Below are 46,055 nucleotides of genomic sequence, written 5' to 3'. Positions count from 1 at the left end.
CCTGCCCAGTTGACTACTACCTCAAAAGCAAGCTCAATGAAGCTGCTTGATATTTACCAACAAACTAACACGGGAAGGAGAAAACTTAAATTTTTAAATCCGTGTTCTTTACAAGGGGAGCATTATAATAAGCCTGTCCGCCTCTTTAAGCGAAAGCGCCATCGGCTTTTCCACCACAAGGTGTTTTCCCGCTTCAGCAACCCGCAGGCCTATCTCAACCCGGAGGCCGCTGGGTGTACAAATATTTACGAGGTCTACCGCGTGGTTACCCAGCATATCGTCAATATCGGTATACCACTTAACTCCGTATTTTTCACCAAAACTTTCGGCTGCATTAGGGTTTACATCACATACAGCCGTCAATTCCATTAGTTCTGAGTTGATTATAGCTTCCGCATGCCTTGACGCGATATGGCCGCAGCCAATTATCCCAAATTTAACCATCTTAAGATTCCCTCTAAATCTTAATTATTTTGTCCCTGTTTGTTTTTACTGTTTTTGTTGCATTCCTTGTGTCAACAACAATTTTAGCCTTTTCTACCACAGCTTCATAATCAATGTTACTATGATCTGTTAGTATTACAATACAATCTGAAAAGACAACTAGTTCGTCAGTCAACGGTGCTGACTTAAGAACAAAATCTTCTTCTCGCACGCTGATTTTAAATTCAGGTATATAAATATCGTGATATGTAACCTTAGCGCCTTCTTTAAGTAATAGGGATAGAATTTTAATCGCAGGTGATTCTCTTGCGTCGTCAATGTCTTTCTTATAAGCAACTCCAAAGACCAATATTTTTGAACCTTTTAAACTCTTGCCAGAATAATTGAGTGCCTTGATAACCTTGTTAAGCACATGGTAAGGCATACTCATATTTATCTCTGCCGCAAGCTCGATGAACCTGGTATGAAAATCGTACTCTCTTGCTTTCCATGTTAGATAATGCGGATCTATAGGTATACAATGGCCCCCGACACCGGGACCCGGATAAAAAATTTGTATTCCAAACGGCTTGGTTGCCGCCGCGTTAAGAACTTCCCATATATCGAGGTCCATTCTGTCACAAAGCAGCGCAAGCTCGTTTACAAGGGCGATATTGACAGCCCTGTACGTGTTTTCAAATACTTTTGTCATTTCTGCAACTGCCGGAGAAGAAACCGGGACAACATTTATAATCGTTTGCCCATAAAAAGTAATTGCCGCCTCCAGACAGGCTTTCGTAGTTCCCCCAACCACTTTTGAGGTGTTTTTCGTGGTGAAACGTTTGTTGCCGGGGTCAACCCGCTCCGGAGAAAACGACAAGAAAAATTCATTTCCCACTTCAAGGCCTGATTTTCTAAGGATCGGCAGCATAATTTCCTGTGTAGTGCCGGGATAAGTGGTGCTTTCCAAAGTCACCAGTTGTCCTTTGCGCAAATACTCTGCTGTCATGTTGGTAACATTAATAATGTATGAAATATCCGGTTCCATGTTTCTTGTTAAGGGTGTAGGCACACAAATTACTATTACATCTGCTTCGCGAAGAATTTCAAAATCACAATAGGCTGTTATTTTTCCTGATGACACCAATTCTCTTAGTTCATCATCTTTTACATCACTTATATAATTTTGGCTCTGGTTTACCATATCAACCCTATTAGGGTTTTGATCTATACCTAGCACATTAAAACCCACTTTGGCCTTTTCCACCGCAAGAGGCAGGCCAACGTAACCCAGACCTATTACTGCTACCTTAGCCTCTTTACTTTTTATCTTCTTTTTAAGTTGTTCCAAAACAAAATGTTCTTCTGTGTTAAATGATAAAGATTCAGTCATCTAAATTCCTCCAATTTAAGATTTAAGCCTGCAAAAATTTTAAATATCATTTAAACACAGATAGATTTCTGAATCCCTCATAATTCTTTGCTATTTGGGGTACTAATTGTTTAGCTTGCTCCAATAGATCTTTTGCCTCCTTGGTGCTTCCTTGCTTATCCTTTAAAATACTCAGCCAGAGGGCTGCCTCCCCTTTGCTGTTTTCGTCCTGAAGCGCCGCATTTAAATTTGCTTCGGCTTCAGGCCACATCCCCATGATATAATGAGCTTGACCCACCCTTAAGTTAATCTCCGGTGTTAAAGACAGGAGCGGAGCATCTTTCCAAAGCCGCCTTTCTGTTTCGCCTAGGCTGTCTGTTTTACTTTGTATTCTCTCAGGTACTTGGACTGCTTTTTCAAAATAATCTTTTGCCATATCCATGTTGCCGCCAGTCAGTTCGTTATAACCCACAATGAAATAGGTTCTAGCTAACAATTCGTAACACTGTATTTGAAACGGAGCCAGGGATAATGCCTTCTCTGCGGCATTAACAGCATCGCCGCTGCTTTTCTTGCCTGAAATCATTAGGCCTGTAAGGTCCGCGTAGCATTGGGAGTTGTATTTTCTAAGGTTCAATGCTGTCTGTACCTCAGATATCCCCTCGTCAAATTTACCCTGCTGCTGGTATATGCGGGCAAGATTGATGTGGTGTTCGGCGGTAAAAGGGTTATATGACGAAGCTTTTTGTAAAGAGTTAATTACCTGGACGGGATTCTGTTTCTGCAAATATACAACCGCCTGTTTGGATAGGTTGCCCGCTGAGACCAGCGCCCCGGCAAAAAGGATAATTATAAAAGAAGCTGCTGACACAATAGCTAGAACAGAATAATTTGGTGGAATGTACGTCTTGCTTTTCTTTTCCTCTACAATGGGTCTGGAGTAAATCATGACACCCCTGGCAAGCCCAAACATAGTCCATAGAACCAGTGCAAGCGCTGACAGGGAGAGGTCAAAGTCAATAACCGCGTGGAGACCTATTAATACAGCCGCCATGGTTATCGCCAACACCAACAAACGATTATCTTTAGCGCCATGGTAAAGCCGGTGGCAGGCGTAAAGGAAACTCGCCCAGATACCGAGCATGAGCAGGATGCCTATAATCCCTGTCTCAACCATGATTTGAAAATAATGGCCGTGTACCTGGTTGGAATTATAAAAATAACTCTGGTATGCGTGGTAGGCCTCCTGCCAGCCGCCTCCGCCCCATCCTATAATTGGCCGCTCTTTGAACATCTTCATGGCGTCCTGGAAGAAATACACCCGTTCAGTCGCGTTGCGAAGGCGAATTTCTTCAGCCATGCTTTTAATGATATCGCTATTACCGCTAATATACACACCTGCACCAATAGCGCCGCATATTACCACAAGGAGCACTGCTCCTAAAACAAGGTTTTTGTGTCCGGCTACCCACTTTAAAAGCTCTTTTTTTTCAATAAAGCTGTATAAAGCCTGTCCGGCGACTGCCAGGATCAGACCTGCAAAAACCCATAACCAGGCCAAACCCATTTTGCTTAAAGCAACTGCGGATAAAAACTGCGAGATGGCAATTAAGGAAGGTATGCTGATAAAAACAAAATGAATAAACACAGGAATCCTGTTGCCTCTGGGCAGACCGATGATAAAAAGAATATATACTAGTAAGAAAACCAAAATGCCGCCCTGGGACTTGGTGCCGAGGAGACCCGTTAACAACAAGAAGTTGCCTATAGCGTAAAGATACCTGTTAAAAACATTAAGATTTAACCAGGCTAAAAAATCTATAGATTTTTTCCCAACAGTTAATTCTTCCAGCTCAAGTGACGCAGTTCTTCTCCATAAGTATATTCCTAAAAAAATCACAGCCGCTAGAAAACTAGCCAAAGCGTTGGGATATTGGAAGGTTGAGTAAATACGCCCATTCAAAAATCCGTCATCGATATTTATTACCCCGGTGGCAGTAGCAAAGCCGGCCAATGCTACACCTATGGCGCTTATATATATTACATGCAGAAGATTTGTAATATCATTCTCATTCCTGACAAGCCTTGAGGCCAGCCAGTAAACCATGAAGTAAAGTGTTGTCTTGACGACCTCGTCCACTGCCAGACCGTAGTTGGCGGCCTGAAACGCTGAGATGAGGTAAACCACCGGGAAGGCTAGAACAAAATAATCCATGGGGTGAGAAAGGAAATTATAATCCCGCTTACACCATTTCCACAGCCAGGCAAACCAGAAAACTACCGCCGTAAATATTAAAGCCCGTTCCTGCTCGGGGGCAAAGAACAGGCCCCTGAAATAAGGCGGCAAAAACAACAGGACAGCCAGCCCCCAGAATGCTATGGTGTGAAATAAATCCCACTGGGTGTCATTTTCTAATACATTTATTTTTGGCGCTTTGATATCTTCCCGCGATCTTTTACCTTTGATCTCTTTTTTGGCAACTGCGGTTTTATTTTTTTCCTTTGAATTATTCTTCGACATATAAGACTCCTAACATATCCCAATATACATTGAAAATGGTACAGTTACTATTTCTACAATATCTTACAATATTCCTGCCTCACCCGCTACTTTTGTGCCTATCTGTCCTTATTATGGGAATAGATGCACCTAATAATATATTGAAACAGATTTTTTTAAAAAAGAAACCTTCCCGGCTATTATTCATATACCAGAAAATGCCGATATGATACTTAGAGGTTAACCATTTAGTTTTTTCTAAGGTTCCGGGAGGTGGCAAAAATTAATATTGAAGAAAGAATAAACCTGAGAATGTCGCTGTTGGATGAGCTCTACAACCACCACTTTAAAGCCGTTGGCGAGCCAAAATTGATCTCAAAGGAAGACCTGAAAGAAAAAGAGATATACCTGGCATACAGGTACCTTGCCGATAAATGCCTTATCGAAGCTACCGCGATATCAGGCGCGGGGCAGTCAAGTTCACACCGATGTAAAATAACTGTCGTGGGAATCGACTATATTGAAAAAAACGCGGTTGGACTATAACATCAACACAATAATAAAATACGTATTAATCACAAAATTTTGATATGGTCCTTTTAAGCACAGAGCCAGGTAATTCTTTACCTCTTGTTTTTTTGACTCCCGTATGGTAGAATTTTTAGTACTTCTACTAAATAGTGTCGGGGGTGTAGCTCAGCGGGAGAGCGCTTGACTCACATTCAAGAGGCCACTGGTTCGAAACCAGTCATCCCCACCAGTAAAATCAAGCGCTCCCGGGTTTAACACGTTAGCAAAGTTGCGATTTGCTAACCAATTTGCTAACCAGGCTACAAGTGTCTATGTAGTCCAGTTAGTCTAAATCAGGGAGACTTACCTAGCTACCGGGCTTCTAGTCCCGGTATTTTTTTGCCAAGAAGTTGTTCGTCTACTACATTAACTACCCTCGTCTGGGCATAGATTTCGGGGTGACTGTAAATATCGCCTGTCGTTTTGATTGAAGCGTGTCCCAATCGCTGCTGCACAACCTTAAGGCTCGCATCAGCCGCAAGAGCTAATGTTGCATAGCAGTGTCTCAAGCCGTGAAATGTTATCCACTTAATCTCCGCTTTTTTGACCAGCGGATAAAAATGGCGTTTAACCACATTCTCGGCGTTCAACGGTGTTCCAATCGTACTACAGAATACCAGGCCATTATGTTGGTACTCGTCTCCCATTTTCAGTTGTTCCTCTAGTTGTTTAAGGCCGTGCTCCTTCAGGAGTTCAACCATAAGGCATGAGATTACAACAGCTCTCTGAGAATTCTCGGTCTTAGTTACTTCCAGTGTTCTTTGCTTCGACAGCCCATTTCTGATATTTATTATCCCCAAGTTGTCTCTCATATCTATATCCTGCCATCTCAAGCCCAATAGTTCTCCGCGCCTCATACCTGTGGATAATGCTAAAGTGAACAGGGTGTAAAAACGAGAGCCTTCGGCCACCAACAAGAACTTCTTTGCCTCTTCCAGTGTCCACGCATGAACAGCCTTTTTTGTCAGTTCTGGCGTTTCTACTTTTTCAACTGGGTTTTTTAAAATCATATCTTTTCTTACTGCATAGGCTAAGGCCATATGCAAAATAGAATAGATATATTTCACCGAGCGCTGTGAGAGGCCACCCTCCTTGCCGTCGGCCCTGCCCGAGTTGGCTTTATTCACCAGTAACTCCTCAACCTGAGAGGGAGTTAGTTTTGCCAAGGCGATATGGCCTAACTCTGGGATAATGTGTTTCTCAATGAATATTTCGTAGCTGTCGTATGTGTTTTTCCTGCAGTGAGTTTTGGCGTACATCTTCAGCCAATACTTCAAGAATTCTTTTAATGACATCTTGGATGGCTCGATGTAGTTACCGGTGTTAATCTCGTGAAGTTGTTTAATTAACTCTTTATCTGCGTCCTCTTTTGAACCCGTGACAGTAGTCCATTTCTGTTTTCTCTTTCTCGTCACAGGATCACGACCAAAGTCCACCACCACCGTCCATTTATCATCGCTTTTCCCGCGTTTTTTAACATAACCGTTCATTTTGTCCCTCCATTTTTGGCCGGACGGGACAATTATATATTTCGCCCCGCCTGGTTAATTTTCCTTTTTACTCACCACTCATAGCGACTAACAACTTGCTTTTTAATACCCTTATCTGCTTGCCGAGTTTTATGTGCGGGATATAACCCTGTTTCACGTACTCATATGCTGTTGACCGCTTTAACCGAAGGACTTTAGCAACTTCTTCAATTGTCATAATCTCAGGCATCTCATTGATGTTAGACATTTTTTCTCCTCCTTGTTTTGGTATTAAAACCTGCGGTTATTTCAGCTCCCCTCTATAAATAGGTGTAAAAACAGACACAAAAAAAGGCGCCACTTTTTCAGCAGCGCCCCTTCTTTGTGATACTATTTTTTCAAAAGCCCTTTGTTAGCCAGGGCCTGTTTTCCTTTGTCGGTGAGCTGTATAAAGAACTCCACCGAATCTTCCTCGCCCTCCACTTCCATCTGGAGGTATTCCTTTTCTATAAGTGTTGCCAGCCACTCTTGAAACTGCGTTTGTTTTATCTTACCGCCGCTAGAATGGATAGCATAGAGTATTGCCTCGCTGGTCCTCATAAGTATCTCCTTAAAATAAAATTCCCAGCGGTAAGCTGGGTAGTTATGTATAAAGCCCGGCTCTTTTAGGAGTCGGGCTTCTTTCTTATATGCTGTCTTTTAAGATTTTTCCAACCTTAAAGACCGGTACTTTTGTCGCCGGCAGGGAGATTATTTCACCTGTCCGGGAATTGCGGGTCTGCCGTGCTTCACGGTTTTTGACTTTAAAAGCCCCGAAGCCAACCAGTTGAACCTGATCGCCTTTGGCAAGAGCGTCCTTGATGCCTTCCAGCAGTCCGTTCACTGCTCTCAGCGTCTTACTTCGACAACTCTGCTTTTACCGCTACTTCCGCAATCTTTCTTTTTTGAGTTAGGGTGCTAATCCCTCTTCGTCTTACATCATAGCCATTAATTCGGCTTCCCCAATCACAACTACGCCGAGAGCCGCAGCTTTTTGGGTTTTCGCTGCCCCAACATCGGAGCCGGCGACTAGGTAATTCGTCTTCGTTGAGACGCTTCCCGCCACCTTTCCTCCGTTTGCTTCTATCAGGACTTTCATATCGTCCCTCGGCATTGACAGCTTGCCGGTGATAACAAATGTTTTACCAGCCAGGCTCGTTCCTGCAGTGAAGTTTTCTTCCTGCGGGATTACGCCGGCATTGAGAAGTTCATTTACCGTTGAATCTTCAAGCCTGAAAAATTCTTCGATAGCCGCGGCGGTTATATCACCAATATCATCTGCTCCCACGAGATCCTCATAGGGAGCTTCCATTACACTGGCGATGTTTTGATACCTTCTGGCTAAAGTTTTCGAAGTATTCACCCCTGTATAAGGGATGCCCAGTGAGTAAATGAATTTTGCCAGCGAAGGTCTTTTGCTGTCCCCAATGGCTTTCAGTACATTCTCAGCCTTCTTGTCTGCAAAACCTTCCAATGTAAGAAGGTCATCCTTAACCAGGCTATAAAGGTCAGCGGGCTTTCTTACTTTACCCGCCCTCACCAAACCTTCAATTATTGAATCGCCGAGGCCCTGTATGTCAAGGGCATCTTTTGATGCGAAGTGTACAACCTTTTCTATAACCTGACTCAGGCAATTGCCGCCTGTGCAGTACGCAAACGGTTGACGGTATTCGACGGAGGCGCCGCACTCAGGGCAGTTGGGCGGGTGTTTGACGTTGTCTCCGCTGCCTTCTACCAGGGTTCCGATTACTTTCGGAATTACCTGTCCGGAGCGGATAATCTCAATCTTCGAACCAAGCCTGAACTGACTTGCAAAATCGCTATGGTGAAGTGTTGCGTTTTCAATTTTGGCATCGTCCAAAAAGACAGAGTCAAACATCGCAACTGGCGTAAGTTGACCATTTCGGCTAACCTGCCAACGTACTTCACGAAGAATAGTGCTGGCGCTCTGGGCGGGGAATTTATAAGCAACCGCCCAGCGTGGCTCACGGCTGTTCTCTCCCAGTTCAGCCCTCAGGCTCAATGACTGGGCCTTTACTGTCATACCGTCAATATAAAATGGATACTGGTCTCTGTCGTAACCCGTGCAGTAGTTCACAAGGTCATTCATATCAGAGAAGACCTCGTATTCAACCACCCTAAAGCCCTGGTCACGAAGGAATTCGAGGGTTTCGCTTTCGTTGTCGAATTCGACTCCGTCAACAAACCCGCCGAATACAATCACATCCAAACACCTCTTGGCTGCCTCCGAGCTGTCAAGGAGCTTTGCAGACCCGACAGCCAGGTTCCTGGCGCTGGTGTACTTGCCGTCTTTATTCAGCCTGTCAAAGTTAATCTTTGATATCAGACATTCTGCCCGCACCTCAAGATCCCCCTTGAAACTTATCTCAAGAGGAAGTGTCTTTGATGTCCTGACTGAATGTGAAAGCACCTGCCCGTTTTCTCCATCACCGCGAGATACCGCTTTTTCAAACTTCCCGCCTTTGTAATGGATACCGAGTGAAAAGCCGTCAAGTTTAGGCGAGCAGATCATATCATGCCCGGTGAACTTGTTATTTAAGACAAAGTCACGCAGGGCTTCACTACTTGTAGCCTTAGCCAGTGACAGCATCGGTATTTTATGTTTTTCGTAGGGCAGATCCTTTGCAACCATGCCGCCCACTTTTTGAGTGGGGGATGTGTCTGAGAAATGTTCTGGGTAACACTTTTCAAGATCGGATAGCTCCTTGAATTTTTCGTCATAATCGGCATCCGATATTATGGGTTTGCCGAGGACGTAGTAATTATAGTCGTGACGCCTAATTTCAGATCGTAGCCTGTTGAGGACAACACCTATATCAAGCAATCAGTTCACTTCCTCTTGCGGCCGGGATTGGTTGCCCCGGCCGCTTGTTTTTATTTATATGAATTTTTTAAACAACCCTCGGGCTCTTTCAAAAAAACCTGCTGAAGAAGGACCGCTTACCTCGTATTGAACGGTTTCTTTGACAGTGACCCTTGATTCTCCTGATCCAACTTTCCTGATCACTGTTTTTGTGAATGTCACGAAGACTTCTTCCGTCACTTCAAGGGATTGTTTATTCCTTTCGAGGCAGGCATCGTCTATGCCTTTAGGGTACGGCTCACCGTCTTTTAATGATACGGGCCAGGCTGCTTTGTGTATCAGAATTTTAGAAGACGCCAATTTACTCTCCAGCAGGTCAAGCGCCTTCTTGACATTGGGATTGATTTCCCTGTCCATGTCATAAGCCATTACGACTTCTTTGACATTCATTCTTTGCAAAACATCTGTTATGCCTTTTTGGGCATTCACCCCGGCCATAGCCAAAAACGGGACGTTGGTGAAAAAGGAAGCAACATCTGCTTTCAGACTACCCTCTGTCAACCATAACCTGTTTACGGTTTTTACGCCCGGGGGAATCGCTATGTGGAAGCACTGCCCCGCACTTGCACCTCCAGGCTTACCGTTTGAGGATAACCACAGATATTTACTGCCCTTTTTCGGATTGTAAGGTAAAACCCTGAGCTGTAAACCCTGAATCTGTTTTTGGGCATTCCTGACGGGAAGAAAATACCCGTTAGGACACGAGGCCAACTCCCATGCGCCGTCCTGGTTTACGAAAAACCCCGGCACCCGAGATAGATTAAACCTCTGGGATAACTTCTCGCAAAGGGCAACCCTTTCCTTTTTGGTTCTGGGGTACGATTTGTAGTTATTCTGGGATATATACTCGCTGCTTAAGCCTCGCTTTATAAGGTCAGCCCTGTGCGCTGTCTGTAACTGAAGAATGTCCAACATCGCCGAGTATACTTCATGCCTTCTCTGTGTTGGCGCCGGTTCAACTTCAACAACTGGCGCGTTACTGTGTTTTAACTTTATCTCCGGCAGTGCATCGGCATTAACTAACTCCTTATAGGCAGCCTTCGTATCTATACCTCTGAGATGCGCATACATGCCTATTGTCTTCCCCATTTGCCCACACCGATGACAGGCATATTCGCCTGTTGATGGCTTTAAATATAAATGCCCGTGTTTTGTGTTCTTACTTGAGTCCCCACAAAACGGGCATCTAGCCAACCACTGACCGTCATTCATTTGTTTTAGAAGTGTTATATTTACGCGGCGAGCGATTTCAATTATGTCAAATTCGACATAATTAACGCTTGCGGCCATTTATCCACCTCCCAATCATCCACCTGTACTATGCTGCCACCGCTTACATGGCTGTTGTAAGGCCACTGGAGAGCCAGTATAGCCGTGTCCATGGATTTAACCATCTCAAGTACACGGGGGTCATCCTCCGCTATTACACGGGGATTCAGGCTCTCGTAAACGGCGGGCTTGTCCTGCCAGCTACAGAAATGAATGTCGCTGATAGGAAACCCGTGCTTTGCTAACCACCTGCAGGTTACAAACTCTGCTTCTTTCGGCCTGGTGGTTACATAGATGACGCTCCCATAGAGAGCTTCCAGGTGGCGGACCATTTGAAGGGCGCCCCTGATTGGTTCAGCGTTCAGGAATATTTGAAGACCGTCTTCTGAGATAAAGAAGTCTTCCGGCAGCGGAGAGGGGTACACATCGGTTTTAACTAAACCCTCGTTTATCAGCTTTTTAGCTATATTAGCGAGAGTGTTGCAGATATCCAAAGCTACCACCTGTATACCTCCTTTTGCTAAACCTTGTTCCTGTGTTGCAATCACGCAAACACGCCTCCTTTTACTCCCCCTGCCATGAGGGGGAGCTAGATTTTAGTCCCCCATGGCAGGGTTTTTAAAGAATTTAGTTTGCCGTGAATTCCGGCTCTGCTCGAAACTTCCATCTGTCTTTCCTTATATCAATCCCTTTTCTTTGAACGATACGTATTTACCATCGCCAATAACAATGTGATCAAGGACTTCAATGCCAATGAGACATCCGGCATCGCTGACCTTTTTAGTTATTTCGATATCTTCCCTGCTTGGTTCGGGGTCTCCACTGGGATGGTTATGCACCAATATCATTCTCGACGCGCTTTTCTTTATAGCGTTGCGGAATAGTTCTCTGGGATGAACCTGAGATGAACTTAAAGTGCCTATAGATACTTTATCTACATCTATGACCTGGTTTTTTGTGTCCAACATAATAGAACAAAAATGCTCCCGATTAAAACATCGCATTTCTTCCATCACTAAACTGGCTGCATCCCTTGGATCGCGAATTATTGTTTTTTCTGCCGATATAAACCGGGCGAGTCTCCGGCTGAGTTCAAAGGCTGCCACTAGGCGAGATGCTTTATTCTTGCCCATACCAGGAAACCCTTTCAGTTCCTCAACTGTTAATCCTGATAACTCACGGATATTTTTGCACATCAGTTGATTTAGTGTTTCGTCCGGCAAGTTACCGACAATAGTGGAGATTAAACCAGGCAGTTCGGAGCGATTTACGCCGTATTCCAAGAGCTGTTCTCTTACATGTTGTGATAATGTTTTTTTCATTTATTTCGCCCTTCTTATACTCCCCCGGCCACGCGGGGGAGTTGTTATTTCCCCCGTGGCAGGGTTTCTAAAGCGCAAATTCAAGTTGGTTCTCCTATTTAACTCAGGTAATCACACAGCACTTCCCTTATCGATGCAATTTCTTTTAAGTCTGCATCTAACAGAAGGCCGGCGCATTCACCAGGTCTTTATAGAGTTCAGGGTGATCTTGCCTGATGTTGTAAATCACTGGACCGCCTCCATTCTGAATACTGGTTTTGACACGCAGTTAAGTGCGCTGAATGATGTCATGCTGACTGAAATTTTCTTGAGGTTAACGATAGAGTTTACCATGGCCAGCAACGTAGTCGCTGCCCACACGTTAGCCACAAGGGTTTGCGGTTCTTTAACCGCCTTCCTCCCGCATGTCCCCCCAACAGATATTTCGTCCTGTTCTGTTAGGATTTCAGGAAAATATTCACTTGGGGGCTTCAAAAGGGTTTTACCTCCATAGCGTATCGCCACTACTACCTGACCGGTGTACTCACCGTTGCCGGAATCAAGGTAGATAAGATTTTCCGCTTTCTTAAAAACGGCATCCATTATCCTCCGTGAGTAGTGGTTGTCCACGCCTCCAATCAGAATAGGCATCGTCGGTTTACCAGCATGAGCAACAGGTGGTATCAGGAGTTTTTCCAGTATCTTTTCATCCCGAATGTAATGAGGGTGATAACTGAGCCGGACTCCCCATGCGTTTTGGTAACGCAACTGGAGTGTCCGTGCCTTGTTGTTTCCTACATCCGGGGGAGCAAAGAACTGCCTCCCGACATTACCAGGCTCAACAGTGTCCTCGTCAACCAGGGTTATCGTTATGAGGTCATTCAGCGAGTAAAGCAACTGGGACAGGTGAGGCACGAAATTTGATATCGTGCCTCCGCAGCCAACAACTACTCCATGCCAGTTTTTGTAGCCGGCTAATATCTCGTTTATCTTCATAACGTTCAACCCGCTTTATTGGACTTATATGACGGGATACATAGGTAGCGGTTGTTGTCGGCCTGTTTTTCAAAGTACCAGTTTGTATTCTCTTTGGAATACGCCGGGTACTCTTTCTCCAGCTCCCCGCGGATTTGCTCCAAGGTCATCTCTTTGGGAAAACTCTTTTGCTCGTTGTAGTTCGTGAGAACCACCAGACGATCAAGATCGTTTTCTGGCTCCTTGGGCTTCGGCGGGGTGGAGCAGGTTGATGAAGCAGTTTTCTTAGCTTTCTTGCTATTCTTGTTAGTGCCACAGGTTTGCGCAGCGCAACCGCTTGTCTTCTCAGGTTTATTGTCTGCCTCGTTTAAGATGCTCAACTGGCCTGATTCTTCAGATTTGCTTTCACTGGCAGGTTGGGCTTTCTCGCCGGCGGCTTTCTCCATGTCACCGACTTCTTTTTCCGCTTCCTTTAACACTGCGGTCATTTCATCGTCTTCGACAGCTTCTTCAGGGGTAGCGGTCACTTCTTTCGGGGTCTCACCCAGGTCTTCGGCGGGAAATAACTGGTCAAGCCCTTCGAATGGATCTTTGTTACTCATAAAACTCCTTTCTGCCTAATCGGGGCCTTGCGGCCCCCTTTCAGGCACCGCAAGTTTTTATGCCCCTTGCCGGGCAGATTTTAGTGAGTTTTGTTTATAAAGTCTTTAAATGTGCAGTTAAAAATAAGAAGCTCGTCGTTAAACGGCTTCCCTTTTGTCTGCTCCAGAAGTTCTTTTATTACCTGGTTTTTAGCGTTGTTCGGGTGAGTATGCTCAATCAGGTAAAATGGCTCCGGGAAGTATGTGACATCCGAGAGTTCCTTAACCTCCGGGTGAAAATAGTTCCCCATGCAGATGCTGTGTGTAAGACCGACATTTCCGTATGGGAAAAAGTAAACCGGGGATTCAGACTTAATTATTTCATCTGTCACTGCCGCCACATAGGAACCGCACACTTTGTTACCCTTGATCGCATAGAGAAAAACAAGTTTTGGATAGCCAACTTCGATGATTTCACCGAAGTGATTGTATGGGCGTATACACTTATCTCTCTCTATGGCTACCAACACCGTTGGTGACTGGCTGTGTCGCTCCACCACGCCGTAAAACACGCAGTTCTTTGGTAGAGGCGGAGAACCATATGCGTCTGTCACCTTCTCATGCAGTGAATTCTTTACTAATTCAAGCAATATGTTTGGCTCTATCTGCTTTTCCTTGACGGCACCATTTTCTTCTTGTATCAAGAATACTGAACCGTCGTCTTGGATTTTGATATTTATGCAGGACGACATTGTTTGCCACCTCTTTTTTTAGTTTTTGAAGCGTGTCCCAGAACGCGATAAACGCGTTGTTATACTGGAGATCCGATACCGGTTCTTCTGTGCCGGATTCAACGTCAACCAGGTGAAGCCAGAAACCTACTATTTTATTCCCGTCTTTTATCCACTCGATTTCCTCGACAAGTTCCCACCAAGGAAAGTATTCCTCGTAGTCTATGTCGATGTCTTCTTCTCTTTTGAAGCTGACTTCATTAAATATATCCATCAGCTCTTGATAGTGTTTTGGACGGAGCTTTCCGTATAACTCAGCAAGATCGCTGACTTGGACTGTTATTTTATAGTGGTCTCTTGAGACATAGCTCTCGATGTAGCAGTTTGCTTCTTCTTCCTCGGGAGTAGCTGTCTGGGCTTCAACTCTTTCACGGATTGCCATTGCCCTTGGGGGTAAATCGAATTCTTTTGGACCCCATTTTACATTTTCTGTGCCAAAAAGGATTTCAAGAATATCCGAAAACATCGACTGCCTAATATCCAGATTGTTTACCTTAAATCCCCTGTCAAATAACCGTTTGGTTACAAGCAGGTTATCAAGGACAAACGATTTCCAATATGAGGAGTCGCTAAAAAAATCGTACATCTTGAACACCTCCAGGGGGCAGGTCACTCAGGACCTTGATCATGTAAGCTGTTGCACTGAGGCCCGCTTCGATTTCATCTGTTTCCTCTCTCTGGTAGAGATCACAGAGTTGTTCCAGCGTACCTTCGGTGAACGCTGTGTAGTCAATACAGTCATTGTTGACCATCACCAAAATGCGCCGCATCTCGCTGTGGTTTTCAATATTCTCGTATGGACCAGTGTAAGACTCTGTCTCCCGAAGATTACGCCGTAGTTTTTGAATATCGATATTTGTTGCCATACCCTGCCTCCTTAAAACAAAGCTACCTGCCCGGAGGCATCTTGTTGTTCACCCAACAAAAACTTGTTGAGGTTTATGGTGCGGATTCCCAGGCTTGCCAGAACGAAGTCTCCGATTTCAATATCAACTCCGAGTTTAAGATTGTCAAAGTTGACATCTATGGGGCAGTCTCTTTTTATGACAGCCAACTTGTAGGACATCTTAATCGAGTCTATGTTCGCCCTGATTTTTTCGCCCAGCTTACCCTTTATTTCTCCTGAGTTCTCAATAACCCCGAAGGCAGAACCGTACTTATTGACCAGTTCTATTGCCGTCTTTTTTCCGACACCCGGTACTCCGGGTATGTTGTCGGATGCGTCGCCGGCCAGGGCTTTAATGTCAACCATCTGGTCAGGTCTGAATTCCATAATGAGGTTGCCGTCGCTGAGTTCTACATAGCCTTTGTTTTTGTAAAGCAGGACAGTGGTTCGACAGTCAATAAGTTGAATGGCATCCCTGTCGCTTGTTGCGATCATTGTTAATAAGCCTTCAGCTCTTTGCGAAACAGTCCCCAGTAGATCGTCTGCCTCATACTGCTCGTCCTCAAAGAATGTAATATCCAATGCAGAGAGGACTTGGCGGAATAAAACAAACTGACTTACGAGGGCTTCCGGGGCAGGTTTACGGTTTGCTTTGTATTCTGAGTAGATACTGTTTCTAAAAGTCTTTTTCGAGCTGTCCAGACACACGGCAAAGTGTGTTGGATTAACTTTTGAAACAAGGTTTTCCATCATTTTTAGAGTACCGTATACTGCGTTAGTCGGAGCCCCCTTCGGAGAAGTCATCTCGGGGTAAGCGTGAAAGGCCCTGTGAAGATAAGAATTCCCGTCGATTAAAAGTAACTTACTCAAATCCTTTCCTCCTTTCAGAGATAGTTTTGATAATCTGCTTGACTGTTAAATCAAGCCATTTTATAATGCAAGCAAGGGGATAAACCCCCTGCTTGCTTGGGACTACCTACATCCGGCGCGGGGAACGACGGTTGGTAGTCCTTCGGTTTTTAAAGGTCCTGATAAACCGCACCGCAAGGAGCAGGATCACCAAAATTTCCTTTAAAAACCTCAGACACCTATCGAGGTCCACAGCATCACCTCCTTTCTCTGGAGGTTCGAATGAGATAGCCCAAAGTTTATCTCAAGAGACCAAAGCCTCATTGAATGGGGTAAAACCATTAGGTTTAGAAAATTAAAAGAGACCATAGATGGTCTCGAAATTGGGATTAGTTGCCTTTTATAATTGATATGCAAAAGGCAGTTTTTTAATTTTGGGGTTTTGCCAATCATGTCAGCAAATCCGATACTGGGTTTTTAAAAATTAATTTTAGAATAAGTTTAATCATGCCGCCTTGGCCACATAAAGTGTTCACCCGGCACCACGGGAAGGTGGCGGCCTCTGCCGGGCAAGCGGGCTTAATAGCCCGCCCTAGCCACATTTACTATAACCACAATGGCAAACAAGGCATCCTTCCGCTCTGATTAGGTTTTCGCCGCAGTCAGGGCATTTTAAGCCTTCCTCTGTGTGGTTTTTGTTTTTCCCGTTTATCTGAGCTTTTACTTCTGAAAGTTTTTTGGCGATAGCAGACGCGCAGGACTTTCCGGGGGAGAGCTTTTTACCCTTCCCTTTTGCCATCATAAATGACGGGCAGGAGTGTGTCCCCTCTAACTGCTCGATTATCTTATCCAGCGAGATACCTCCGCGAATTGCAAGGCTGATCAGCCTCGACGCGGCTTCAGTGTAAACCAGGCACCCGCCATCTGAACCAGTGGTGATGAACGTTTCGAGTATTTCACCGCTGTCAGAGTAGTTAATTGTCAGGTATATCTTCCCGCAGCCAGTATCAATCCTGTGTGTGGTTCCTTGTGCGCTGCTCGGCCTCGGCAGGATGTCGCCGCGACGCAGTTTTCCTTTTACTTCTTCTTTTTGCTCGCCCACAGTCACAGCTCCTTTTTTTGAACCATCACGAAAGATCGTAATTCCCTTCAGGCCCAGGTTATAGGCTGTCCTGTAGCACACGCCGATATCTGCCGGTGTGGCGCTGTTCGGTAGATTTATTGTCTTACTCACGGAATTATCGACATAAGCCTGTACCGCTGCCTGCATTTTTATGTGGTCTTGGGGATCGATTTCCTGTGCCCCTTTGAACAGCCTGGCTATGGAATCAGGTATACCCTCGATATTTTGGCAGGAGCCTTTCTTTGCAACTTCTGACAACACGCTGTCTGAAACACCTGCTTTTCTGCAAGCCTCTAAAAACAACGGTGAAAACACATCGAATTCTCCAGCTACATTGGTTTTCTTTTTATAGCTAACCGCAAAAAGAGGTTCGATGCCGTAGCCTTCACAGCCAGCCAAAGTCGTAACGGAGCCGGTTGGCGCCATGGTTATGCAGGTTGCGTTGCGTCTTTTTGTCCCTGGATAGAAAGTGCTTTTCTTCCATTCGGGGAAGCAGCCCTTTTCTTCAGCCAGTGACTCAGAAACAGCATGGGCTTTTTCGCTCATGGTTTTTGTGATAAATGCCGCAAATTCTCTGCCTTTCGGTGAGTCATAGGGAAGCCCAGCCATAATCAGGGCATCCTGAAGACCTGTATAATTCAGACCGATCTTACGGGTGGCCCTAGTGGACTCCGCTATTGATTCAAGGGGATACTGGGCAATATCAATAAGGTTATCTAAGAATCTAACAGCAACAGCCGTTACTTCTTCCAGAAAGCCCTTATTAAGCTCACTACCGTCCATCATTTTAGCCAGGTTCATACTTGCCAGAAGGCAGGATTCGCCCGGGCTCAAGGGGATCTCGCCACAAGGATTACAGGCGTTTATCACCCTGCTTGGTACGGGGTTGTGTTTTTGAATTGTATCAATAAACACAACACCAGGATCTCCGCAGGCATGGGCAGCATTTATAATCTTTCCCCAGATTTCATGCGCCGGCAGTTCCTTAAAGACCTTCCCGTTGAAGGTTAACTGCCAGTTTGAGCCGTTCTCAAGGGCTTCCATGAAAGCGTCGGTAATTCCAACTGATAGGTTGAAGTTTTCCAGCCCGCCATTCATTTTAGCCTCTATGAAACTCTCTATTTCCGGGTGATCGATATTGAGAATACCTATGCTAGCGCCCCGCCTGACGCCTCCCTGCATCACCATATTAGAAGAAGCGTCGTAGAGTTTGATTAACTCAACTACCCCAGACGCCTTGCCTTTGGTTGTCATAACTATCTCGCCCTTTGGCCTTATTGGGGAGAAGTTATACCCTACGCCACCGCCGGATTTGAACACAAAAGCCGTTTGGCTTAAGGTCTGGTACATCGACTCTAGAGAATCTTCAACCGCCAAAACAAAACAAGCTGCAGGCTGCCATGGGCGATCAGGTTTACCGATATTCGCCCATATTGGCGTTGAAGGCACGAAAAGCATTTCTCCGATACAACTGGCAAATGTGCTTTCCCAACCTTTCATGTCGGACTCAATACTCGCGGCAGCTTTAGCAATCCTGCGTACCGCCTGTTCGAAGGTTTCTATTACTTTCCCGTTTTGGTCCAATAGGGCATAGCGGGCATTAAATACCCTTTGGCCGTTTTCATTTAGTATTTGCATGGCTTAAGTAACCACCCCCGATTTGGATATGTGGAGCCGATGTATCTTGTGTCCTTGTGTTCATTTTTGAAGCCTTTGGGATCAGGCTCAGGGTTTCTCACAATGCAGTCCTCTCGGGAGCTGCACTTGCCGCTTTTTTTGCATTTTAAGCAAACGTTCAATTTTAGTCTCCTTTCGGAAGATTTTTAAGGGGTGGCTATTAACCACCCCTTTTGCTTTATTGCTTTATGCAACCGCACTCTTTACCGCAATCTCCTTTGCATGAGCAGGTGCCTTTGCAAGGAGTTTTCTTGGTATCGGGTTTTTCGGTTTTCTTCATTATATATACCTCCTAACCGGCCATCCTGACAGGAAGAACAATTGCAAGCCCTTTACCTTCTGATGGCTTTACAAGTACAGGTTTGAGGGTGTCTATATATTCAAACACAACCTCTTTTGTCATCATGGACTTAACAGCGTCGTTTAAAAACCTTGCATTGACGTTGAATTCCATGTCGCCAACAGTGACAAGGTCCACATCTTCCCGAACAGCACCAGTTTCGCTTCTGCCTGAGACGACGAGGGCTTCGCCTGCCGCCTTTATATTTATTACCGGCTTTTGAACGTCGGCACAAAGCAAAGACACGCGGTCAACGGATTCCTTCATCGCCTGGGCTTCAACGGATATTTTTGAAACTGTATCTGAGGGAATAACTCTCTTGTAGTCGGGATAGGGACCAGTGAGCAAAGTTGATGTCATTGTCAGGTTTCCGAAGTTGATTTCAATAAGCTGCTCTCCGGCGTTTATGGTGATTTTCTCTTTCCCCTTTAAGAGCTTCATTATTTCTTCCATCGCTCTTTTAGGTACTATGATACTGGCGTCACCGGATGCACTGTCAAGTTCAGCATTTGCAACCGCCAGCCGGTAGCCGTCAGTCGCAACAAGCGTCAACTCTCCGAAGTCAACCTCAAAGAAGACACCCCTCATTGCCTGATTAGGAGAATCAATTGATGCAGCATAAACAACTCTCCCAATTGTGTCTCTCAGGACATCAGCCGTTGTGCAAAAGTTAGCTTTTGCTTTTACATCAGGCGGTTCGGGGTATTCTTCCGGGGAGTAGCCGTTAATCCTGGCTTCCGACTTGCAGTATTTGATAACGGCATTGTTTCCGTCTGACTCCAATATCACTGGACCTGGAGGCATCTTATCGATGAATTCCACGAGGCTTTTTGCCGGCAGTATTAAAGTGCCAGTCTCTTTCACATCAGCCTCGATTGAACAGGCGATCCCTAATTCAAGGTCTGTGCCTGTTAAAACGAGGTCTTTGTCCGCACAAATCTTAATCCCAGTTAATATCGGCAGCGGCAGTTTCGTTGATACGGCCCTTGACACGCTTTTTAAAGCTCCCACAAAATCGTTTTTATTTACAATTATTTTCATAGTATAGGGGGCAGGCTTAACCTGCCCCTTTCCCCCTTTCGGTTATTTAGGTTCAGGCCAGCGGCCCTTTTAGTTTTTAATTTAAACAGCTTCCTCGAAAACCAAGGTCATCTGTTCGAAGCCGTCAGGCAGTTTTTTCTTTCTGCCTGTACGTTTTGGGGGGAGCAGTGAAATGTCACCGAAAGACGGCCTGACAACTGCCGGCACATCAATCGTTTCAATTTCTTCTTCTTCCATGCCGCATAAGCGGAGAGTCTCGTTGGCGAGGCGTTCATGCGCCGCCTTGAGGACTTCCTTGAATTCCTCCTCGTCGTACATCTCGATTTCTTCCATGTCTTTCTTTGCTAACTCCGTCCACCTTTCACCGATGTCTTCATCAGCAATACAGTGGGCAAGGTCATAAGCCAGGGTCATCCTGCCCCTACTTGGCACATATTTTGTCAGTTCAGATTTATCAAGGCGCCCCTCTGCGAGAAGCGCATGGGCTCTTTTCTCCAGACAGGTTTTAAACTGAGACATCTGCTGGGTTTCATTTGCTACAAGGTAAATAGTTTCACAGTACCGCATCTGCCCTATCCGCCAATTCCGCCTGCCTGATTGCCGAACATTATCAATGTTGTAATCAAGCTGGTAGAAGATTATCGTCGGGTAGTCCAGCAAATCAAGGCCGCACATGACCAGTTTCATATTACAGATGATCACCTTTATGCCTTTTTCAACCTGCTGTTGGAGCCATTCAACCCGTTTTTCCTGAGAGACACTGCTCTCCATTACAGCAACGTCCTCTACGCCGTGGGCTTTGAGGACATCTCTGATGCGGTGGTGAACTTTGTACCGGTCTGTGTAGAAGCAGTAAACTACTACTCCACGGTCATTCTCAATATTAGACCTGACCTGTCTTACAAGTTCCTTCTCTTTAGAGCTGTAGTAGTCAGGACCGAAGCCCTTCAGAACTATTTCCTCCTCGTCAACCGTGACTTTCGTATCAATGTCCGGCCGGTCTAAAGCAGCCAGCAGGGTTGATATTAAACCACTGTAAGCACCACGACGCCCCTTGCAGAAGGATTTCTTAACGGCGTGCAGATACCTCTTGTGAAAACTCTTATACCTTTCAAGGTGAGCTTCATCAAGATCGACAATTAGAGGTTCTTCGTTCATCTTAACCAGTGGAAGGTTCATGTCTGTCAGGTCAAGAAAGACTGTTTGGTGAAGCAGGTGATCCGCCACCAACTCGGGCGATATACCCGGCCTTTCTATCGGCTTTGCAGCCTGGTGACTTTTTTTCTTAGTTACTACACCTTCGTCTTCGCCTTCCTTGGGGTATTCGGTTCTTTCAACCACTCCATATTTATTTGCCCATCTAATTGAACCTGTACGGCTGTCAAAGCCCATATCAATAAGTTCTCTAGGGGTAGTCCTCCAGAGAAGTTCTTTTACTGAAGTTGACATGCCGTTGAGCAATGTTCCTGTCAGACAGAGTGTCTTCTTTGAGGCTTTAACAAGCTCGGAGAAGGCAAACCCTCTGCCGCTGTCATCTGCCCTGCAGTAATGAGCTTCGTCAACTATAAGCAGGTCAAAGTGCTTTCTCAGCCTCTTTAAGATTAACGCTGGATACCAGCGGTTTTTCATATTGGTTTCACCGCGATACTTAATTGCCGGCCGCCGGAGAACAGCTTCGCATTCGGGGCATTTCTTAATCGGAGGGCGTTGCTTCCACTTAATAGCTGCACCCTTGCGGGGATACCCGTTGATATCGAAAAACGTTTCAACGGGCGGGCTGGTGATAAAATCATCCCATTTATAAGGAACAGTTTCTTTGTCTTCGACTTTGGTCAGTAAAACACCACAGTCCGGACAGTGCCAGCCTTTTTGTGTTTTCGTCCCCGCTATCCTTTTCCAGTGAACCGAACCAAACCATGAAGAAGGGCCAAGTTTAGCCCTATCAATGCCGAGAAGTACGAATTCAAGACCTTCGGGCTTATATCCGTTCTGAACCTTGTTAAGGTACGTTTCTGCGGATAGAAACTCAATCGGGCCTTTCTTTTTTTCGTATCTCTCAACGTCCTCCCTTGAGCTGATTCGGGTTATCTTTGCATCCGGCAGCGTTGAGCCAATTTCGAGATTACACCATTTTGGAATCACCATGCCCGGAGTTACAATTAAAACGCTCATAGGCTTGTTTTTCCTGCGGTGGAGAACATTTGATACCCCGACTGAAATCAACGACTTACCGCAACCCATTTCGCCGTTTAAAAAAACGACTGACCGCTTCTTGAAAGACTCTACAATAGCTTGTATTGCGTGAGCCTGAAGTGGAAAAGGTATTCTGTCCATAATAATGCCCCGGTCCAACTTATCAGCAGTAGCCGGGTTGTATAAGGGCTTTACCTGGGACACTTGCGTGGCGAAGACAGAGGCGTTCGCCTGCAGGTATGCCTGCAAGGTTTGCCCTTCCTCGTAAGTACCTTTTAATTCAGACTTGGGCAGTTTTAATCTTCCGTGACGCAGGGCATCACTAACAATCAAGTCTACTTTGTCAGCGCGGAGCTGCCACATCTCCTTGTTCTCCTGAACCCTGGCGGCTTTCAGGTTGAGTTCGCCCAGTTCGGGATCGGAGACTACTTGAAGTTCTTGGACATAAAACAGCTTGTGGTATTCCATTACCCACTCCCAAGGGAGGTTGTAGGTTTTAGCCAGGTATTCGCCGATTGCCTTTTTTAAGTCACCGTCCCAAGATAAAATCACTGCCACTCCCGTGTACTTTTCCAACTTCTCCGCTTTGGGCGGCAAGGCTGAATAAGGAAGGGAGAGAACATGGACCAATTTACCCACTTTCTTCTCAGCCTGGTGCATGCCAGCAAACGGATAGTAATACGAACATGTCGTTTCGTCCGAATATAGCTTGACATGTTTATGAAGCCGCATAGCTGAATTGACTGTCCAAGCGGCACTGGGGAATCCCACAAAACTGGCTCCGTATATATTTTTTCTATCGTCTGTAATCATAAATTGGAGAGCGCACTCGTATCGTTTGCCATCCGAATCGTAGACAAGTTTTAACATCATCTCACCCCTAACTTAGAATGTGGATTCCGTTTTTATCAAACACACGGACAATTGATTGGCTTCGGAAAGTCGTTATGCGCTTTACCCCGCCTTCAGTCGGAACGACATCGGTATGGGAGGCTCTCTCAGTTGCCCCTACAAGAACATGGGAACCGAGAACCCCTCCCACTGCACCGGCAGCTATAGTTACTGCGGTGTGGGCACGGTTTAAAGGCGTTAACGGCTGTTTCAGCAAGCCTCTCTTTTGGGGCAGGTTTCTTTTAACAACTGCCCACAGTGGAGATTGGGCGATAGCGCTGGCAACCTCCTCTGTCTCCAGTGTATTTGCTTGGAATGTGTGAACTTCGTCAGCCGGCTGAACATAAAAAGCAGTATCCCTGCAACTTGCGATTGAGGGGATGCTGTCATAATCCATCTCCGATAGCCTTTCCCGTTCGACTGTGGCGTTTTCGGGTTTCTTTGCAGCCCGGTAGCCAAGTACGATCAGCATCTGATCTTCGGGGCGACCTTCGAAAGTGAATACATGAATGTTCTCGAACCTTGTTGACAGCAAAGAGGCTGCTTTCTTCAGTACCTCATACTGGATACAGTAACCTAGCAGACCTCCCGGCATGAGCTTGCCAGAGGCGCCTTCCGTCAAATCTCTCAGGAAAGTAACTTCTGTCCGCTCTGCCTGATACACATTCCCAAACGGGGGACAAAGCCACATGAAGGACATTGAAGCTGGAGTCACGCGCGTGTCCTCGTAGTACGAATAAAGCAAATGATTGAGTTTCCTGCGAGCCTCCATAGCCCTTTCATAATCCACTTCAATGCCGTAAGTAACAGCATCGCCTTTGGCTACGCTTGCAATCATCCTAAGGGTGTTCCCCTTTCCACAGCAGGGATCAAACATGTTGACCCTTTTGCCTTTTGTGAATTGCAGGAGTCTCCTCACATAGATTGCCTGGTTTGCCGGGGTTGCATAAAACCTTGACATTATGCCACCCCCTTTTTAATATGGAATTTTTTCATAGTGTGGGGTGAGGGGCCGTCCGGCCCCATCACCCAGGATCACCTCCTTAGGTTTGGGGCCATAACAGCCGTTTTTCTTACTGAAGAATTATGCTTTTCATAATTTCCATCGCCACGAGGATTTCTTGGTACTGTTCTTCGGATAACCCCTGCTCCTTAAAGTCATCAATCAAAAGTTCTGACTGAGACCTGTTAGCAATGGGGACATAACCGCAGGTGCCAATACTGTCGATGTATTCATCGATATCCAGCGCACAACCAAATTTATTGATTGTGTTTGAAACCGGTATCGACGCACCTTCAAGATCGACAACCACCAGAACTCTGTCGCCCAATTTGCTGTCCACGGAATATTCCTTGTAGACGCAAAGTTGGTCTCTGATTTCCAGCGGCCTCCACCCAACGCAGCTCAGGCTCTGCCTCAACTCTTCATACAATTTTTCCTCCTCCTTTTTCCCTTAATGGGTTCGTATGGGTGTTTTTCGGAATATAACCCTGTTGGCTAATTCCTTGATTTCTTTGTCAAACTCGGGGTGGATATCTTTTCTCCAGTAAAGGCTAAAGATATCGCCGTCTTCGCTGATTGTCCGCACCATCTCTATACTTCCCGTTCTCAAATGGAGCTTGTAGTTCTTCCTGACAAAATGTCTGAGAGCCGCTATTCTCAGTCCCTGGAGCATCTTTTCTATGAAAGGTGTTCCCTCGCTGCTTTGGATAGTAATGCTTGACATCGCTTCACGCTTTGGTTGTTTGAAGGGGTTTTGGGTATTAGATTTAAACATATTGCGCGGATACAGCCCATCCGGTAATGGATTGCATCCTTTCACCTCCTTGGTTTTTATTGCTTTACCGGAAGCATTTATAGTCGTCCCGAAAGACGACAAAAAAGACTTGCGAAATTCACAAGCCTTTTTAATTAGGGTGTTTAAGTTTTGATCAAACAAAAACTCGTTTTTGTGTGTAGGCTCTCCCAATCATGTCGGGATTGCGGTGTTTGGGTTTGTAAAAATAAAAATTAAATGTTGGTTATTTCAGTATGACTGCTCAGTCGCAAAAGCGTCCGCCCAGCACCACGGGGAGGTGCAGTCAAAGCCAGGCATAAAGGGCAGATAATCTGCCCCAATTTTTAACCCCCCATCGCTACCATTGGCGGCGTTTCCAGGGGAGCCAGGAAAGGTATTACTTCTCTTATCGTTTTAGTGACTTCAACGCCGAGGTTGTCTAAAATCCGGTAATACAGCTTGGTGTACCGGAATTTGTCCTCGTTGGCGACAACGCCTTCGATAAAGCCCTCTGGGACGATGAAATATACTCTCTCAGAATACGGCTTATCTTTGACGTATTTAGCCCGGGTTACTGCTGTATAGAGCATAGACCGGGTAAATGTGTTGTTCTCCCAATCGGTTATAATAACTACAGGTGACTCGCCACCTTGCGCCTTATGAATTGTCATGGCGTAGGCCAGTTGGAGCCAGCGGGATGACTCGGTGATTGTATATGGCTGCCTGCCGTCTTTGTAATCCACGAACAGAATATCGCCTTCAACGGCTGATATAGTGCCTTTCTCACCGTTGAAAACGTCCCTGCGGCCCTCTGCCCTGCCAGGATGGGCGTTGTCTTTATAGTCATTCTCAATGCAGATGACGTGATCACCGATACGGAATGAGGAGTTTTTAATCTTCTCTCCCTTGATGTTAAACTTGCTCTGCAAACTGCAGTTTAGGGCCTCCACGCAGGGATTCATGTCTCCCTTCTCCCCTTTGCGGGGGCTTAAAATAAGGATGTCGCTGAAGAGGACGCCTTCGGCGATTAACCTGTCCAGCAGTTTATCAAGAAGAGTTGACTGGTTGTTGTTAGACACGATTAACTCAAAGCCCTTACTGAAAACAGGAACCTCTCCTTTTCTGATCCTAGTGGCGTTTCTCGTAATCGTGCTGCCGCGGTGGTCCTTGACCAGATTAATATAATTAAAACCTTCCGGCTTGTGGCGGCTTTTAGCAAGCCTTTTCAGCTCGCCAATAATGTTGCCGGGTCCGGGAGGTTTTAACTGGGCAGGATCTCCAACTAATAACAGGCGGCTTCCCAATGCCACTTTCTGCAGGACTTTATAGAAGGCCACGATGTCGCACATACCAACTTCGTCAATCACTGTGAAGTCAGGCAGGATTTCATCATCGCTTTGCTTCCTTATGGCTTCTTCAGCAAGGTCTTTGCCATCCTTGGATATTTTCACTCCAACATGGATTGTTGAAGCAGGCAGGCCGGAGCGTTCGCTTAGCCTCTGTGCCGCTATTCCGGTTGGAGCCATCAGGCGAATATCCAGCGTATAATCCTGCATCGCTGAAACAACTGCGGCGATAACCTCCGTTTTACCTGAACCGGCTAACCCTGTCAGTAGAGTTACAGGGTTTTGGGCTACCGATAAGACGGCTTTTTTCTGTGCCGCGTCCAAGTCGGGGTATTTCTCCAGAGCTTTCTCTAAAAACCGTTCAGGATTTATTTCTATTTTAGGAGCTGCTTGGATGATTTCGACAAGCCGTTTGGCGCTGTATCTTTCTCCTCTGAACGGGACGCATAAATACAACCCGCGTCCTTTATTGTCCGGGTGTTTTACGCCGGCCTTTTCCATATCAGCAGCGATCTCTTTGCTGGCAAACTGGATATCTTGAATCCACATGCCACGGAAATGGTCCCGAAGGTTCTTATCCTGAAGAATGTCTTTGACTCTTGCTTCAACAGCCGCCCTGGTAGTATAATCTGCGTTCTTACCTACCAACTTTGCTACAGCGTATTTTATAGCTGTATATTTCGGCATATAAGCATGGCCGTCATAAGCAGCGTTCCAAAGGACGTTCATTATTGCCCCTGCGATTTTACCTGCCAGCAGGCCCTCGTAGCCAAAGTATTTAGCCACTTCGTCCGACTGTTTAAAGGAGATACCTTCGGCCTGGGAAATAATCCATGGCTCTCTCCGCACCATTTCGGTAACAGTGATCTTCCTTCTCTTTGCCCGGTGTTCAAGTAAATCGAAGATATTAAAAATATCGTGCATGTCTATACCGGGTTCGGCGTTGGGTAAGATGTCGCAAAGCATTTGGTAATCATGGTCGCGCTTGCACTTAAAAAAGAAATTAACCACTGCCTCAAGGTGTTCAGGTTTTAATTCAGTGGAAGCAAGTTTATAAAAACTTTCTTCGTCTGTTTTAAATAAATCGAACACGGCCTCTAGTTTGTCCGCCCCGCAAGCCCGAATTAATGCTTCGGGATCAATATCGGGTAGATCGTGCTTTAGCAGGGTCATTACTGCCGTTGGAGACAAGCGAGGTGCTATCCCGGTAACATCGGGGATGATGATTATATCATCTTCCAGCAAGCCATGCAGTCTCACAATAGAGTTTCTTTTAACGGCCACAGACGGAGGCGGTTTTAGGACATCAAATTTTAACCTTTCCCCGCTGCGCTCTCCTTCCAATAGAAGGATTTCACCGAGGCGTCTTTTCCCTTTTATATCGTAAGTCTTCCTCGGTAGTTTTGTGATTTTCCCATAGAAGTATTCCACAATTGACCTCCTTTTTAATGTTTTAAGGCGGCTTAAAGCCGCCTTTAGAATTTCACTGTAAATCTGTAATGTCGGTTGTTGTTTGTCGTATCAGTTGCAACCACTTTTAAAAAGGCAGTACCCGTTGCTGGTGGGCGAGTTACACGCTTAGATTCGAGCCACAGGCTTACAACCACTTAACATTAGCAATACCCGTTGCTGGCCACATCCCAAATAATGTTGCGGGGGATGTAGGCTTACAACCACTTAACATTTGTAATGCCCATTGTAGGCTTTAAATACGATAACCGGTGAGCAGGTTACTCTTACAACCACTCTTGATCAGCAATACCCGTTGCTGGGCCCTGGGACCAGAAGAAGAGCACTCGCCAACCCTTACAACCACTCTTGATCGGCAATACCCGTTGCTGGTGGCTGAACTGCCCGCCTTCCGCCAGGCTCTGCCTTATAACCACTCTCGATCTGCAATACCCGTTGCTGGGTTACGGTTGACGGTGACGTGTTCGAAACTGACCTTACAACCACTCTTGATCGGCAATACCCGTTGCTGGGCAGCTATTGATAATTGCGGCTTTTATTTACTCTCTTACAACCACTTAACATTTGCAATACCCGTTGCTGAGGGCGTACCGTATAGCAGCATGCTGTATGACCCTCTTACAACCACTTAACATTTGCAATACCCGTTGCTGAACCAATGAAACCAATTGATACAGAGTGTAAGCCTCTTACAACCACTTAACATTTGCAATACCCGTTGCTGGCCACATCCCAAATAATGTTGCGGGGGATGTAGGCTTACAACCACTTAACATTTGTAATGCCCATTGTTAGGGTGATCTGGGATGACTTCAAGTCGCTCTATTACCTTACAACCACTTAACATTTGTAATGCCCATTGTTAGTTCCAGAGGACGTGGAATTGGAATGGGACGACTGCTTACAACCACTTAACATTTGTAATGCCCATTGTTAGGCACACACCTGAAAGCCCCTTAGATAAAGGGCTCCCAGGTGTATTTTCGCGAACCTATTCAGCTTGCTCCAGTCTTTTTAATTTGTTTTCCAGCTCTGCGATGCTCTCCTCACTGATCCCGGGCCACCATCTTTCCAGTGGTGGAACTAAGCACGGGATCTTCTCACCGGTCCAGTAAGGGGGCTTGTAAGGCATTAAAACAATACCGCCCTTTACTTTCTCCGGGGGGATTTCTGTAACAGGTATCGGCCTTGCCGCCCTGCCATATTGATCCCATACAGAGTAATCTTCGGGTAAAGGATCAGATATCCTGATATTATTCACCCTGCCCCAACCAGCGACTCGCTTAGAGCCAAGGGAAATACTCCCTCCTGTGCTGGCGACGATTTTATGAACATCGCTACGAGATCCCCTGGCCCGGAAGATTACCTCAGGCGTTGCGATATAGTTTATAATCTCAAGCATCGGCTTGGTTTTTAGAAAACGCTTTGCCCAATCGTCGGGCTTGGATTTAACGAAGCAAAACGTACCAAACTTGGGGTTGACCAACTCCCACGCGGAGGCGTGGTAATACGGGTATTTATCGCCAGATTGCTCCAGTGGAAGTGGTACGTCAGGCAATTCATCTTCCCTTATGGCGTTGCCCTTCAGCATCCAAGTTAATAAGCCATCAAGCATCAAGGGAGCGAATGGCTTTCTGTAACCAAAGGCAATCGGCGAGGCCATGTAAAAATGAATCTCAAAATTCTCCATCTTTACGCTCCTTGCTTCTTTTTCTTGGCGCCGTTTTTACTTTTAACCGCCGCTATTATTTCGCTGTGGAACTGCGCCAACTCTTTGCTCTGGGAATCATCCAGGGTTTCAAAAAGTTCTTCGCTGCTGCAGTCGGTGTTTACTGCTTTCAATACCGTGTCGCGGTGTGCTTTTATGACCTTTTCAAACTTTTTCAAGTCCCCAATATAAGTGGACTTAAACAGTTTTTTACGGTCTTCTTCAGAGTCTGTGCCATCAACCAAGCGCTCTATCTCTGCCTTGTTCTTCACCAGCCACTTGCAGGCTTTAGGGGCTTCCACATCGGCTTTTGACTTAATCGTTTGGGTTAATTCCAACAAGACCGCCTTCATGTTTTCGCCGTTTTTCATCAGCCAGTTATCATATTTCTCGGTACTGGGGATGAATGGATCATAGTGAGGGCACTCGAAATATTCCGCACTCACGCGCCCGTAACCAGCGGCAGATCGGCCTCCAAGAAAACCATAATCCAAAAGGAGTTTTAACCCTGCCTCGAAGCAGGCTTCGTCTCCTTCTGAAGGATCGATAAGGCTGAAGCCATGCAGTAACTTTGTCCCGGTTGGGATTGCCTCGATATGATAAGGCACCTGTATGCTATTGATGTTCTTAACATCGAGATGTGCAATTTCCGGCTTGCGATGACGGGCATGGCCGTAACGGTACATTTCCGGTTTGAAATAGTCAGCACTTATGAGGTCATCAATAGGGAAATCTCGCTTAGCCAGAAGGTTGTTATATAACTCACTGCTTTCTTTGGAAAGCATAAGAGCAAAGTCGCAGCGTAAGGTTGACGAGAAAAAACAACCGTTTATTACTCCGCCGAATAACCCGATAAGCGGGACTTCTTTCTGGATTTTATTCTTGATTTCGTATGCCGGTATAGTCGCGCCTTTATCGGCAGTACCTCCAGAATAAAGCATTACTGCTACCTCATTGGGCAGGTCGTTACTGGTTAAACCCAGTTTTTCAAGGGTGTAGTTAACTACCAGCATTTTTAAAAGGGAGCGCACTTCCGCGCCGCTTACGCCGTAGCCATCAATAATACGGGTTTGAATGTTAAAAGGAATTACGCGAAGGCGCGAAATAGTATCTTTTTTTTCTTCTCCTTGGACCTCCGGCGCCATATGGCACAGGGGAGATAATAGGGTGTAAATTCCTTCAAATCTAATGGTTTTCATTTGGTTTCCTCCTTGTTGTTTTTTTGAGCGCACATTTGCGCCAGCTTCCAATCGGGAGTGTTAGGGATTTTAATTTTTCTTTCCAGGCACTTTTTTGCCAACTCCACTGCTTTTTTAAATGTGGCCGGGTTAATCCAGACCAATGTACTATTAAGGACTTCGGCGCCGGCAGTTTTTACGTTGTAATTAAAAAAGACCGGGTAGGTCTCTCTCGACAAAGCGATTATTGACTGCCAGGGGCCGTATTGGATGCCCTTCTTAATGTCTGTTGCCGCCAGTACAAGAAACGGCGGCTTTGGAGGGTTGATTAAGTTCTCTCCGAACTCTGCCCATTTGAGAATATTGAACGCCTGGAATCCTCTCTCTCTTGAGGCGATTACCGCCGCGAGCATTCTGGGTTTTCCTTCTTCGTTCAATTCTCCTCGCCGGTCCGTTTTAAATAAGCCTGTCAATGGTTTACCCAGATCCTGATTCTCGGGTTTATACTTGCTGACTCTACTGGAGATATTGCCAAAAATAAAACTGCAGGCTGGACAGATATAAGATGATTGTTTGTTTCTTGTCAAAAACTCCTGCTTCCAGGTGTCGCCGATAACGTCGCCGTACAGTTGCGGCTCTGACTCCTGATACTTAAACAGTTGACCGCCGCACAAACGGCAGTGACCGTCCACAAAGTCCAGTTTATCCGCTGGCTTAGCAATAGTGTAGAGGAATTGTGCCGGTTCTAACATCTCAGCACCTCCTAAACGACCATGCCCATGCCGGCGCTAGGCCACCGGCCAAGCCCCACACATTGAGCAAACTGTTTTACTATCGCTGGACCTGTTAACACGATTTCCCCGGAGTAGCCGAGGAGTTTTCTCCCTTTGTAGAGAAATAGCTTTTTGTTCGGCTCTTTCAAGAAGCAGAATTTCGCTTCCGGCATTTTCTCGCCGGTCAGATATTCATACCTCTTTGAAAGGCCGTCTTCCACACCAACCGGGAACTGTGGATCAAACCACTCCATATAGACGTTGGTTTCTTCGTTCTTCCTGAACACGACTATGGGAGCTGCAAAGAATATATCTTTGTCAACCAACGGTTCCTCATAGACACCCAGGACTTCACAGCAGCTTTCCCCAATCATAAATTTTTCTCTGATTGAGACTATGAAAAGGTCTAATGCCTCCTCCAAAGCCGACGAGAAACGAAGTACCCACTTGCCATTTTGTGATTTGAGACCTTCCGGCAAATACACGCCCTTTTCCGGTGATAAAGTGTAAGAAAAAAGGCTGTACCTGGCTTGGTGGATTTTACGGCCCAAACTGGTCAATCTGAAAGACCTGTAGATCGTTGACTGAATTTGTGCAGGGTAATCGTAGGCGATAACTCCCTCATATCTCAGCCGGACCACTATCCTTCTTTTGGGTAACATTTTTTCAACTCCTTTTGTTTTTTGTTTTCGCTCTCAAGATTAAGATCGTTTTTAAAGCCTCCTTTAGAAGTTTTTAATATAAAAAGAGACCTTTATAAGCGTCTCGTTAATTGGGTGTAATGGGGCTTCTGTTTCAATAAACAGTTACCGGTTTTTTCTTTTTTAACACTATGATCATGTCGTAGTGTTTTATTTTGTGTTATTAAAATTTTAGAATTAACGGTTGTATAGCCGCTTCAGTATAATCCGCCCGGACCACGGGGAGGTACGGCTGTCTGCCGGGCATATAAACACTTGCATAGAATTGGTTTTCACAAACGAATGTAACACAAGCTGTTTCTGTTACATTCGGCAATTAACCGCCAGCCCTTACCCTGTAAGGGGTTTCGGGTTTTTTTCTTTTTCCTGCAAGGATTGTCTTAATTTTGAATGTAACTCATGGTAAAATAAATAGTAGTTATATTACATTCGCAGGAGATGATTATTTTGGAAGTTGTCCAGCCTATAAGAGACATAAATCAGATAGAAGCTATTAAAAAGATACTTAAAAGCTCCAACCTGAGAGATTACTGCCTCTTTACCGTTGGCATTAATTCAGCACTTCGTATCGGCGATTTATTAAAGCTGAATATCGGCGATGTTGCTGACGACAACATGAAGCCCATCGAGAAAATAAGCCTCCGTGAGCAGAAGACCCAGAAGTTGAAAGAATTCCCCTTGGGGAAGACCTCGATAAAAGCCCTCCGTGAATATCTGGCCACCCGTAAGAACTGTAAACCAGCAGATCCGTTGTTTCCATCCCGCAAGGGCGGGGTTCCTATGACACGGGTCCAGGCTTACAGGATTATCAGAGATGCAGCAAAATCCGTCGGCATAACCGACAGGATTGGCTCCCATACTTTAAGGAAGACATTCGGCTATCACGCCTACCGCCAGGGTAAAGATATAACCATTGTCCAAAAACTCTTAAACCACTCCTCTCCGGGCGATACCCTCTCATATATAGGTATTACTCAGGATGACTTGGATAACGTCTACCTGACACTGAATTTATAGGCGGGGCTTTAACCCCGCCTGTTCTTATGATGCTTTCTTCATATTTACTCTGATATAATTAGAGATTTTATTAACCGCATAATCAATATCGATATCGTTGGTTACAGCGTAATCAGCCAGGGCGCACGCCTCGACATCGCTGCCGTAGTGCTTGAGCCTCTTTTGGATATCCTCGTCAGTGGCACCCCTGTCCTTCATCCTTTGGATGATCGTGCCGCGGTTAGCCCATATGAATATCACCACTATATTTTCTTCGGTCAAAAACTTCATATAATCCTTATAGGCGTCTATGGTCAGGGCTACATAGTAGTCAGTCGGAGACTTCGGTATTTTCAGCAGCGACTCTTTCGTGGTGCCGTACATATTGCCGGCATACTCAATATCCTCTGCCAGTTTATCTTCCGCGCGGAGCTTCAGGAATTCTTCCTTGCTGATGAAGTAATAGTCTTCATTTTGCACTTCGCCCGGCCGCATCGGTCTCGTCGTGATTGTAGTGAAAAACTTCATGCCGAATATTTTTCCTAACTCCCTGCCGATAGTTGTTTTACCGGAGCCAGCAGGCCCCATTAAAATATATAACTTTCCCAACTTGGCTCCTCCTTTAAGCTGTTTTTATTTCAGGTACTTCTTCGAATATCTCGACTAATACGAACTCTTTGCCGTATTCTTTAATGTTAAATAAATAGATGTCTTCCCTGTCTGACTGGACTACAACCTTAATCCCTTTTTTGGTTTTAAAGAAGTCCACAACTTTTCCGATTAGGTTTTCCCTGCGGATTAACACCTTATCCTCCAGTTTTAACTGGAGCCCTTTGTTTATTGCCTTGTCTTCAGACATAAATATGGATGCAAGGCCCCCGGCAGGGCCAAGCACCCAGGATCACCTCCTTGTGCATTGGCCTGCCGGCAGCCGTTATTTTCTTTTAAGCAACATCTTGTTTTTCCAGTGCTTCAACAAGGGCTTTTTCGTCTTCTTCAATTGCATGGCAACCTGAAAAGAAGAGTTTCAGCAGGCACCTTATGGTAGAGGGAATTAATTTCTCTGCTTCAGGCCTGTCAGCGATGCCGCCTTTAAGTCCTGTGATGCTCACTTTGTACTCAAGGTGCTCCTCTCCTGATTCCCCGACTATTTTATAGCGGGCTTTGATATCTATGCCGTTTTTGCCGGTTTTAACAGTCTCCTTGACAGGAACGATATTCACCCGCTCGCCGGTTCGAGACCTGCTGTTTTCTTTATCTTGCATATACATCCGGGCATAATCAAATAAGCTGTCTCCAAACTTCATCCCCCAATCAGAGCTGAAGGATATATTCTGGAGCGTGTTGCTGTCAGATGTAAGGAATTCAGTAAACTCTTCGAGTGTCATAACTTGCTTCTGGCCGTTCTCCCATGACAGCTCAATCCTGTCCGAGTCTATGCGTTTGAAAGTATATTTCACTCTTATTCACCTCGCTGCATCTTTTGGTTGCTTACCGCGAGCGTAGCCGGCAGTGTAAGTGCGGCTTCATAGGATTTACCTGTAGCCCACTTAATCAGACCACCGTAGCTCTCGGTCAGTTTTCTAAGCGGAACATAAAATCCGTTCGTGCTACGCAAGATGTCGCCGTTTGCTTCAGAGAAAACAATGTTCCCGATGCTTACGGTGTAGAAACCCAGTTTTTCGGTGCTGTTGATTTTCTTGCCGTAAATTTGGGCAACCCTGTCAGCGGGTACAAATGTTTTTCCGTTGAACAGCTTTCCTTCCATATATACTTCTTCAGTCACGGAAACCTTTACAGAAGGCAGTTTTTCCTCTTTGAGGAACACAGCCCAAAGGTGCAGGCCGCTTTCGTCCGTATCACCCCTGGTATGAATCATAACGGGAACATGGTAGACGTTAGAAAACTGCATGTCGTACAGCCCATACTGGACAGCCGCGTCATCTCCAGGTCTCGCATATTTGACTGCTGGGTAGTGATCCCATCTTTCAATAACGTCCATGCCAGCGGCCCTGGCGGTTTGGAAAAGAACTGTTGCTGTTCTGCAAATACCGCCTCCAATATCAGGGGCGCCGATAGAGTTCTGCCCAACAGCAAAACCTCTTTCAGTAGTCCGGGCACCAACAATTTCGTTAAAGGAAAATCTCTGACCGGGTGCTAATATTGTTCCGTTAGAAAACTCGGCCGCATAGATAGCGTTGAAATTGTTATTAGGCGCATAAGGATTATCTGTCGGGTCAAAGTCTATTACTCTTGATGATATTACGCTCCATTCACCAGCAGAAGCCGGTACCGCAAATAAAAACGTCAATACAAGCACCATTAGAATAGTTCTAAATCTTTTCATTATATTTTCTCCCTTAATAAAAATAAGGCCCGCGGCCTTGTTTTTTGTTTTTTTAGTTTTATTGGTTTTTCTTTTTCATGATAATTGACGGATTAAAAGAAAACCGTACATTATTCTTGTTGAAGTTGTATGTTTTATTAGCTTCATAATCCGCAGTGGACTCTACAATCATTATTCTTAATTCATCGAAATCTACAACACCTGCTACTAAGCCAATACAAATTACATCATCTTGTGAATCCAACACAGCTATTGGTTTTCCTATCATTAAACAACCTCCTTAGAAGTTCAGCGCCATTTGATTGCTAGATACCGGTTTTTTCTTATATACCTGTTCGTCCGTTCGGCGAAGGTTCAATAAGAATTCTCCCACGCTTTTACCGACGACTTTTTCAAAGGATGCCTTCCCAGTGGGTAAAACGCCACGGCAAACATTCTTCATCAACTGGAATCCCCTTAACTGAATACTGGACCATAAAGGACTCCTGTGCTTTCTGTCACGAGCTGTGAGGGGGAGAAATTTCATCGGGAAGGTGTAAATGCGAATATTGTATTTGGCGTTCAGTTCCTTTACGAGATTTAACCTCGTAAAAAGATCGCTTGGCTTATCTCCCTGCCCTGTCTCCGGATCGAAGAAGTTGTAAAGCATGTAGGCGCTCATTTCTTTAAAGCCAACCTTTATGGCGTTTTCAACCGCCTTTTTAAACGCATCGCAGTTTTCGATACTGTCCAAGGCGAACCTTAAAGGCAGTATATTTAGTTTTCTAAGCAGCCGGGCGTTATCCATCGAGAACAGCCTGGCGTCCGCACCCTGGTTGACGTCAACCCTGCGGGCATTTCTTTTACCGCTTTGACCAAACCCCAGAGTAACCAGTTCCTCCACTATCTCCGGCAGTTTCCTGGAGAACAGCAGATTGTTGTCCATGAGCATGAGATCCCTGCGGGTCAGGTCAATCTGCTCCGCCAGGTTATCCACCTTATCGATGAACTTAGGCTCATGGATTGGGACCAGGCACCATTTGCATGATCTTGGACATCCACGCGACGCGAACGCTTGTGAATACCCGTATTCGGGGCCGATAATGCTATGATCCATCTGGATAGCTTCAAACTCAGGTACGAGTCCGCGGTGAGGCATTATGCCTGTTTCTTTGTGGATTTCCTGCCACATCGCTGTTGCGGCGGGACCGCCTACTTCAACCCTGTCAGCAAACTGCTTGTAGAATTCAATAGTTGAAATGTACTGGCTGATGTTGACTGAGAGCAGTGTCGTAATATAACATACATCCCAGCGTCCAAAGACTCTGCCCTGCACCATTTCAACCTTGTCTCCATTGGCCTTGTGGTATGCGCTGATTTTTTTCGATACCAACGGGTAGTAGGTCATCGGGTGGGGTTGAACGATAAGCACTTTTTTAATAATAATCACCTCTTCCAATGCCCAACAGAACCGCCCAGACGGACGGTTGCCTGCCAGGGCCGTTTTTTATTACTTCTCATATTTTAAAGAAGTCTTTTAAGACTTCATTAAATAGGTTTTTGTTTTATATCAGGGCTTTCGCCTTGTTATAAAAAATAGCCTTTTAAGGCTATAATCAGGGGGTGTAATAAGCATCCGCCGATCATGCCGGCAGAAATGTTTTTGTTGTGAAACACTTCAATCATGTCAAAGTGTTTATTTTTTGTTTTCGGAAAATTAAAAGGTTATTTTACTGTTATTATTGCTGTCTTGGTTGCCTGACGGCATCCACCCGGTACCACGGGGAGGTGCAGCTCACACCGGGCAAGCAGGGCTTTAACGCCCTGCCCGAAGTATCTTTCGTCTTTTTAAGAGGCGGGTATCGTTATTTTTTGTTAAGCAACTCTCGGGAATTGATCCCATTTGTAGTCATCCAGTAATCTGCCGGCGACCTGTTTGCCTACTCTGGCAAACGCCCAGATATCGCCTTCGGTTGACATAGCATCTGACCATCCACCTCGATACGATTTCCCATCTGCGTCCATGATTAGGTATTCCTTTATGCCTATCCTTGGGGCGGCAACCGGCAGCCATTCTCCCCAACCTTTGAAGAAAAATGGCACTCCCGCAGCCTGACACTGATCGCGCAGGCTCCTTGCCCAATCCGGGTGCATCGGCCTTGCTCCTGGGCCTGACTCGCCGCCGCAGATTACCCAGTCGAGGTTGTTCCACGGAACATAAGCCTCACTGCCATCGGTCGAGAGGTATTCACCAGCCAGAGCGTCTAAAATGTCGCCGTCATACTTTAGATTCCTCAAATCCACCTGACCCAGCATCGGTTCCACGCTGGCGAACCGTATTGCCGCTGGTGTTTGCAGGAGTATTGGTATGCGTAAGTTGGCTTGTTTCTGGTTTTCGGCCGTTACGCCAAGCCACAGATTTTTAAGCGGTTGGTATTTAGTGAAAAACGGTGTCGGTTTTAGCTCGAATTCCATTCTTGTCGGTCCGCAGATGTTGTAGTGGTTACAATAAAGCCTGTCAATGAATTCTTTCATACGTTCGGGCCTCTTTGTTAAAAGAATGAATGTGTGCTGCGGGCAATATCCCATCAGGTTAAATGCCCTCAGGATATATGCGTCCGGCACATCTTCATGGAACAGGTCATTCCATATTGCCCAAACGGTAGGCTTCTGCACTCTCGACGGCAGGTCCATGTTTTTCTCCAAAAGCCGTATCTGGCCTGTCCATTGACTGCCCTCGGTTAAACCGCCATACTGCTCTTGTATTTTCGCATTGGGGTTATTTGCCCTTATATTGGCTTTCCTTGCGCTCCAGCAGTTATCGCAGCCTTCAGATACAGGCGTGCAACCTCCGACTAAAGACCAGGCTCGATCCCAATAGAGACCTTTTTCAATTCTTTCTGCTTTAACCATCATACCACCTCCGGAATTCGAATTCCGTCGGGAACCTGCCATTTCCAGATGCTCAGTTGCCCTTTGGCCGGAACTGGCTCTGGAAGCAGGATTGGATTTTCCAACTTCCACACGTACCGCCCAACCGAATAATCCCCGAAACTCAATTCAGGTTCTTCGGGCAGGCTATACAAGCGATACAGCTTTGTGATCTCCTGGCAGTTAACCAGGTTACACACAGCTATAACGGCGCTAGATGGAAGAGGTTTAATCCATTCCTTTCCTTTAATATAACCTGCATCTACGAGGGGCTTTTTAAAAGGTTCCTCGAAACAGAGCCTATTAAGGAAGGGGGTCATTGTCTTACTGGCGTGAATGGCTAGCAATCCCCTATATTTCGTCGGCCAACTTCTGGTCTCGTTCAGTTTCAGGCCAAGACCAATAAGCAGGGCGTGGGGGTTGTAAAGAGATATGGTCTTAATTATTCTCGGCACGCAATCACCTCTTTAGTTTTGATTTAACTCAGCTTCACTACCAGAACCATATTGCTCTCCTTTTGTTTTTGTAATGTCGTTCAGGACCTTGTTGGCGCTTAAAAGGAACAAGTCGTCATCATCTGCAAACTCAACTTCTGTCAAGAAGTCATTGATAGACATTCCAAAAAAATGAACTTCCTGGTGATCAGGCGGTCCATCAAGTGATTGATTGCTCTTATAAGCGTCCACCAAATATCCGATCCTGCCGTCGTGCATAGCGAGCTTATGGCCTGAGGATATCTTGAATTCCTGACCGGCCGCCATTGCCTTCAGTACGACGCAGGCTCTTTGAACAATGGCTTCAGGAGACAATGCGCATGCTTTCTTCGGCATCTGCATCCCCCTCTCCAGCACAGCTTTCACACAGAGCTTCTCTTTCGCTTTTTATTAAAGCTCCCATACCAAGATCGTGTTTCACTACTGGCTCGAAGCAGCCTGAGCAGCAGACGAACCAGTCGTCATCGAGAAGCACTGTAACGGGAATACACCCTTTCTCAGCGTACTGATCGTATTTTTTCTCTCGCTTTGCGGTAACCTCGTGGCTGCTGGGTGTGCAATTTGGCTCAAATGCTGATATAGCCTGGTTCTTAGTCTTTGCGAAAATAATCGTCTGTAGATATCCGTCGCTGACCAACCACGCTTTACTCATTTAACCCACCTCTTCCCGGATGTCCATTAGCATCCGCGAGAAGACAGCCCCAGGAATGGTAATGCTGTCTCTCGGCATGATATGCGTCAGGACTAATCCTTTTGTTGCGAGCAGCGCCCGCTGTGCTTTTTCTACCTGGGTAAATTTTGCCCTAAGAGCTAACCGCATTAAGTTCTGGTGTTCAGAGCTGCCGACTTTATATGTCCTACCCTGGAAGGTAAAGCTACCTCTTTTCGGCGCCTTGTAGCCAAACTTCTTGGCTTCGTAGCCGGACAGAGTAAAAGCCTTTAACTGTTCAGGTGAGCCTTCGTCGAATTTAAGCCCTACCCAGAATCCTTCTACGGAAGCAAGCCTTATTCCAAAGGCAATAAATTCCCCAGACGCAAAATTGGAGAGCTCGCGCGCCCTCCAATCGTTAGTTTTACTTCCTATGTTGAGTGTGTTCATCTCTTCACCGCCTGAAGGAATATTAGGCTGTGCCTGTGCATTCGCCTGACAATCCCAAGCATTGTCTTTTCGATGACCTTCATTTTATTAGAGACCGCCTTGAGTTCGGCGGGTGTCCTTATCTTTGCAATCTGGCTGTGATCCACACCGTATTGAAACATCATCAGTTTCTCAATCGGCCTGACCTGATCGACGCAGGATTTAATGAATTTTTCGAGCGCGTAATCATCAGCTTTGCGAAGTTGCAGATTAACCAGGTTGCCGACGAGTCTTTCGAACTCTTCCTGGACAGAGGCAAACTGGCTCAGGCCTTTGCTCCAGAGTATAACTATGGCGTTTCTCCTGACAGTGTCATCGATAGCTGTAATTTGGTTTTCTGTATTCAATTTTAGCCCTCCTTATCCCAAGTTGCCCCTATGAAGATGCAGGCATTTGGTTATGTTGTAACTAATTGCATTCCCGTCTTTAATCCACGCCCGAATACTGATGATATTCACCAGGAAAAACATCGTGAACATCAAAAGCTGCGGGTAGTTACTGGAGTAGTACGCCAGCGCTATCCACAGAAGGTTGGATATATTCCATATAACAAACGCAAGCGGGTGTTTCTTCGTAATGAAATACTGGCCGGTCATAGACAATGCGAAGCCTATCCAGCCGACTGTTGTTGCGTTCATATTGCCTCCTTAATCCAGCATGGTCTTGCAATACAAGACCTCGCCGGTAGCTGCGTAAACCACTTCCTTGATTTTTTCGAATTCCTTCTTTTTAATCGTAAGGCTTTGGGTTTCATACGGAAGTTTAAGACCTGTAAGCCATCTCGGAGAGGCTCCTCTCTTACTGTTCTTGATGACGACTTTTAGTTTGTTGTACTCCTCGTTTTCCGTGAAAACATTGAGGAAACCGCAATCTAAACCAAAAGGTATTTCACAGCCATCTTCATCGAACATGTCCTTAATGTGCAGCATGATGACGAGCTTGTTATTATCTATGACTTTCTGGATATTTTCCTCGTAGGCTTCAATCCAATCTGTCATTTCCTTATGTTTCTCGTTGGTTAACTTCCGTGCGTCAACCACACCCATCATTTCCTTATAAATATTCGTGTGTTGTTTATCGCCGGCAAATAAATTGACCTCTTCTTCGGTTATAGTGGGGTCGATATAGGCTCCCATATAAGAGGCTTCAACCAGCTTGTTCGAAAAACAAACAAGCCTCAGGCCGAAGAAGTTTGTGTGGCCATCTTTATTCACCATATAACGGTACAAGTCGGGGCAGTCACATCCCCACCACTTATCAACAAATCCTTTTGTTGGCTTAACAACATAGTTGTCTTTAAACCCGTAGAAGGTATCGATGCTAGCAGGATCAACCTCCACCTCGCTGCTTCCAATTCCGTTTATAGAAAGGAAGCTCTCAAGGACAGAGAAACCGACAACCATTTGGTACTTATCACGGTCTGCGTCGGTGTTGATTTTGATTGACCTCTTTGTTCCCACTCTGTACTTGAAGGTAAATCCGCGCAACGGCTTATCTAAAAAAAGCAGCTTAACAGATATGCCGCCGCTTTTGTTTCTGTAGATAAGCGCCCTTGCTTTGGGTTTTGTTAATGTTTTGGTCATAATCAGACCTCCTTTTTAGAGGCCCACCGGGTTCGCCCTGCCGGGCGTTTAATCCCGGAAGGGTCTTTGTTTTTAGAAATTAATTACATCGAATTCCGTTTTAGAATTCTCCAGATAGGCGTCTTGTTCTGGCTTTAACTCGAAATACGCTTCCCTGATTTTATCCAAATCACACTTGCCGGTCGGCTTACCTCTGTTGTCCCAGCCTACTTCTTCGCAGATTGCCATAAAGACAGGATAATTTCCTGCCTCATGGCCGGGATATTTTTTCTTAGCCAACATGATGCTGGTCTTCACTCCTGTTCCCGCAAAGTAGAAAGTCTGTATCGGCAGGGAGATCGTGCCAAGGTAATAGCACTTCTCCATCAGCCACTTTCTCAGCGGCTTAGTGTGCGAGTTGCAGAATATACCTTCGGGAAGGATCAATGCAACAACACCGCCGGGCTTCAAACACCTCACTGCCATTTCGAGAAAATATTGCTCTGAAGCCCTTCTTGCAACTTCAAAGTTCTTCCTTACCGTCGGCATCCCGAAAGGCGGGTTTGAAATAACCAGGTTCATCCTGCCTTCGAACTCAGCCAAATAATCAAGAGCGTCGCCGCGGATGATATTGGCTTTCGGGTAGCACAGCGAAGCGATTTGCGCCAGGTCATAAGACAACTCAATGCCTGTCAGGTTGATATTCGAGTTTTTCTGTGTCAGGGCATTTAAAAAGGCGCCACAGCCGCAGGAGAATTCCAGGACGTTCCAGCCGTCTTTCGGGTCAACCATGTCAACCAGAAAACTTGTAACGACTTCCGGCGTGAAGAACTGATCGGATTTAAAACTGGTCAGCCCTCCGTAGCCTGTATGGAGCGTTTTTAACTCCTCGATTTCTTCCAGCGTCAAATCGCGCTCTTTTGAGATATCAAGTATCTCCTTTGCCCTGTCAATCCCGTCATACCATTTTCTTGCAAGCCTTCGGTTCAATTTTTAAACCTCCTTTCGGAGGCCCTGCTGGAAAAACTGCGCCCTTCCGGGCAGCAGTTCCCGGAGGGCCGTTCGATTTAGAATTTTTGCACCGTTACACCTGACGACTCCAGCATTTCTTTGGATAACTCGTCGGGGTAGTCGCCTTTGTAGATAACTTTCTTCACGCCAGCGTTAATCAAAATCTTGGCGCACATCACACACGGGAAACAGGTAACATAAAGCACCGACCCGTTAGTGTTGCAATGGCTGAAAATAATTGCGTTGGCTTCGGAGTGGTTAGCTCTACAAAGCTCATGGCGTTGTCCAGAGGGGATGTTCTGTGCTTCCCTTACACAGCCTGTCTCAGAGCAGTGAGGCAGGTTCTTAGGGGCTCCATTGTAGCCAGTGGCTATGATGTGGTCTTCCAAGACCAGCACAGCTCCCACCTGCCGCCTTAAACAGGTTGAGCGTTTGGAAATAACTTCTGCGACTTCCATGAAGACTTCGTCCACAGTTGGCCTTGCGATTTTTCATTCTCCTCTCTCATAACCCAATATACTTTGGTTGGTTTACCGTATTTCTCAATGTGTTTAATTGTAAAGATTGTTCCGCTGCTGTCCCCGTCAAGGGGGAATCCCAAGCCGTGGGTGCAAAAGTCGGCAATCTTCAGGTTTCGCTCGAAGAACGGCTTGTAGTTCACAAAAAGGTTGGCGTTAGCGTACTGGGGCTGCTCTATCACCCAATCCTTTGGCAACCTTTTGAGAACCGACTGTGTCTCCCGAAAATAAGGGTTGTTTTGGATTACGCCTGGTAGAAATACCGTGATCTTTATATTGTTTTCAAGGGCGTATAGTGCGGCATAGGTATCTATGCCCCTGCATCCGCCTGAAACCAATTCAAGATCGGGATGTTTCGAGTGTATGCCGTGAAGTATTTTAAACACAAACTCACGGACTCCGCAACCAGGCTTTTTGGTGCCAACGACTGCTAGAATCAAGGCGTTCCTCCTCTCTAAATATAAAAAAGACCATTTGGTCTTAATTTTTACCTCCAATATAAATTACCAGAGGTTCGTTTTCTCAGTGTGTTTCCCAAATCGTGTTCGGGTAACTGTTTTTGGTTTTAAAAATATAGAACAAAGTTAATCTTTATTAGTATGGCTGTCTCGGTCACCTTTCGGGTCCGCCCGGGGCCAACGGGGAGGCGCAGCCAATCCCAGGCATGGGGTGTCCCCCCGCAGAAGCGAGGGGATGTGAAAGTTATTTGCGGGTAAATACTACACCCGCGATGGTTTCTGTTCTCCAAAAAGATTTTGTTATTCCGTCGTCCAAGCAAATGACTTTTTTCTTCCCTTTAATAAAATCATCTATTAAAGTTTTAGCGCTGTCATTGTTGACGTTGTCAATCCTATTGGCTGCTCCGTTTTGCAAAACAACCGTTAAATCACCTTTCTCTATGATATGCTCCTTTCTCCCGGCTGTCGGACAAGTGCCGGCACCGAGTCGGTTTCTTCAATCTTTAACTGCCTTATCTGGCGGGTGCGGATGGATTCTTCGGCGAGGACATTCACGATGTCTGTCTTATCAGCACCTCTCAGCGTGCGGGGCGTCCGCCCCAGAGAAAGGATTACTTTCCCTGCTTCTGCCCGTATCACGCAGAGGGCTTCTTTAACCTCTTCGGCATCCCTTTTGTGAGAGGGCGTGTCTGCTATGTCCTGAATTTTACCGATCCAGCCTTCGACTTCGGGATCGGGCGTGATGGCAAGGTTTTTCACCTTGTCTACCAGGCTCTTTAAGTTCATCGTGTCCCCTCTTTCAAGGTTTCCCTTGAGCTTAATAGACTCGGTGACCTTATTGACCACATCGAAGATTATGCCGTGTACGGCGCCAGCCAAGTCAGCAAACATCTGCTCCATCCTCGGAAGGTATTCATCACGTTTTATGGCGATGGCTTCCTCAATGGCCTTTTGTTTCGACTGTTCCTCAAGGAGTTTCGTTTTAACTCTCTCTTTCTCAATCAACAACCGCTGTCTTTCGTGTTCTTCCTGCACCCTGCTGTCTTCAGTGAGCTTACGCTCGATTATCCGCAGTTCTTCCTTATAGGAAGCCTCCCGCTCTTTGATTAACCGCAGGCGGGATTCCTGGGCCGCAAGGAATTCGGTTGTCTCAACTGTCCCCACAGACAGGTTTACATAGAAACTACTGTAAATCTGCTCTTTCGTGGGGAAGTATGCCATGGTTGACCTTACGAACATAGAAATTTCTTCATCCGTCGGTTCATACATAGGATCTTTCCTGATCAACCTGTAGGCTTCGATTGCGTACAGTTGATAAGCCAGCTCGGTATTTTGCTTGATCCTTTCGTAATCTTCGAGGATTTCATCCCTCACAGCAAAATAATCCTGTTTGAGGGTTTCTATCTTCTCCTTCATAGCCTCAATGCTCTTAAATGGCACAAAAGACCCAGCCATTGTGGGAATACCAAATTCTTCATCAATGGTGCGGCGTATCTGCTTATCTATTCGATCCAACTTGCGGAGAATCTCGGCCGGCAGCAGAAGTTTGTTGCCAAGGGCAAGATAACGGCTGATAAAGTCCTTATGGGACTCGTTATCCGGGTCAAGCCCCACATCTTGAGGTTTTAGTTTTACTGTGAATCTTGTGCGGCCAATATGGGATTTATAGATATAACCTTCTTCACAGAGCTTGGTGGCGAGTACGTCCCTCTGGACATATATCCTGTCACCGCCGGTGAGTTCAGCTATTTCTCTTTTCTTTTCTTCCCAATCACCGACTCCTTCGAATTCCGCATTTACGCGGTCAATGAATTCGTCCTTGTTTTGTTTGGCCTCGGTTTTTAACATGGTTTTCCACCTCTTTCTAAGCGAAAGTGACCTTTTTATCATTGACCTCGACATGCCATATTGGTCTGTCCCGGTCACGGTACGGAAGACCGACTTTCTCGATGTTTTCCGTCATGGTCAGTTTCGCTTCTTTAATTCCGATTGGTGTATGAAAACGAATTAGAACTTCCTGCCCAGAAGAGAGGAAGTCCAGACCGTTTATCTTTTTTTTCAACATAATAAAAGGGCGGCACGCCGCCCCTTGCACCTCCTTAAAGAGATATAGGGGCGGATACACCGCCTTTTCTTACAGTTCCCTGACCGTTCTGGGTGAGGGTGTTGATTTTTTGCGTTCGTCCAGCATGTGCTTGTATGCCGGCGGTAGCAAATCTTTATCGTTGCACTCAGCCAGGGCAAGTTTCACCTGCGCCTGTATGTCTCTTGTTGTCGGAATGTAAACCTTCAGGGCGTGTGCCAGGTGGCTGTCAGTCACCTCTTGACACTCGTCGTCTTCAGCTACTTCCAGCGACTTTAAGACCAGTGCCTCGATTTCGGCGCCGGTATAGCCGTCCGTTTGATTCGCCGCCAGGTTTATATCAGCTTCGCAGTCAATTCTATATTTCTTAAACATCACCTCGAAAATCGATTTCCGTTCTTTTTCGTCCG

At 45.8% G+C, this 46,055-nt stretch carries 51 protein-coding genes and 1 tRNA gene (1 of these 52 only partly in view); 3 read left to right on the top strand and 49 right to left on the bottom strand.

Going from position 1 to position 46,055, the window contains the following annotated elements; all coding sequences use genetic code 11:
• Window positions 1-108: 108 nt before the first annotated feature.
• The 3 genes from ACOBQJ_RS03835 to ACOBQJ_RS03825 are packed head-to-tail and all read right to left on the bottom strand — an operon-like array spanning window position 109 to window position 4,316.
• Entirely contained in the window at window positions 109-444 is a 336-nt protein-coding gene (locus ACOBQJ_RS03835; protein ID WP_421070406.1) for a Gfo/Idh/MocA family protein, read from the bottom strand.
• Between the two features lie 13 nt (window positions 445-457).
• Complete coding sequence (locus tag ACOBQJ_RS03830) at window positions 458-1,816, bottom strand: nucleotide sugar dehydrogenase (protein WP_421070405.1); 1,359 nt, start codon at window positions 1,814-1,816, stop codon at window positions 458-460.
• A 46-nt stretch (window positions 1,817-1,862) separates the two neighbouring features.
• Window positions 1,863-4,316: an O-antigen ligase family protein gene (locus ACOBQJ_RS03825; protein ID WP_421070404.1), complete on the bottom strand. Its 2,454-nt coding sequence runs from the start codon at window positions 4,314-4,316 to the stop codon at window positions 1,863-1,865.
• Window positions 4,317-4,568: 252 nt separating this feature from the next.
• Here ACOBQJ_RS03825 and ACOBQJ_RS03820 point away from each other — a divergent pair, with 252 nt between their 5' ends.
• Both ACOBQJ_RS03820 and ACOBQJ_RS03815 read left to right on the top strand, forming a co-directional pair.
• The gene (locus tag ACOBQJ_RS03820) at window positions 4,569-4,841 is read left to right on the top strand and encodes a hypothetical protein (protein ID WP_421070403.1); all 273 of its coding nucleotides are present in this window, start codon (window positions 4,569-4,571) and stop codon (window positions 4,839-4,841) included.
• 139 nt (window positions 4,842-4,980) lie between these two features.
• Window positions 4,981-5,055 (top strand) — tRNA-Val (locus tag ACOBQJ_RS03815).
• A 121-nt stretch (window positions 5,056-5,176) separates the two neighbouring features.
• Here the strand turns inward: ACOBQJ_RS03815 and ACOBQJ_RS03810 are convergent.
• The 26 genes from ACOBQJ_RS03810 to ACOBQJ_RS03685 form a co-directional block, all read right to left on the bottom strand.
• Window positions 5,177-6,355 carry a tyrosine-type recombinase/integrase gene (locus ACOBQJ_RS03810; RefSeq protein ID WP_421070402.1) on the bottom strand — a complete coding sequence of 393 codons (1,179 nt, stop codon included), beginning with the start codon at window positions 6,353-6,355 and terminating at the stop codon, window positions 5,177-5,179.
• A gap of 67 nt (window positions 6,356-6,422) precedes the next feature.
• Window positions 6,423-6,602, bottom strand: coding sequence for a helix-turn-helix domain-containing protein (locus ACOBQJ_RS03805; protein WP_421070401.1), 180 nt, complete (start codon window positions 6,600-6,602; stop codon window positions 6,423-6,425).
• Between the two features lie 122 nt (window positions 6,603-6,724).
• Window positions 6,725-6,934 (bottom strand): hypothetical protein, encoded by a 210-nt coding sequence (locus ACOBQJ_RS03800; protein ID WP_421070400.1) that lies wholly within the window; start codon window positions 6,932-6,934, stop codon window positions 6,725-6,727.
• Between the two features lie 85 nt (window positions 6,935-7,019).
• Complete coding sequence (locus ACOBQJ_RS03795) at window positions 7,020-7,217, bottom strand: HU family DNA-binding protein (protein ID WP_421070399.1); 198 nt, start codon at window positions 7,215-7,217, stop codon at window positions 7,020-7,022.
• A gap of 90 nt (window positions 7,218-7,307) precedes the next feature.
• Entirely contained in the window at window positions 7,308-9,218 is a 1,911-nt protein-coding gene (ligA, locus tag ACOBQJ_RS03790; protein WP_421070398.1) for an NAD-dependent DNA ligase LigA, read from the bottom strand.
• A gap of 54 nt (window positions 9,219-9,272) precedes the next feature.
• Complete coding sequence (locus ACOBQJ_RS03785; protein WP_421070397.1) at window positions 9,273-10,547, bottom strand: hypothetical protein; 1,275 nt, start codon at window positions 10,545-10,547, stop codon at window positions 9,273-9,275.
• The gene (locus ACOBQJ_RS03780; protein ID WP_421070396.1) at window positions 10,511-11,074 is read right to left on the bottom strand and encodes a hypothetical protein; all 564 of its coding nucleotides are present in this window, start codon (window positions 11,072-11,074) and stop codon (window positions 10,511-10,513) included. The genes ACOBQJ_RS03785 and ACOBQJ_RS03780 overlap by 37 nt, the downstream gene beginning before the upstream one ends.
• A 129-nt stretch (window positions 11,075-11,203) precedes the next feature.
• On the bottom strand, window positions 11,204-11,848 hold the full coding sequence (gene radC / locus ACOBQJ_RS03775; protein ID WP_421070395.1) for a RadC family protein: 645 nt from the start codon (window positions 11,846-11,848) through the stop codon (window positions 11,204-11,206).
• A 225-nt stretch (window positions 11,849-12,073) separates the two neighbouring features.
• The gene (locus ACOBQJ_RS03770; protein ID WP_421070394.1) at window positions 12,074-12,823 is read right to left on the bottom strand and encodes a ThiF family adenylyltransferase; all 750 of its coding nucleotides are present in this window, start codon (window positions 12,821-12,823) and stop codon (window positions 12,074-12,076) included.
• Window positions 12,824-12,828: 5 nt separating this feature from the next.
• Window positions 12,829-13,404: a hypothetical protein gene (locus ACOBQJ_RS03765; protein ID WP_421070393.1), complete on the bottom strand. Its 576-nt coding sequence runs from the start codon at window positions 13,402-13,404 to the stop codon at window positions 12,829-12,831.
• An 80-nt stretch (window positions 13,405-13,484) separates the two neighbouring features.
• Window positions 13,485-14,033 carry a hypothetical protein gene (locus tag ACOBQJ_RS03760; protein ID WP_421070392.1) on the bottom strand — a complete coding sequence of 183 codons (549 nt, stop codon included), beginning with the start codon at window positions 14,031-14,033 and terminating at the stop codon, window positions 13,485-13,487.
• Window positions 14,026-14,760 (bottom strand): hypothetical protein, encoded by a 735-nt coding sequence (locus ACOBQJ_RS03755; protein ID WP_421070391.1) that lies wholly within the window; start codon window positions 14,758-14,760, stop codon window positions 14,026-14,028. Before ACOBQJ_RS03755 ends, ACOBQJ_RS03760 begins: the two co-directional genes overlap by 8 nt.
• Entirely contained in the window at window positions 14,744-15,040 is a 297-nt protein-coding gene (locus ACOBQJ_RS03750; protein ID WP_421070390.1) for a hypothetical protein, read from the bottom strand. Before ACOBQJ_RS03750 ends, ACOBQJ_RS03755 begins: the two co-directional genes overlap by 17 nt.
• 11 nt (window positions 15,041-15,051) lie before the next feature.
• Window positions 15,052-15,930 carry a 5'-3' exonuclease gene (locus ACOBQJ_RS03745; protein ID WP_421070389.1) on the bottom strand — a complete coding sequence of 293 codons (879 nt, stop codon included), beginning with the start codon at window positions 15,928-15,930 and terminating at the stop codon, window positions 15,052-15,054.
• A 106-nt stretch (window positions 15,931-16,036) separates the two neighbouring features.
• Complete coding sequence (locus ACOBQJ_RS03740) at window positions 16,037-16,162, bottom strand: hypothetical protein (RefSeq protein ID WP_421070388.1); 126 nt, start codon at window positions 16,160-16,162, stop codon at window positions 16,037-16,039.
• A gap of 339 nt (window positions 16,163-16,501) precedes the next feature.
• Entirely contained in the window at window positions 16,502-18,670 is a 2,169-nt protein-coding gene (locus tag ACOBQJ_RS03735; protein WP_421070387.1) for an adenosylcobalamin-dependent ribonucleoside-diphosphate reductase, read from the bottom strand.
• A gap of 331 nt (window positions 18,671-19,001) precedes the next feature.
• A complete protein-coding gene (dnaN, locus tag ACOBQJ_RS03730; RefSeq protein WP_421070386.1) occupies window positions 19,002-20,090 on the bottom strand; it encodes a DNA polymerase III subunit beta in 1,089 nt (362 codons plus the stop codon).
• 81 nt (window positions 20,091-20,171) lie between these two features.
• A complete protein-coding gene (locus ACOBQJ_RS03725; RefSeq protein WP_421070385.1) occupies window positions 20,172-22,943 on the bottom strand; it encodes a helicase-related protein in 2,772 nt (923 codons plus the stop codon).
• 220 nt (window positions 22,944-23,163) lie between these two features.
• On the bottom strand, window positions 23,164-24,135 hold the full coding sequence (locus tag ACOBQJ_RS03720; RefSeq protein ID WP_421070384.1) for a DUF6094 domain-containing protein: 972 nt from the start codon (window positions 24,133-24,135) through the stop codon (window positions 23,164-23,166).
• Window positions 24,136-24,247: 112 nt separating this feature from the next.
• Window positions 24,248-24,607, bottom strand: a complete 360-nt coding sequence (locus ACOBQJ_RS03715) for a hypothetical protein (RefSeq protein WP_421070383.1) — start codon at window positions 24,605-24,607, stop codon at window positions 24,248-24,250.
• Between the two features lie 21 nt (window positions 24,608-24,628).
• Complete coding sequence (locus tag ACOBQJ_RS03710) at window positions 24,629-24,952, bottom strand: hypothetical protein (RefSeq protein ID WP_421070382.1); 324 nt, start codon at window positions 24,950-24,952, stop codon at window positions 24,629-24,631.
• A 344-nt stretch (window positions 24,953-25,296) separates the two neighbouring features.
• Complete coding sequence (locus ACOBQJ_RS03705) at window positions 25,297-27,729, bottom strand: AAA family ATPase (RefSeq protein ID WP_421070381.1); 2,433 nt, start codon at window positions 27,727-27,729, stop codon at window positions 25,297-25,299.
• Between the two features lie 1,030 nt (window positions 27,730-28,759).
• A complete protein-coding gene (locus ACOBQJ_RS03700; protein ID WP_421070380.1) occupies window positions 28,760-29,431 on the bottom strand; it encodes a hypothetical protein in 672 nt (223 codons plus the stop codon).
• A gap of 29 nt (window positions 29,432-29,460) precedes the next feature.
• Window positions 29,461-30,675, bottom strand: coding sequence for an RAMP superfamily CRISPR-associated protein (locus ACOBQJ_RS03695; protein ID WP_421070379.1), 1,215 nt, complete (start codon window positions 30,673-30,675; stop codon window positions 29,461-29,463).
• The gene (locus tag ACOBQJ_RS03690) at window positions 30,672-31,406 is read right to left on the bottom strand and encodes a hypothetical protein (RefSeq protein ID WP_421070378.1); all 735 of its coding nucleotides are present in this window, start codon (window positions 31,404-31,406) and stop codon (window positions 30,672-30,674) included. The genes ACOBQJ_RS03695 and ACOBQJ_RS03690 overlap by 4 nt, the downstream gene beginning before the upstream one ends.
• A gap of 11 nt (window positions 31,407-31,417) precedes the next feature.
• Window positions 31,418-32,089, bottom strand: a complete 672-nt coding sequence (locus tag ACOBQJ_RS03685; protein ID WP_421070377.1) for a CRISPR-associated endoribonuclease Cas6 — start codon at window positions 32,087-32,089, stop codon at window positions 31,418-31,420.
• Between the two features lie 486 nt (window positions 32,090-32,575).
• On the opposite strand from ACOBQJ_RS03685, the gene ACOBQJ_RS03680 reads away from it, so the two are divergent.
• Window positions 32,576-33,145, top strand: coding sequence for a site-specific integrase (locus tag ACOBQJ_RS03680; RefSeq protein WP_421070376.1), 570 nt, complete (start codon window positions 32,576-32,578; stop codon window positions 33,143-33,145).
• A gap of 24 nt (window positions 33,146-33,169) precedes the next feature.
• Here ACOBQJ_RS03680 and ACOBQJ_RS03675 read toward each other — a convergent pair whose 3' ends face one another.
• The 20 genes from ACOBQJ_RS03675 to ACOBQJ_RS03580 form a co-directional block, all read right to left on the bottom strand.
• Window positions 33,170-33,733 (bottom strand): guanylate kinase, encoded by a 564-nt coding sequence (locus ACOBQJ_RS03675; protein ID WP_421070375.1) that lies wholly within the window; start codon window positions 33,731-33,733, stop codon window positions 33,170-33,172.
• Between the two features lie 13 nt (window positions 33,734-33,746).
• On the bottom strand, window positions 33,747-33,983 hold the full coding sequence (locus ACOBQJ_RS03670) for a hypothetical protein (protein ID WP_421070374.1): 237 nt from the start codon (window positions 33,981-33,983) through the stop codon (window positions 33,747-33,749).
• Window positions 33,984-34,068: 85 nt separating this feature from the next.
• Window positions 34,069-34,584 carry a hypothetical protein gene (locus ACOBQJ_RS03665; RefSeq protein WP_421070373.1) on the bottom strand — a complete coding sequence of 172 codons (516 nt, stop codon included), beginning with the start codon at window positions 34,582-34,584 and terminating at the stop codon, window positions 34,069-34,071.
• Between the two features lie 2 nt (window positions 34,585-34,586).
• Window positions 34,587-35,471: a VanW family protein gene (locus ACOBQJ_RS03660; protein WP_421070372.1), complete on the bottom strand. Its 885-nt coding sequence runs from the start codon at window positions 35,469-35,471 to the stop codon at window positions 34,587-34,589.
• A gap of 58 nt (window positions 35,472-35,529) precedes the next feature.
• Complete coding sequence (locus tag ACOBQJ_RS03655; protein WP_421070371.1) at window positions 35,530-35,739, bottom strand: hypothetical protein; 210 nt, start codon at window positions 35,737-35,739, stop codon at window positions 35,530-35,532.
• Window positions 35,740-35,751: 12 nt separating this feature from the next.
• The gene (locus tag ACOBQJ_RS03650) at window positions 35,752-36,900 is read right to left on the bottom strand and encodes a hypothetical protein (RefSeq protein ID WP_421070370.1); all 1,149 of its coding nucleotides are present in this window, start codon (window positions 36,898-36,900) and stop codon (window positions 35,752-35,754) included.
• A 425-nt stretch (window positions 36,901-37,325) separates the two neighbouring features.
• A complete protein-coding gene (locus ACOBQJ_RS03645) occupies window positions 37,326-38,366 on the bottom strand; it encodes a DUF5131 family protein (RefSeq protein ID WP_421070369.1) in 1,041 nt (346 codons plus the stop codon).
• Window positions 38,363-38,836, bottom strand: coding sequence for a 2-oxoglutarate dehydrogenase E1 (locus ACOBQJ_RS03640; protein WP_421070368.1), 474 nt, complete (start codon window positions 38,834-38,836; stop codon window positions 38,363-38,365). The genes ACOBQJ_RS03645 and ACOBQJ_RS03640 overlap by 4 nt, the downstream gene beginning before the upstream one ends.
• A 12-nt stretch (window positions 38,837-38,848) precedes the next feature.
• Window positions 38,849-39,211: a hypothetical protein gene (locus tag ACOBQJ_RS03635; RefSeq protein WP_421070367.1), complete on the bottom strand. Its 363-nt coding sequence runs from the start codon at window positions 39,209-39,211 to the stop codon at window positions 38,849-38,851.
• Window positions 39,180-39,527: a hypothetical protein gene (locus ACOBQJ_RS03630; RefSeq protein WP_421070366.1), complete on the bottom strand. Its 348-nt coding sequence runs from the start codon at window positions 39,525-39,527 to the stop codon at window positions 39,180-39,182. The genes ACOBQJ_RS03635 and ACOBQJ_RS03630 overlap by 32 nt, the downstream gene beginning before the upstream one ends.
• On the bottom strand, window positions 39,528-39,974 hold the full coding sequence (locus ACOBQJ_RS03625) for a hypothetical protein (protein ID WP_421070365.1): 447 nt from the start codon (window positions 39,972-39,974) through the stop codon (window positions 39,528-39,530).
• A complete protein-coding gene (locus ACOBQJ_RS03620) occupies window positions 39,971-40,360 on the bottom strand; it encodes a hypothetical protein (protein ID WP_421070364.1) in 390 nt (129 codons plus the stop codon). The genes ACOBQJ_RS03625 and ACOBQJ_RS03620 overlap by 4 nt, the downstream gene beginning before the upstream one ends.
• Before the next feature lie 12 nt (window positions 40,361-40,372).
• Window positions 40,373-40,651, bottom strand: a complete 279-nt coding sequence (locus tag ACOBQJ_RS03615; RefSeq protein ID WP_421070363.1) for a nicotinamide mononucleotide transporter — start codon at window positions 40,649-40,651, stop codon at window positions 40,373-40,375.
• A 9-nt stretch (window positions 40,652-40,660) separates the two neighbouring features.
• Window positions 40,661-41,596: a hypothetical protein gene (locus tag ACOBQJ_RS03610; RefSeq protein ID WP_421070362.1), complete on the bottom strand. Its 936-nt coding sequence runs from the start codon at window positions 41,594-41,596 to the stop codon at window positions 40,661-40,663.
• Window positions 41,597-41,668: 72 nt separating this feature from the next.
• On the bottom strand, window positions 41,669-42,565 hold the full coding sequence (locus ACOBQJ_RS03605) for an HsdM family class I SAM-dependent methyltransferase (protein WP_421070361.1): 897 nt from the start codon (window positions 42,563-42,565) through the stop codon (window positions 41,669-41,671).
• Between the two features lie 77 nt (window positions 42,566-42,642).
• Window positions 42,643-43,044 (bottom strand): deoxycytidylate deaminase, encoded by a 402-nt coding sequence (locus ACOBQJ_RS03600; RefSeq protein WP_421070360.1) that lies wholly within the window; start codon window positions 43,042-43,044, stop codon window positions 42,643-42,645.
• The gene (locus ACOBQJ_RS03595; protein ID WP_421070359.1) at window positions 43,002-43,544 is read right to left on the bottom strand and encodes an SLOG family protein; all 543 of its coding nucleotides are present in this window, start codon (window positions 43,542-43,544) and stop codon (window positions 43,002-43,004) included. Before ACOBQJ_RS03595 ends, ACOBQJ_RS03600 begins: the two co-directional genes overlap by 43 nt.
• Before the next feature lie 456 nt (window positions 43,545-44,000).
• Complete coding sequence (locus ACOBQJ_RS03590) at window positions 44,001-45,410, bottom strand: DUF3150 domain-containing protein (protein WP_421070358.1); 1,410 nt, start codon at window positions 45,408-45,410, stop codon at window positions 44,001-44,003.
• A 16-nt stretch (window positions 45,411-45,426) separates the two neighbouring features.
• Window positions 45,427-45,627, bottom strand: coding sequence for a hypothetical protein (locus tag ACOBQJ_RS03585; protein ID WP_421070357.1), 201 nt, complete (start codon window positions 45,625-45,627; stop codon window positions 45,427-45,429).
• A 69-nt stretch (window positions 45,628-45,696) separates the two neighbouring features.
• Window positions 45,697-46,055, bottom strand: partial view of an ATP-binding protein gene (locus ACOBQJ_RS03580; RefSeq protein WP_421070356.1) — the 3' end only. 1,312 nt of this gene lie beyond the right edge of the window; 359 of the gene's 1,671 nt are visible here — the last part of the coding sequence; the start codon falls outside the window, past its right edge; it ends in the stop codon at window positions 45,697-45,699.

Origin of the sequence: Pelotomaculum propionicicum, assembly GCF_048984525.1 — a bacterium.
Classification (GTDB): Bacteria; Bacillota; Desulfotomaculia; order Desulfotomaculales; family Pelotomaculaceae; genus Syntrophopropionicum; species Syntrophopropionicum propionicicum_A.
The sequence above is the reverse complement of the archived record's forward strand: the minus strand, read 5'-3'. Positions and strand labels throughout refer to the sequence as shown.

Bases quoted from the DNA above. Each gene is read 5' to 3' on its own strand.
- ACOBQJ_RS03835 (WP_421070406.1), bottom strand. From the start codon at position 444: ATGGTTAAATTTGGGATAATTGGCTGCGGCCATATCGCGTCAAGGCAT.
- ACOBQJ_RS03830 (WP_421070405.1), bottom strand. From the start codon at position 1,816: ATGACTGAATCTTTATCATTTAACACAGAAGAACATTTTGTTTTGGAA.
- ACOBQJ_RS03825 (WP_421070404.1), bottom strand. From the start codon at position 4,316: ATGTCGAAGAATAATTCAAAGGAAAAAAATAAAACCGCAGTTGCCAAA.
- ACOBQJ_RS03810 (WP_421070402.1), bottom strand. From the start codon at position 6,355: ATGAACGGTTATGTTAAAAAACGCGGGAAAAGCGATGATAAATGGACG.
- ACOBQJ_RS03805 (WP_421070401.1), bottom strand. From the start codon at position 6,602: ATGTCTAACATCAATGAGATGCCTGAGATTATGACAATTGAAGAAGTT.
- ACOBQJ_RS03800 (WP_421070400.1), bottom strand. From the start codon at position 6,934: ATGAGGACCAGCGAGGCAATACTCTATGCTATCCATTCTAGCGGCGGT.
- ACOBQJ_RS03785 (WP_421070397.1), bottom strand. From the start codon at position 10,547: ATGGCCGCAAGCGTTAATTATGTCGAATTTGACATAATTGAAATCGCT.
- radC (WP_421070395.1), bottom strand. From the start codon at position 11,848: ATGAAAAAAACATTATCACAACATGTAAGAGAACAGCTCTTGGAATAC.
- ACOBQJ_RS03770 (WP_421070394.1), bottom strand. From the start codon at position 12,823: ATGAAGATAAACGAGATATTAGCCGGCTACAAAAACTGGCATGGAGTA.
- ACOBQJ_RS03765 (WP_421070393.1), bottom strand. From the start codon at position 13,404: ATGAGTAACAAAGATCCATTCGAAGGGCTTGACCAGTTATTTCCCGCC.
- ACOBQJ_RS03755 (WP_421070391.1), bottom strand. From the start codon at position 14,760: ATGTACGATTTTTTTAGCGACTCCTCATATTGGAAATCGTTTGTCCTT.
- ACOBQJ_RS03750 (WP_421070390.1), bottom strand. From the start codon at position 15,040: ATGGCAACAAATATCGATATTCAAAAACTACGGCGTAATCTTCGGGAG.
- ACOBQJ_RS03735 (WP_421070387.1), bottom strand. From the start codon at position 18,670: ATGCAAATACTAAATGAAAACGGCCAAAGGGTATTTAATGCCCGCTAT.
- dnaN (WP_421070386.1), bottom strand. From the start codon at position 20,090: ATGAAAATAATTGTAAATAAAAACGATTTTGTGGGAGCTTTAAAAAGC.
- ACOBQJ_RS03725 (WP_421070385.1), bottom strand. From the start codon at position 22,943: ATGCACCAGGCTGAGAAGAAAGTGGGTAAATTGGTCCATGTTCTCTCC.
- ACOBQJ_RS03720 (WP_421070384.1), bottom strand. From the start codon at position 24,135: ATGTCAAGGTTTTATGCAACCCCGGCAAACCAGGCAATCTATGTGAGG.
- ACOBQJ_RS03710 (WP_421070382.1), bottom strand. From the start codon at position 24,952: ATGTTTAAATCTAATACCCAAAACCCCTTCAAACAACCAAAGCGTGAA.
- ACOBQJ_RS03700 (WP_421070380.1), bottom strand. From the start codon at position 29,431: ATGGCCTCGCCGATTGCCTTTGGTTACAGAAAGCCATTCGCTCCCTTG.
- ACOBQJ_RS03695 (WP_421070379.1), bottom strand. From the start codon at position 30,675: ATGAAAACCATTAGATTTGAAGGAATTTACACCCTATTATCTCCCCTG.
- ACOBQJ_RS03690 (WP_421070378.1), bottom strand. From the start codon at position 31,406: ATGTTAGAACCGGCACAATTCCTCTACACTATTGCTAAGCCAGCGGAT.
- ACOBQJ_RS03685 (WP_421070377.1), bottom strand. From the start codon at position 32,089: ATGTTACCCAAAAGAAGGATAGTGGTCCGGCTGAGATATGAGGGAGTT.
- ACOBQJ_RS03670 (WP_421070374.1), bottom strand. From the start codon at position 33,983: ATGTCTGAAGACAAGGCAATAAACAAAGGGCTCCAGTTAAAACTGGAG.
- ACOBQJ_RS03660 (WP_421070372.1), bottom strand. From the start codon at position 35,471: ATGAAAAGATTTAGAACTATTCTAATGGTGCTTGTATTGACGTTTTTA.
- ACOBQJ_RS03655 (WP_421070371.1), bottom strand. From the start codon at position 35,739: ATGATAGGAAAACCAATAGCTGTGTTGGATTCACAAGATGATGTAATT.
- ACOBQJ_RS03645 (WP_421070369.1), bottom strand. From the start codon at position 38,366: ATGATGGTTAAAGCAGAAAGAATTGAAAAAGGTCTCTATTGGGATCGA.
- ACOBQJ_RS03635 (WP_421070367.1), bottom strand. From the start codon at position 39,211: ATGCCGAAGAAAGCATGCGCATTGTCTCCTGAAGCCATTGTTCAAAGA.
- ACOBQJ_RS03630 (WP_421070366.1), bottom strand. From the start codon at position 39,527: ATGAGTAAAGCGTGGTTGGTCAGCGACGGATATCTACAGACGATTATT.
- ACOBQJ_RS03625 (WP_421070365.1), bottom strand. From the start codon at position 39,974: ATGAACACACTCAACATAGGAAGTAAAACTAACGATTGGAGGGCGCGC.
- ACOBQJ_RS03615 (WP_421070363.1), bottom strand. From the start codon at position 40,651: ATGAACGCAACAACAGTCGGCTGGATAGGCTTCGCATTGTCTATGACC.
- ACOBQJ_RS03610 (WP_421070362.1), bottom strand. From the start codon at position 41,596: ATGACCAAAACATTAACAAAACCCAAAGCAAGGGCGCTTATCTACAGA.
- ACOBQJ_RS03600 (WP_421070360.1), bottom strand. From the start codon at position 43,044: ATGGAAGTCGCAGAAGTTATTTCCAAACGCTCAACCTGTTTAAGGCGG.
- ACOBQJ_RS03590 (WP_421070358.1), bottom strand. From the start codon at position 45,410: ATGTTAAAAACCGAGGCCAAACAAAACAAGGACGAATTCATTGACCGC.
- ACOBQJ_RS03585 (WP_421070357.1), bottom strand. From the start codon at position 45,627: ATGTTGAAAAAAAAGATAAACGGTCTGGACTTCCTCTCTTCTGGGCAG.